General features: G+C 57.5%; 52 protein-coding genes, 1 tRNA gene and 1 riboswitch (2 of these 54 running past the window's edge). Of the genes, 32 read left to right on the plus strand and 21 right to left on the minus strand.

All coding sequences use genetic code 11. From position 1 onward, the window contains the following. Positions 1–811: the beginning of a DUF2264 domain-containing protein gene (locus ACOYA6_RS17815; protein WP_422655135.1), read on the minus strand. Its footprint begins 998 nt before the window's first position; only the first 811 of its 1,809 coding nucleotides appear in the window; it begins with the start codon at positions 809–811; its stop codon lies off the left edge, out of view. A 166-nt stretch (positions 812–977) separates the two neighbouring features. On the opposite strand from ACOYA6_RS17815, the gene ACOYA6_RS17820 reads away from it, so the two are divergent. Further along, entirely contained in the window at positions 978–1,814 is an 837-nt protein-coding gene (locus ACOYA6_RS17820) for a helix-turn-helix transcriptional regulator (RefSeq protein WP_139563633.1), read from the plus strand. 6 nt (positions 1,815–1,820) lie between these two features. On the opposite strand, the gene ACOYA6_RS17825 is transcribed toward ACOYA6_RS17820, so the two are convergent. Together ACOYA6_RS17825 and cusR are read right to left on the minus strand one after the other, a co-directional pair. Continuing rightward, positions 1,821–3,293 carry a Cu(+)/Ag(+) sensor histidine kinase gene (locus tag ACOYA6_RS17825; RefSeq protein ID WP_422655136.1) on the minus strand — a complete coding sequence of 491 codons (1,473 nt, stop codon included), beginning with the start codon at positions 3,291–3,293 and terminating at the stop codon, positions 1,821–1,823. Further along, complete coding sequence (gene cusR, locus ACOYA6_RS17830; RefSeq protein ID WP_039031778.1) at positions 3,283–3,966, minus strand: copper response regulator transcription factor CusR; 684 nt, start codon at positions 3,964–3,966, stop codon at positions 3,283–3,285. Before cusR ends, ACOYA6_RS17825 begins: the two co-directional genes overlap by 11 nt. 189 nt (positions 3,967–4,155) lie before the next feature. Here cusR and ACOYA6_RS17835 point away from each other — a divergent pair, with 189 nt between their 5' ends. The 4 genes from ACOYA6_RS17835 to ACOYA6_RS17850 are packed head-to-tail and all read left to right on the plus strand — an operon-like array spanning position 4,156 to position 10,357. Continuing rightward, complete coding sequence (locus ACOYA6_RS17835; protein WP_422655137.1) at positions 4,156–5,535, plus strand: efflux transporter outer membrane subunit; 1,380 nt, start codon at positions 4,156–4,158, stop codon at positions 5,533–5,535. Positions 5,536–5,565: 30 nt separating this feature from the next. Further along, the gene (cusF, locus tag ACOYA6_RS17840) at positions 5,566–5,907 is read left to right on the plus strand and encodes a cation efflux system protein CusF (RefSeq protein ID WP_039031776.1); all 342 of its coding nucleotides are present in this window, start codon (positions 5,566–5,568) and stop codon (positions 5,905–5,907) included. 41 nt (positions 5,908–5,948) lie between these two features. Next, on the plus strand, positions 5,949–7,214 hold the full coding sequence (locus ACOYA6_RS17845) for an efflux RND transporter periplasmic adaptor subunit (protein ID WP_422655138.1): 1,266 nt from the start codon (positions 5,949–5,951) through the stop codon (positions 7,212–7,214). Then, positions 7,211–10,357, plus strand: a complete 3,147-nt coding sequence (locus ACOYA6_RS17850; RefSeq protein WP_422655139.1) for a CusA/CzcA family heavy metal efflux RND transporter — start codon at positions 7,211–7,213, stop codon at positions 10,355–10,357. The genes ACOYA6_RS17845 and ACOYA6_RS17850 overlap by 4 nt, the downstream gene beginning before the upstream one ends. On the opposite strand, the gene rclR is transcribed toward ACOYA6_RS17850, so the two are convergent. After that, positions 10,354–11,217, minus strand: a complete 864-nt coding sequence (rclR, locus tag ACOYA6_RS17855) for a reactive chlorine-specific transcriptional regulator RclR (protein WP_422655140.1) — start codon at positions 11,215–11,217, stop codon at positions 10,354–10,356. The two genes, ACOYA6_RS17850 and rclR, sit on opposite strands and share 4 nt — an antisense overlap. Positions 11,218–11,376: 159 nt before the next feature. Here rclR and rclA point away from each other — a divergent pair, with 159 nt between their 5' ends. After that, on the plus strand, positions 11,377–12,708 hold the full coding sequence (gene rclA / locus ACOYA6_RS17860; protein WP_422655141.1) for a reactive chlorine resistance oxidoreductase RclA: 1,332 nt from the start codon (positions 11,377–11,379) through the stop codon (positions 12,706–12,708). 34 nt (positions 12,709–12,742) lie between these two features. Here the strand turns inward: rclA and parE are convergent, their stop codons facing one another. From parE to nudF, 5 genes are read right to left on the minus strand one after another with little or no spacing between them, the layout of a single operon-like run. Further along, complete coding sequence (gene parE / locus ACOYA6_RS17865) at positions 12,743–14,635, minus strand: DNA topoisomerase IV subunit B (RefSeq protein ID WP_039031772.1); 1,893 nt, start codon at positions 14,633–14,635, stop codon at positions 12,743–12,745. Between the two features lie 28 nt (positions 14,636–14,663). Next, positions 14,664–15,245, minus strand: coding sequence for an esterase YqiA (yqiA, locus tag ACOYA6_RS17870; protein WP_039031771.1), 582 nt, complete (start codon positions 15,243–15,245; stop codon positions 14,664–14,666). Further along, positions 15,245–16,072 (minus strand): 3',5'-cyclic-AMP phosphodiesterase, encoded by an 828-nt coding sequence (cpdA, locus tag ACOYA6_RS17875; protein WP_039031770.1) that lies wholly within the window; start codon positions 16,070–16,072, stop codon positions 15,245–15,247. The genes yqiA and cpdA overlap by 1 nt, the downstream gene beginning before the upstream one ends. 28 nt (positions 16,073–16,100) lie before the next feature. Next, positions 16,101–16,523, minus strand: coding sequence for a DUF1249 family protein (locus tag ACOYA6_RS17880; RefSeq protein WP_003862516.1), 423 nt, complete (start codon positions 16,521–16,523; stop codon positions 16,101–16,103). Further along, complete coding sequence (gene nudF, locus ACOYA6_RS17885) at positions 16,520–17,152, minus strand: ADP-ribose diphosphatase (RefSeq protein WP_039031769.1); 633 nt, start codon at positions 17,150–17,152, stop codon at positions 16,520–16,522. The genes ACOYA6_RS17880 and nudF overlap by 4 nt, the downstream gene beginning before the upstream one ends. Before the next feature lie 205 nt (positions 17,153–17,357). Here nudF and tolC point away from each other — a divergent pair, with 205 nt between their 5' ends. From tolC to ACOYA6_RS17900, 3 genes are all read left to right on the plus strand, one after another. Further along, positions 17,358–18,779, plus strand: coding sequence for an outer membrane channel protein TolC (tolC, locus tag ACOYA6_RS17890; RefSeq protein WP_039031768.1), 1,422 nt, complete (start codon positions 17,358–17,360; stop codon positions 18,777–18,779). Positions 18,780–18,953: 174 nt separating this feature from the next. Continuing rightward, complete coding sequence (locus ACOYA6_RS17895) at positions 18,954–19,625, plus strand: DUF1190 family protein (protein ID WP_422655142.1); 672 nt, start codon at positions 18,954–18,956, stop codon at positions 19,623–19,625. Positions 19,626–19,627: 2 nt separating this feature from the next. Further along, complete coding sequence (locus ACOYA6_RS17900) at positions 19,628–20,788, plus strand: glutathionylspermidine synthase family protein (protein ID WP_039031766.1); 1,161 nt, start codon at positions 19,628–19,630, stop codon at positions 20,786–20,788. Between the two features lie 94 nt (positions 20,789–20,882). Here the strand turns inward: ACOYA6_RS17900 and ygiD are convergent, their stop codons facing one another. Further along, positions 20,883–21,671 carry a 4,5-DOPA-extradiol-dioxygenase gene (gene ygiD / locus ACOYA6_RS17905; RefSeq protein WP_422655143.1) on the minus strand — a complete coding sequence of 263 codons (789 nt, stop codon included), beginning with the start codon at positions 21,669–21,671 and terminating at the stop codon, positions 20,883–20,885. A gap of 196 nt (positions 21,672–21,867) precedes the next feature. Between ygiD and zupT the strand changes: the two genes are divergently transcribed. Further along, positions 21,868–22,641, plus strand: coding sequence for a zinc transporter ZupT (gene zupT / locus ACOYA6_RS17910; protein ID WP_039031764.1), 774 nt, complete (start codon positions 21,868–21,870; stop codon positions 22,639–22,641). Positions 22,642–22,682: 41 nt separating this feature from the next. Here zupT and ribB read toward each other — a convergent pair whose 3' ends face one another. Beyond that, positions 22,683–23,336 (minus strand): 3,4-dihydroxy-2-butanone-4-phosphate synthase, encoded by a 654-nt coding sequence (ribB, locus tag ACOYA6_RS17915; RefSeq protein ID WP_422655144.1) that lies wholly within the window; start codon positions 23,334–23,336, stop codon positions 22,683–22,685. 104 nt (positions 23,337–23,440) lie between these two features. Then, a riboswitch (FMN riboswitch) is annotated at positions 23,441–23,591 on the minus strand. Positions 23,592–23,711: 120 nt separating this feature from the next. Between ribB and ubiK the strand changes: the two genes are divergently transcribed. Further along, entirely contained in the window at positions 23,712–24,008 is a 297-nt protein-coding gene (gene ubiK, locus ACOYA6_RS17920; RefSeq protein WP_138370240.1) for a ubiquinone biosynthesis accessory factor UbiK, read from the plus strand. Between the two features lie 76 nt (positions 24,009–24,084). On the opposite strand, the gene hldE is transcribed toward ubiK, so the two are convergent. The 3 genes from hldE to ACOYA6_RS17935 are packed head-to-tail and all read right to left on the minus strand — an operon-like array spanning position 24,085 to position 29,734. Further along, entirely contained in the window at positions 24,085–25,515 is a 1,431-nt protein-coding gene (hldE, locus tag ACOYA6_RS17925) for a bifunctional D-glycero-beta-D-manno-heptose-7-phosphate kinase/D-glycero-beta-D-manno-heptose 1-phosphate adenylyltransferase HldE (RefSeq protein WP_138370241.1), read from the minus strand. A gap of 40 nt (positions 25,516–25,555) precedes the next feature. Continuing rightward, a complete protein-coding gene (gene glnE, locus ACOYA6_RS17930) occupies positions 25,556–28,414 on the minus strand; it encodes a bifunctional [glutamate--ammonia ligase]-adenylyl-L-tyrosine phosphorylase/[glutamate--ammonia-ligase] adenylyltransferase (RefSeq protein WP_422655145.1) in 2,859 nt (952 codons plus the stop codon). 18 nt (positions 28,415–28,432) lie between these two features. Continuing rightward, on the minus strand, positions 28,433–29,734 hold the full coding sequence (locus ACOYA6_RS17935) for a CYTH domain-containing protein (RefSeq protein ID WP_422655146.1): 1,302 nt from the start codon (positions 29,732–29,734) through the stop codon (positions 28,433–28,435). Positions 29,735–29,972: 238 nt separating this feature from the next. On the opposite strand from ACOYA6_RS17935, the gene ACOYA6_RS17940 reads away from it, so the two are divergent. Both ACOYA6_RS17940 and ACOYA6_RS17945 read left to right on the plus strand, forming a co-directional pair. Further along, entirely contained in the window at positions 29,973–30,593 is a 621-nt protein-coding gene (locus ACOYA6_RS17940) for a TIGR04211 family SH3 domain-containing protein (RefSeq protein WP_039031844.1), read from the plus strand. A gap of 61 nt (positions 30,594–30,654) precedes the next feature. Beyond that, positions 30,655–31,896, plus strand: coding sequence for a multifunctional CCA addition/repair protein (locus ACOYA6_RS17945; RefSeq protein ID WP_422655147.1), 1,242 nt, complete (start codon positions 30,655–30,657; stop codon positions 31,894–31,896). A gap of 10 nt (positions 31,897–31,906) precedes the next feature. On the opposite strand, the gene bacA is transcribed toward ACOYA6_RS17945, so the two are convergent. Then, positions 31,907–32,725, minus strand: coding sequence for an undecaprenyl-diphosphate phosphatase (bacA, locus tag ACOYA6_RS17950; RefSeq protein WP_039031758.1), 819 nt, complete (start codon positions 32,723–32,725; stop codon positions 31,907–31,909). A 105-nt stretch (positions 32,726–32,830) separates the two neighbouring features. After that, positions 32,831–33,199 carry a bifunctional dihydroneopterin aldolase/7,8-dihydroneopterin epimerase gene (gene folB / locus ACOYA6_RS17955; protein ID WP_422655148.1) on the minus strand — a complete coding sequence of 123 codons (369 nt, stop codon included), beginning with the start codon at positions 33,197–33,199 and terminating at the stop codon, positions 32,831–32,833. 107 nt (positions 33,200–33,306) lie between these two features. Between folB and plsY the strand changes: the two genes are divergently transcribed. The 9 genes from plsY to ureG all read left to right on the plus strand — a co-directional run bounded on the left by plsY (position 33,307) and on the right by ureG (position 39,619). Next, positions 33,307–33,921: a glycerol-3-phosphate 1-O-acyltransferase PlsY gene (plsY, locus tag ACOYA6_RS17960; RefSeq protein WP_039031756.1), complete on the plus strand. Its 615-nt coding sequence runs from the start codon at positions 33,307–33,309 to the stop codon at positions 33,919–33,921. Positions 33,922–34,134: 213 nt separating this feature from the next. Then, positions 34,135–34,962, plus strand: coding sequence for an urease accessory protein UreD (locus tag ACOYA6_RS17965; protein WP_422655149.1), 828 nt, complete (start codon positions 34,135–34,137; stop codon positions 34,960–34,962). 10 nt (positions 34,963–34,972) lie between these two features. Beyond that, positions 34,973–35,275: an urease subunit gamma gene (locus ACOYA6_RS17970; protein ID WP_039031754.1), complete on the plus strand. Its 303-nt coding sequence runs from the start codon at positions 34,973–34,975 to the stop codon at positions 35,273–35,275. Positions 35,276–35,284: 9 nt separating this feature from the next. Further along, positions 35,285–35,599: an urease subunit beta gene (locus ACOYA6_RS17975; RefSeq protein ID WP_039031753.1), complete on the plus strand. Its 315-nt coding sequence runs from the start codon at positions 35,285–35,287 to the stop codon at positions 35,597–35,599. Further along, positions 35,592–37,295, plus strand: coding sequence for an urease subunit alpha (ureC, locus tag ACOYA6_RS17980; RefSeq protein WP_422655150.1), 1,704 nt, complete (start codon positions 35,592–35,594; stop codon positions 37,293–37,295). The genes ACOYA6_RS17975 and ureC overlap by 8 nt, the downstream gene beginning before the upstream one ends. A gap of 9 nt (positions 37,296–37,304) precedes the next feature. Beyond that, positions 37,305–37,769, plus strand: a complete 465-nt coding sequence (gene ureE / locus ACOYA6_RS17985) for an urease accessory protein UreE (RefSeq protein ID WP_138370247.1) — start codon at positions 37,305–37,307, stop codon at positions 37,767–37,769. Between the two features lie 9 nt (positions 37,770–37,778). Then, a complete protein-coding gene (locus ACOYA6_RS17990) occupies positions 37,779–38,318 on the plus strand; it encodes a HupE/UreJ family protein (protein ID WP_138370248.1) in 540 nt (179 codons plus the stop codon). Then, entirely contained in the window at positions 38,318–38,992 is a 675-nt protein-coding gene (locus ACOYA6_RS17995; protein ID WP_139563648.1) for an urease accessory protein UreF, read from the plus strand. Before ACOYA6_RS17990 ends, ACOYA6_RS17995 begins: the two co-directional genes overlap by 1 nt. A 9-nt stretch (positions 38,993–39,001) precedes the next feature. Then, complete coding sequence (gene ureG / locus ACOYA6_RS18000; RefSeq protein WP_039031748.1) at positions 39,002–39,619, plus strand: urease accessory protein UreG; 618 nt, start codon at positions 39,002–39,004, stop codon at positions 39,617–39,619. A 47-nt stretch (positions 39,620–39,666) separates the two neighbouring features. On the opposite strand, the gene ACOYA6_RS18005 is transcribed toward ureG, so the two are convergent. Then, entirely contained in the window at positions 39,667–41,649 is a 1,983-nt protein-coding gene (locus ACOYA6_RS18005; protein ID WP_422655151.1) for a S8 family serine peptidase, read from the minus strand. 332 nt (positions 41,650–41,981) lie between these two features. On the opposite strand from ACOYA6_RS18005, the gene ACOYA6_RS18010 reads away from it, so the two are divergent. Further along, positions 41,982–42,647, plus strand: a complete 666-nt coding sequence (locus ACOYA6_RS18010; RefSeq protein WP_422655152.1) for a LuxR C-terminal-related transcriptional regulator — start codon at positions 41,982–41,984, stop codon at positions 42,645–42,647. Between the two features lie 19 nt (positions 42,648–42,666). Here ACOYA6_RS18010 and tsaD read toward each other — a convergent pair whose 3' ends face one another. Continuing rightward, the gene (tsaD, locus tag ACOYA6_RS18015) at positions 42,667–43,680 is read right to left on the minus strand and encodes a tRNA (adenosine(37)-N6)-threonylcarbamoyltransferase complex transferase subunit TsaD (protein ID WP_039031745.1); all 1,014 of its coding nucleotides are present in this window, start codon (positions 43,678–43,680) and stop codon (positions 42,667–42,669) included. A 236-nt stretch (positions 43,681–43,916) separates the two neighbouring features. On the opposite strand from tsaD, the gene rpsU reads away from it, so the two are divergent. From rpsU to rpoD, 3 genes are all read left to right on the plus strand, one after another. Continuing rightward, positions 43,917–44,132 carry a 30S ribosomal protein S21 gene (gene rpsU / locus ACOYA6_RS18020; RefSeq protein WP_001144069.1) on the plus strand — a complete coding sequence of 72 codons (216 nt, stop codon included), beginning with the start codon at positions 43,917–43,919 and terminating at the stop codon, positions 44,130–44,132. A 116-nt stretch (positions 44,133–44,248) separates the two neighbouring features. Continuing rightward, on the plus strand, positions 44,249–45,994 hold the full coding sequence (gene dnaG / locus ACOYA6_RS18025) for a DNA primase (protein ID WP_138370252.1): 1,746 nt from the start codon (positions 44,249–44,251) through the stop codon (positions 45,992–45,994). Positions 45,995–46,008: 14 nt separating this feature from the next. After that, a complete protein-coding gene (gene rpoD, locus ACOYA6_RS18030) occupies positions 46,009–47,991 on the plus strand; it encodes an RNA polymerase sigma factor RpoD (protein ID WP_072036725.1) in 1,983 nt (660 codons plus the stop codon). Between the two features lie 93 nt (positions 47,992–48,084). Here the strand turns inward: rpoD and mug are convergent, their stop codons facing one another. After that, positions 48,085–48,591: a G/U mismatch-specific DNA glycosylase gene (gene mug, locus ACOYA6_RS18035; protein WP_039031742.1), complete on the minus strand. Its 507-nt coding sequence runs from the start codon at positions 48,589–48,591 to the stop codon at positions 48,085–48,087. Positions 48,592–48,716: 125 nt separating this feature from the next. Between mug and ACOYA6_RS18040 the strand changes: the two genes are divergently transcribed. After that, positions 48,717–48,792, plus strand: a tRNA-Ile gene (locus ACOYA6_RS18040). Positions 48,793–48,852: 60 nt separating this feature from the next. Here ACOYA6_RS18040 and ACOYA6_RS18045 read toward each other — a convergent pair. Beyond that, positions 48,853–50,235 carry an APC family permease gene (locus ACOYA6_RS18045; RefSeq protein ID WP_422655153.1) on the minus strand — a complete coding sequence of 461 codons (1,383 nt, stop codon included), beginning with the start codon at positions 50,233–50,235 and terminating at the stop codon, positions 48,853–48,855. 239 nt (positions 50,236–50,474) lie between these two features. Continuing rightward, positions 50,475–51,893 (minus strand): glutamine synthetase family protein, encoded by a 1,419-nt coding sequence (locus tag ACOYA6_RS18050; RefSeq protein ID WP_039031740.1) that lies wholly within the window; start codon positions 51,891–51,893, stop codon positions 50,475–50,477. A 224-nt stretch (positions 51,894–52,117) separates the two neighbouring features. Here ACOYA6_RS18050 and puuD point away from each other — a divergent pair, with 224 nt between their 5' ends. From puuD to puuE, 5 genes are all read left to right on the plus strand, one after another. Beyond that, the gene (puuD, locus tag ACOYA6_RS18055; RefSeq protein WP_197057144.1) at positions 52,118–52,870 is read left to right on the plus strand and encodes a gamma-glutamyl-gamma-aminobutyrate hydrolase; all 753 of its coding nucleotides are present in this window, start codon (positions 52,118–52,120) and stop codon (positions 52,868–52,870) included. Positions 52,871–52,895: 25 nt separating this feature from the next. Further along, positions 52,896–53,453, plus strand: a complete 558-nt coding sequence (gene puuR / locus ACOYA6_RS18060; protein ID WP_039031738.1) for an HTH-type transcriptional regulator PuuR — start codon at positions 52,896–52,898, stop codon at positions 53,451–53,453. Positions 53,454–53,710: 257 nt separating this feature from the next. Next, positions 53,711–55,198, plus strand: a complete 1,488-nt coding sequence (gene puuC / locus ACOYA6_RS18065; protein ID WP_422655154.1) for an aldehyde dehydrogenase PuuC — start codon at positions 53,711–53,713, stop codon at positions 55,196–55,198. A gap of 2 nt (positions 55,199–55,200) precedes the next feature. Then, a complete protein-coding gene (locus tag ACOYA6_RS18070; protein ID WP_422655155.1) occupies positions 55,201–56,481 on the plus strand; it encodes an NAD(P)/FAD-dependent oxidoreductase in 1,281 nt (426 codons plus the stop codon). Positions 56,482–56,523: 42 nt separating this feature from the next. Then, positions 56,524–56,736 carry the 5' end (the start) of a 4-aminobutyrate transaminase gene (puuE, locus tag ACOYA6_RS18075; protein ID WP_422655156.1) on the plus strand. It continues 1,053 nt past the right edge of the window, so the window shows 213 of its 1,266 coding nt (coding positions 1–213); the start codon lies at positions 56,524–56,526; its stop codon lies beyond the right edge, outside the window.

Consider the following 56,736-nt stretch of genomic DNA (forward strand, 5'->3'; position numbering starts at 1 on the left):
CCGCGCTCCAGAAGGCGACCATCGCGAAGCGGTAGGTCAGGCTGCGGCCAAAGGGCACCGATGCGCCGTCGGCGGCCGACATATAGATAAAATCTTCCGCAAACAGCGCTGAGCGCTGGCGCAGCACCGCTGCCCGGGCGTCATCCCCGCTCAGAGTGGCGTAGATCAGGCCGTAAAAGTGAAATGCCATGGAGATGTAGTAGTCTTTTGGCCGACCCGGGCCGTCGGAGTACCAGCCATCCCCCAGATAGTAAGTGTCCATCATGGCGAAGCGGCGATCGATGGCCTGCTGGTCGTACGGCAGCCCGGCGCGCTTAAAGCCAAGCTGAACCATAATGGCGAAGTAGTTCCAGTTGCTGTCCGGCATGGTCGCGTCGGTGATCTGATTCAGCCAGGCGTGCAGGTTCATCACCTCGCGCTCGCTGAAGCGATCCGTGAGCCTCTCCTGCAGCAGCGCCAGCCCCAGGCCATAGGCCGCCATCTCCACCAGCCGCTGATCGTAAGGCGCGGTTTCGCCCCAGTAGCCTGCGCTTTGTGGGTCGGTGCCCTCTTTAATAGCGGTGATGTACTTGTCGCTGAACGGCGTGCTGTCCCCTGCGGCCATCAGCGGAAACAGCCCCCACAGCACCCGGGACAGCCCCTCCATCTCGGCAACATCCGTGGCGTAGTGGGCACAGGTATCGCCCAGTGAAAAACGGGAGCTGCCCGCCGGGAACTGCTTGTCCACAGCCGTCAGCAGCCTGTTCAGCGACGCCACCAGATCCTGGCGGGATGACAACGGATTTGATTTTTCTTTGTTTACCGCGCACATAGGCTCGTCCTCGTAATCAACTGCGGCAAAGCATAGTTAATCAGCAAGGTGCAGAAATGTTAGCCGGGTCACAGGAGTGAGAGATGAATAAACCCGCAGTTGAGGAAATTTAAAAAGGTGGTTTATAAAGGGGCAGGAAAAGGAAAAAGTTGAGTTTTATTGCACTATGCGCGAGACCCCGACGGCGGAACACCTTGAGCTGATTGCCCTGAACGATACCATCGTGTCGTTCAGTCGCCTGTTCGCCAACACCGTGCGCTATCACCACTGGCACCAGTGTCTGGAAATTCTCTATGTCGAAGAGGGCTTTGGCGTGGCGATTGTCGATAATCGCCACTACACCATGCGCCCCGGCAGGCTGTTTTTCTTCCCGCCGTTCACCCTGCATAAGGTGATGGTCGATCCCCAGGCTGAGGCGAACTATCGCCGGACCATTATTCATCTCGACCAGCATGCGGTGATGAAAGCCCTTCGCGATTTTCCCCAGACCCAGCAGCGGCTAAAGAAGCTGTCCCGGCGCGGGGGAGAGGCCTGGGTGGCGGACGTGGCGCACTGCCACAGCCATATCGATCATCTGTTCAGCTGCTACCCCCCGCCGCTGAACAGCGAGCGTGTCGCCAGCCTGCTGATCGGCCTGTTCGCCATGCTGCCGCACGATGACGAAGGCCAGCCCGGGAACAGTCAGGGTATCGCCAGCCAGGTGATGTTCTGGCTGGATGAGCACTATCGACAGAAATTCAGCCTTGATGCCCTGGCAGATGAGCTGGGGAAATCCCGCAGCTACGTATCACGGAAATTTCATGCCGAAACGGGCGAGAAAATTCACGATTATCTGAATACGTTAAGGTTACGCAAAGCCTGCGAGTGCCTGCTGCACTCGGATGCCAGCGTGCGGGAGATTGCCGCGCGGGTGGGGTTTTCGGACGTGACCTATTTTATCAGCGCGTTTAAAAAGGGCATCGGCGAGACGCCCTTACAGTACAGGAAGAATCACACCGGCTGAGAATGTTTATTGCACCGGGATCTGCTGGCGGTGCTTCGCGGGCAGGGTCAGAATAAAGCGCGTGGATTTTATATCTGACTCAACGGATACCCGGCCGTAATGGGCGGTAATAATGGACTTAACGATAGCCAGACCGATTCCGCTGCTGCTTTCATCCTTGCGCTGCCGGGAGGGATCGACCCGATAAAAACGATCGAACAGCCGGGGTAAATGCTCTGGCGCAATGGGGGGGCCGGGGTTCTCCACAATAATATGGACTTCCCCCTCCCCGGCGCGCAGGTGGACGGTAATGGTGCCCCCGCGCGGCGTGTAGCGGATGGCATTGGAGAGTAAATTGCTCAAAGCCCTGCGCAGCATCAGCGGGTCACCCTCCACCAGACTGGTGTGCCCTTCCAGCCTGAGCGCCACCCCGCGCTCCTCGGCCAGGGCCTCAAAGAAGTCGAATACCGTGGTGACCTCCGCCGCCAGGTCCAGCGTCTCTTTCTCGGGGATCAGCTGGTTGTTGTCTGCCTGAGCAAGGAACAGCATATCGCTGACCATTTTCGACATCCGCGAGAACTCCTCCAGACTGGAGTACATCACCTCCTCCAGCTCTCTGGCACTCCGCGGCTGGCTGAGGGCGATTTCGGTTTGCGTCACCAGGTTAGTGATCGGGGTGCGCATTTCGTGGGCAATATCGGCAGAAAAATTGGCCTGCCGGTTAAAGACATCCTCAATGCGCTCAATCATATGGTTAAAGGAGATCACCAGCCGTTCCAGCTCAATAGGGACATCTTCGTTATTTAACCGGACACCCAGATCTGCGGAGCTAATATTCTTGATCTGCTGACTTAAGCTGCGGATAGGTTTATGCCCCTGATAGACGGCAAACAGCACAATAAAGATCACGATAACGCTGATTATCGAGGCCATTATCATCAGCTTATTTTTGAGGTCGTTAATATAATGAAGATGAAAATTGATCGATAACGCCATCAGTAAATTATAGGCCTGGGTGCCATCGGCTTTTTTGCCGATGGGCAGCATCATTAAGCGCCAGGTGCTGTTGTCCATCGGCTCGTTATTATGCATTCCCTGATGAGGAGAAGGATCGTGCCATGAGAGGACATTCCCGGCGCGTAACTCACGGGCAAGCGCGGGATCGCGGAGAATAGCGCTCAGATCGGGTCCGATCGCAGACTGGAAAACGGGTCGGTCATCGGTATCCAGCAGCATGACCGAGACGCTGGCGTAGCCTGCGACCACATTTTGCAGGATTTCCAGCCGCTGTTTTTCCGGCTCTTCCTGATGGCTCAGTACCGTCTCCAGCGTGGCGCCAATCTGCTTCATATCGTGAATATCACGCTCTTCAAAATGGGCCTTTACGGAGTGGATCATTATCCAGGTAAAGACAAAAAAAGAGGCGATAGTGGCAAGGCTAATAAAAAATGTCAGGCGCGTGGCCAGAGAAAATGGCCGGGAGGAGCGCTTAAAGATCATCCGGAACCTCAAGCATATAGCCTACGCCGCGCACCGTCTGAATTAACCGCGGCTCAAAGTCGTTATCAATTTTTGCCCGCAGCCTTTTCACTGCCACATCAATGGCGTTGGTGTCACTGTCAAAATTCATGTCCCACACCTGCGAGGCAATCAGCGAACGGGGCAGGACTTCGCCCTGGTGACGAATAAAGAACTCCAGCAGGGTAAACTCTTTGCTGGTCAGCGTAATGCGGGTGCCGCTGCGGGTGACTTTTCGGCTGACCAGGTCGAGGGTTAAATCGGCTACCTGAAACTGGCTTTCGACAATGACGGCAGCGCCACGGCGTAACAGCGTTTTTACCCGCGCCAGCAGTTCAGCAAAGGCGAAGGGTTTCACCAGATAGTCATCCGCGCCCAGCTCAAGCCCCTTAACCCGGTGCTCAATGGTGCCCAGCGCAGTCAGCAGCAGGATGGGCATGCCTTTGTTGGCTGCACGCAACATTCTGACAATGTCCCAGCCGTTCACATCCGGCAGCATGATATCGAGGATCAGCAGATCATAGTCGGCGGTCATCGCCAGGTGGTAACCATTAAGCCCGTTATCCGTCAGATCGACGACGAACCCGGCCTCGGTCAATCCTTTGGTTAAATACTCACCCGTTTTTTTCTCATCTTCGACGATCAGCAGCTTCATGACGCCCTTCTCCCTGCACCTTATTTGCGAGTTTTTGATTGTAGGGCAGAGGGATCGGATAGCAATGGCTTAATCGCAAAATGACAGCTTTGTCATTTTCCTGTCACCCGTCAAACAGAGTCCCTTTTGTAGAGTAAGCCCCACTGAGACATACCCATTATTAAGCGTCCTGTCCGGGCCATAAAAACTATGCACAATTTAAAATTACTGACGCTCAGCGGGATATTTGTTCTGACGGGCTGTATTTCCCTGGCACCGAATTATTCACGCCCTGATTCCCCGGTTCCACAGCAATTTTCCCTTAGCCAGAATCAGCTGGTGTCGACGCCTGCGAATTATCAGGATACGGGCTGGCGGAGGTTCTTTGGCGATCCGCAGGTGAAAAAGTTGATCGGTGAAGCCCTGCTGAATAACCGCGACCTGCGAATGGCGGCGCTGAAGGTGCAGGAAGCCAGAGCGCAATATGGCGTGACGGATGCCGACCGCTATCCGCAGCTCAACGCGACCGCGAGTAAAACCTGGAGCGGTAAACTTGCGGACGATAGCGGCACCCGGCAGCAATATCAGGCCGGGCTGGATCTCAATTACGATCTCGATTTCTTTGGCCGTTTAAAAAATCTGAGTGAAGCCGAACGGCAGAACTATTTTGCCAGCGAAGAAGCACGCCGTGCGGTCCATATTCTCCTCATCGCAAATGTGTCACAAGGTTATTTCAGGCAGCGACTGGCGTATGCGCAATTACAGGTTGCTCAGGAGACGTTAGCCAATTACAGGCAGTCATACGCTTTTATAGAGAAACAGCTGGTGACCGGCAGCAGCAACGTGCTGGCACTGGAGCAAGCGCGCGGGGTTATTGAAAGTACCCGCAGCGATATTGCGAAACGCAAAGGGGAACTGGCGCAGGCGAATAATGCGTTACAGCTGCTGCTGGGCACCTATAACACCCTGCCGGATGATACCGCGGTGAGCGAGGTGGATATCAATGGCGTGACGTTACCGCCATCGCTCTCTTCGCAGATCCTGCTGCAGCGTCCCGATATTATGCAGGCCGAACATGGTCTGCTGGCTGCCAATGCGAATATTGGCGCTGCCCGCGCGGCCTTTTTCCCCTCCATCACCCTGACCGGCTCGTTATCCGGCAGTAGTACCGATCTTTCAAGCCTGTTTTCAAACGGGATGTGGAATTTTATACCCAAAATCGAGCTGCCTATTTTTAACGCCGGGCGTAATCAATCCAGCCTGGATTTAGCGGAAATTCGCCAGCAACAGTCGGTGGTGAATTACGAGCAAAAAATAGAGTCCGCCTTTAAAGAGGTTGCCGACACCCTGGCGCTGCGCCAGAGCCTGGCGGATCAGCTCGCAGCCCAGAAGCGTTATCTGGCCTCGCTGCAGATTACCCTGCAGCGCGCTCAGACCCTCTATCAGCATGGCGCGGTCAGCTATATCGAAGTGCTGGATGCCGAACGCTCCCTGTTTGCCACCCGACAGACCTTACTCGACCTTAATTATGCCCGTCAGGTCAACGAAATTACCTTATTCACCGCCCTCGGTGGCGGCTGGATTGAATAACGACATCACCCAACTTAAGGAATAGTAACCATGAATATCGTCTCTAAAGCCGTTCTGTTCAGCCTTTTTTCTGCTGTCGCCTTTAGCGCGACAGCCAGTGAGATGAGCACAATGCATGCGGCGGCTCCGGCTGCACAGCAAGAGCAGATCGTGCAGGCCACGGGTGAAGTCAAACTCATCGATCCGGACGCGAAAAAAATCACCATTGCCCACGGCCCCGTCGCCGCGCTGAACTGGCCAGCGATGACGATGCGTTTTACCTTCACCCAGGCATCGCAAATCCAGGGCATTACAGTGGGTGACCAGGTCGAATTTACGTTTATCCAGCAGGGCAATATCTCACTGTTGCAGGATATTCGCCGCCAGGATTAATCGTGGCGTACATCATCAATGGAACGTGCATGGGCAATAATATGACGTTTTTTACCCCTAAAAACACCGCGCTTCTGGTCAGCGGCGTAATACTCGGCGGGATACTTTCAGCGGGTGTGTCCTCTTATTTTTCAGCAGCACATTCAACGGCTGATGTTCCTCATGATGCAGAACACGCCTCGCGGAAAGTGCTGTTCTGGTATGACCCGATGTATCCAAATACCCGTTTCGACAAGCCCGGCAAATCGCCGTTTATGGATATGGATCTGGTACCAAAATACGCCGATGGCGATGCGGACGCCGCCGCTGCGCCGGGGATCCGCATCGATCCCACTCAGACCCAGAATCTCGGCGTAAAGACAGAGCCCGTTCGCCGCGGGTCGCTGGAATATCGCCAGACTTACCCGGCAAACGTCAGCTACAACGATTACCAGATTGCGATTATCCAGGCGCGGTCGGCCGGTTTTATCGAGAAAGTGTACCCCCTCACCGTCGGGGATAAAGTGCAAAAAGGCGCGCCGCTGGTGGAGCTGACCATACCGGAGTGGGTTGAAGCGCAAAGTGAATATTTACTGCTGCGTGACACCGGCGGAACCGGCACCCAGACCGAAGGCATTCTTGAGCGCCTGCGGCTGGCCGGTATGCCTGATGAGGATATTCGTCGCCTGAAAGCGAGCCGTAAAATCCAGACCCGGTTTACCCTGAAAGCGCCGATTGATGGCGTCATTACTGCCTTTGACCTGCGCGCCGGGATGAACATCGCCAAAGACAATATTGTCGCCAAAATCCAGGGAATGGATCCCGTGTGGATCAGCGCTGCGGTACCGGAATCCATCGCATGGATGATCACCGATGCGTCACAGCTGGCGATTTCGGTTCCGGCCTGGCCGGATAAATCCTTCGCCATCAGGAAATGGTCGCTGCTGCCAAGCGTTGATGCCACCACCCGGACGCTGCAACTGCGGCTGCTGGTGGATAACCCCGATGAGTCGTTGAAACCGGGCATGAATGCCTGGCTGAAGCTGAACAGCAAAAGTCAGCCCATGCTGTTGATCCCGTCTAAGGCGCTTATTGACAACGGTGACGAGCAGCGGGTGATCACCGTTAATGCCGACGGGCGCTTTGTACCGAAGCGGGTCCAGGTGTCCCATGAGTCGCAGGGGGTGACGGCGATCCGCAGCGGGATTGCTGAAGGGGAAAAAGTCGTGTCCAGCGGCCTGTTCCTGATCGACTCCGAGGCCAATATCGCCGGTGCCCTCGACAGGATGCGCGCGGCCGACACGTCAGCACAAGGACATGAACAATGATTGAATGGATTATTCGCCGTTCGGTAGCCAACCGTTTCCTGGTCGTGATGGGGGCGTTATTTCTCAGTATCTGGGGTGCCTGGACCATTATTCACACCCCGGTTGATGCCCTGCCGGACCTGTCCGATGTTCAGGTGATTGTCAAAACACAGTATCCCGGACAGGCGCCACAGCTGGTGGAAAACCAGGTCACCTACCCGCTGAGCACCACCATGCTCTCGGTGCCGGGGGCGAAAACGGTGCGCGGCTTTTCACAGTTTGGTGATTCCTACGTGTACGTCATTTTTGAGGACGGCACCGATCAGTACTGGGCGCGTTCCCGTGTACTGGAGTACCTCAATCAGGTGCAGGGTAAACTGCCCGCAGGGGTCAGTGCCGAAATAGGCCCGGACGCCACCGGCGTGGGCTGGATCTTTGAGTATGCGCTGGTCGATCGCAGCGGCAAACACGATCTCGCCGAGCTGCGTTCATTACAGGACTGGTTCCTGAAGTATGAGCTGAAAACGATCCCTGACGTGGCGGAAGTGGCGTCGGTGGGCGGCGTGGTCAAAGAGTATCAGATCCTGGTCGATCCGCAGAAATTGACCCAGTTCGGCATCAGCCTGGCAGAGGTTAAATCGGCACTGAATGCCTCGAATCAGGAAGCAGGCGGCTCCTCGGTTGAGCTTTCCGAAGCGGAATATATGGTGCGGGCCAGCGGCTATCTGCAGAGCATTGATGACTTCAACAGCATCGTCTTAAAAGCCGGTGCCGATGGTGTGCCGGTCTATCTGCGTGACGTCGCGCGGGTCCAGATTGGCCCCGAGATGCGCCGCGGCATTGCCGACCTCAACGGCGAAGGCGAAGTCGCCGGGGGCGTGGTGATCCTGCGTTCCGGTAAAAACGCCCGGGCGGTCATTTCAGCGGTAAAAGCGAAACTGGACACCCTCAGAAAGAGCCTGCCAGACGGGGTGGAGATCGTGACCACCTACGATCGCAGCCAGCTGATTGACCGGGCGATTGACAACCTGAGCCATAAGTTACTGGAAGAGTTCGTGGTGGTTGCGCTGGTCTGCGCCCTGTTTCTCTGGCATTTACGTTCGGCGCTGGTGGCGATTATTTCACTGCCGCTGGGCCTGTGCTTTGCCTTTATCATCATGCATTTTCAGGGGCTTAACGCCAATATCATGTCGCTGGGCGGGATTGCTATCGCCGTCGGGGCAATGGTCGATGCCGCCATCGTGATGATTGAAAATGCCCATAAACGCCTTGAGGAGTGGGACCACCAGCATCCAGGGCAGAAGATGTCCAACGCCACCCGCTGGCAGGTGATCACCAACGCCTCGGTAGAGGTGGGTCCGGCGCTGTTTATCAGCCTGCTGATCATCACCCTGTCATTTATTCCCATCTTTACCCTCGAAGGCCAGGAAGGTCGTCTGTTCGGCCCCCTGGCCTTTACCAAAACCTGGTCGATGGCCGGGGCCGCGCTGCTGGCTATTATGGTGATCCCGGTCCTGATGGGCTTCTGGATCCGGGGTAAAATCCCGGCAGAAAGCCGTAATCCCTTGAGCCGCGTGCTGATCCGCCTGTACCACCCGCTGCTGCTGAAGGTGCTGCACTGGCCGAAAGCGACCCTGCTGGTGGCGATGCTGTCGATCCTGACGATTATCTGGCCGCTCAGTAAAGTGGGGGGTGAGTTTCTGCCGCAAATCAATGAGGGCGATCTGCTGTATATGCCCTCCACCCTGCCGGGCATATCGGCCGCGCAGGCGGCTCAAATGCTGCAAATTACCGACAAACTGATCATGACCGTGCCGGAAGTGGCCCGCGTCTTCGGCAAGACCGGGAAAGCCGAAACGGCGACCGACTCCGCGCCGCTGGAGATGGTGGAAACCACCATCCAGCTGAAACCTGAAGATCAGTGGCGACCGGGGATGACGATGGACAAAATCATCGCTGAACTGGATAAGACCGTACGTCTGCCAGGACTGGCGAACCTCTGGGTACCGCCCATCCGTAACCGCATTGATATGCTCTCGACCGGGATAAAAAGCCCGATTGGCATCAAAGTGTCAGGCACGGTGCTGGCGGATATCGACGCCCTGTCGGAACAGATCGAAGTGGTCGCCAGAACGGTACCCGGCGTGACGTCTGCCCTGGCCGAACGGCTGGTCGGCGGGCGTTACCTGAACGTCGATATTCAGCGTGAGAAAGCCGCTCGTTACGGCATGACCCCCGCTGACGTGCAGCTGTTTATCACCTCTGCGGTTGGCGGGGCGATGGTCGGCGAAACGGTGGAAGGCATCGAGCGCTATCCGATTAACATCCGCTATCCGCAACGTTATCGCGACAGCCTGGAGCAGCTGCGCCAGCTGCCGATCCTGACCCCGATGAAACAGCAAATTACGCTGGCGGATGTCGCCGAGGTGAAGGTGACGTCCGGGCCGTCGATGCTGAAAAGTGAAAATGCCCGGCCCACAGGCTGGATCTATATCGATTCCCGCGATCGCGACATGCTGTCGGTCGTGAACGATCTCAAAAAAGCGATCGCCGAAAACGTGCAGCTCACGCCAGGCACCAGCGTGACCTTCTCCGGTCAGTTTGAGTATATGGAGCGCGCCAGCCAGAAGCTGAAACTGATGGTACCCATGACGCTGATGATCATCTTTATACTGCTGTATCTGGCCTTCCGCCGCGTTGGCGAAGCCTTGCTGATTATCACCAGCGTGCCTTTTGCGCTGGTGGGGGGGATCTGGTTCCTCTACTGGATGGGGTTTCATCTGTCGGTTGCCACCGGTACCGGGTTTATCGCTCTGGCAGGGGTCGCCGCAGAGTTTGGCGTGGTGATGCTGATGTATCTGCGCCATGCCATTGAGGCGGATCCTTCCCTGGACAATCCGCACACTTTCAGCGCCGAAAAACTGGATGCGGCGCTGTATCAGGGTGCGGTTCTGCGCGTGCGGCCTAAGGCGATGACGGTAGCGGTGATCATTGCCGGGTTACTGCCCATTTTATGGGGCACCGGGGCCGGCTCAGAGGTCATGAGCCGGATTGCCGCCCCGATGATTGGCGGGATGATTACCGCTCCGCTGCTGTCGCTGTTTATCATCCCCGCGGCCTATAAACTCATGTGGCTGCGCAGATCCCGCCGCACCGAGGGTTAACCGGGTTGTCCCAGGGCCTGAACCCGTTTTCGGTATTCCCCAGGGGTGCAACCGAACGCCCGGGTGAAGGCCTTATGAAAAGACGATTCACTGGCATAGCCCACCGACTCGGCAATCAGCAGGATTGACCGCGAATCGCGTGACAGGGCCTGGGCAGCAATCTGCATCCGCAGGGTTGTCAGCACCGCCAGGGGGGTTGAATCAGACACCTCGCGAAAAAGCTGGGCAAAGCTGGCGCGTGACATATGTACCCGACCTGCCAGCGCTTCAACGGTCCAGGGGTGGGAGGGCTGTTCCAGCATCTGGAAGATCACCGTGCCAAGCCGGGGATGCAGCAGCAGATTCAGCACGTTTTTCTCGGACGAGGCGTTGTGGGTCAGCCAGTCACGCACCGCGAGCGCAAACAGCGCCGCCCCCTGCTGGCTGCACAGCAGGTTCGAGCCGGGCCGATCCGCGCTGGACTCCTGCTGCATCAGGGCGATTGCCGCCTGCAACCAGCGAAACGTGGTGCTGTCAGCATCCGGCGCCAGCCACAAGGCTTCTGGCAGTGCCGTCAGGAAATAACGCGCCGAAGGCTGGAGCTGCAAACTGCCGCAGACGATAAAGGTCCGCGCCTCCCCTTTCTGGCTCAAACGATGGGCGGAATTCTGCGGCAGGATCACCACCCTTCCCGGGCGCAGGGTGTAAATCTCACCAGAAGGAAGCTCCACCTCGGCACCGCCCTCGGTAACCGTATGCCAGCGAATGACCGCAAGATCGCCTGCGGCATGGGGCAGTTGCCAGTCGTGACTCAGATGGCAGTTTTTATCGATACTCCCTTCGGCTGCATTAAGGATCAGCAAACGGCTTAGCGCATCCATGTCGGACTCCTGAACAGGAAATTAAGGTTCAAATTATACAGTAATAGCCAATTAAAAGACGATTGAACAGTATTACCAGCGTTACGGAGAAGCGGCTTTTTAACCCTCGTCGGTATACTTCTCACATCAAATATTCATCCAGACACGTGGAGAGACGCTGTGGAACAGTATCAGGCAATCATTATCGGATTTGGCAAGGCGGGAAAAACTCTGGCAGCAACCCTGGCAAAAGAGGGGTGGAAAGTGGCGATCGTTGAACAGTCCAGTTCAATGTACGGCGGAACCTGCATCAATATCGGCTGTATCCCAACCAAGACCCTGGTTCATGGTGCGCACCAGAAACACGGCTTTGCCGCAGCAATGGAACGTAAATCCTCTGTGGTGGAATTTTTACGTGAGAAAAATTACGTCAATCTGGCGCAGTCAGAGAACGTTGACATCATTAATGGGCGGGCTGAGTTTATCGATAACACCAGCGTTCGCGTGTATCAGGATGACGGGGTGATTGAACTTAAGGGTGACAAGATATTCATTAATACTGGCGCGCAATCTGTCGTCCCGGATATCGACGGGATCACCACCACGCCCGGCGTGTATGACAGCACCGGACTGCTTAATTTGACCACCCAGCCAGAGCACCTCGGCATTCTCGGTGGGGGGTACATCGGAGTGGAATTCGCGTCGATTTTTGCCAACTTTGGCAGCAAAGTGACCATCTACGAAGCGGCTCCCCTGTTCCTGCCGCGCGAAGATCGTGATGTCGCCGATGCCATAGCAGCCCTGCTGCGTGATGATGGCGTCAACATTATCCTCAATGCCCGGGTGCAGGCGCTTTCTTCCCGGGAGGGTCGCGTACTCATCCATACGCCAGAGGGGGTTGATGACGTTGACGCATTGCTGGTCGCTTCCGGGCGCAAACCGGCCACGGAACAGCTGCAGTTGCAGAATGCGGGTGTGGATGTCGATAGCCGCGGAGGCATCATCGTCAATAAATACCTGCGTACCTCTGCCGATAATATCTGGGCGATGGGGGATGTGACGGGTGGGCTGCAATTTACCTATATCTCACTCGACGATTTCAGGATCGTCCGGGACAGCCTGCTGGGTGAAGGGAAGCGCACAACGGACGATCGCCAGAACGTGCCTTACTCGGTGTTTATGACGCCCCCGCTTTCACGGGTGGGTATGACGGAGGAGCAGGCGCGCGCCAGCGGGTTAAACATCAAGGTTGCCACCCTGCCCGTTGCGGCTATCCCGCGTGCAAGAGTCATCGATGATACCCGTGGTGTGCTCAAAGCGGTGATAGATGCCGACAGCGATCTGATTTTAGGCGTGTCACTGCTGGGCCCGGATTCACATGAAATGGTCAATATCGTCAAAACGGCGATGGATGCCGGGCTGCCGTATACCGCTCTGCGGGATCAAATTTTCACCCATCCTACGATGAGTGAATCGCTGAACGATCTGTTTGCCGGCTTTATCTGCCCCTGAAAGCAAAAACCCTGCATCGCAGGGTTTTCAGGTATCAGCCCTCGATATCCGCCAGGTCGCCCTTCTCCTGCAGCCAGTTGCGGCGGTCTTCCGAGCGCTTCTTGGCCAGCAGCATATCCATCATCGCGTTGGTCTGCTGCTCGTCTTCATCGCTGATGGTCAACTGCACCAGACGGCGGGTATTTGGATCGAGCGTGGTTTCGCGCAGCTGCAGCGGGTTCATCTCGCCCAGCCCTTTAAAGCGCTGCACGTTAGGTTTGCCCTTCTTGCGCTTGAGCTGCTCCAGTACGCCCGCTTTCTCTTCTTCCGTCAGGGCGTAATAGACCTCTTTACCGAGATCGATACGGTACAACGGCGGCAGCGCCACATACACATGGCCGTTTTTCACCAGCGTACGGAAGTGCTTCACGAACAGCGCGCACAGCAGGGTGGCGATGTGCAGACCATCGGAGTCCGCATCCGCAAGGATACAGATCTTGCCGTAACGCAGCTGGCTCAGATCCTCGCTGTCCGGATCGATACCGATCGCCACAGAGATGTCATGCACCTCCTGGGACGCCAGCACCTCATCGGAAGAGACTTCCCAGGTGTTAAGGATCTTACCCTTCAGCGGCATGATCGCCTGATATTCACGATCGCGCGCCTGCTTGGCCGACCCGCCCGCTGAGTCCCCTTCGACGAGGAACAGCTCGGTGCGGTTCAGATCCTGCGCGGTACAGTCCGCCAGCTTGCCCGGCAGCGCAGGGCCGCTGGTGAGCTTTTTACGCACCACTTTCTTCGCGGCACGCAGACGGCGCTGGGCGCTGGAAATCGCCATTTCGGCCAGCATCTCTGCGGCCTGCACGTTCTGGTTCAGCCACAGGCTGAAGGCATCTTTTACCACGCCGGAGACAAACGCCGCGCACTGGCGCGAGGAGAGGCGCTCTTTGGTCTGCCCGGCAAACTGCGGATCCTGCATCTTCACGGAGAGGACGTAGGCGCAGCGCTCCCAGATATCTTCCGCCGACAGCTTCACGCCGCGCGGCAGAATATTGCGGTATTCGCAGAACTCACGCATCGCGTCCAGCAGGCCCTGGCGCAGGCCGTTAACGTGCGTTCCGCCCTGCATGGTCGGGATCAGGTTAACGTAGCTTTCGGTCAGCAGCTCGCCGCCTTCCGGCAGCCACAGCAGCGCCCAGTCCACCGCTTCCGTATCACCGGCAAAATTACCGATAAAGGGTTTTTCCGGCAGGGTCGGCAGGCCGTTAACCGCTTCGCCCAGGTAATCGTTCAGGCCGTCCTGGTAGCACCAGCGCTGTTCGCTGTTGTTGACCTCATCCTTGAAGGTGATCTCCACCCCAGGGCAAAGCACCGCTTTCGCTTTCAGAATGTGCGTTAAGCGTGAGACGGAGAAGCGCGGGCTGTCGAAGAAGCTCTCGTCCGGCCAGAAGTGGACGCTGGTGCCGGTATTGCGTTTGCCGCAGGTGCCGATCACCTTCAAATCCTGCACTTTATCGCCGTTCTCGAAAGCGATGTTGTAGACCTGGCCGTCGCGCTTAACGGTCACTTCAACCCGTTTTGACAGGGCGTTGACCACGGAGATACCTACCCCGTGCAGACCACCCGAGAACTGGTAATTTTTGTTGGAGAACTTACCGCCCGCGTGCAGGCGGCAGAGGATCAGCTCAACGGCCGGCACACCCTCTTCCGGGTGGATATCGACAGGCATGCCGCGGCCGTCGTCGATCACTTCCAGCGACTGGTCGGCATGCAGGATAACGTCAACGCGTTTGGCATGACCCGCCAGCGCTTCGTCAACACTGTTATCAATAACTTCCTGGCCCAGATGGTTTGGGCGCGTAGTATCGGTGTACATCCCCGGACGGCGGCGAACCGGCTCAAGCCCGGTGAGTACCTCAATGGCATCAGCGTTATAGGTTTGCGTCATGATTTAAACTAGCAATTCGCAGCGATTGTCAGAGGCTGTGCAGACCAAGGAAATCGACAATCTGGGTGAAATGATCCTCAAAGCCCGTGAAGGCATGATTACCGCCCTCTTCTACAGTCTGGCGGCAGGAGGCGTAATACGCCACTGCCTGGCGATAATCCAGCACTTCATCACCCGTCTGTTGCAGCAGCCAGATGAGATCTGGCGCTTCCAGCGGATCAATCTGCATAACTTTGAGGTCGTAAATATGGCGAGACTCTAGCACATATTGCTGTCCGGTGTAGGGGTTCTCGTTGTGGCCGAGATAGCCCACCAGCAGCTCAAAAGGCCGCACCGCCGGGTTTACCACCACAGCAGGGACCATAAAGCACTGGGACAGCCAGGTGGCATAGTAGCCGCCGAGGGAGGAGCCCACCACACCAAAGGACTCGCCGCCGTGCGCCATGACGATGGCCTCCAGCATTTCGGCGGCGTCTGCCGGGTACGGCGGCAGCTGCGGGACGATCATCTCAACGTGGGGATGATGCACTTCCAGCCATTGGCGAAACAGCGTCGCTTTTGCCGAGCGCGGGGAGCTGTTGAACCCGTGCAGATAGAGGAGCGCAGACATCAGTATCCTTCTGAAGCGGTATCCGGGCGGAACTCGGTGCCTTGCAGGCGGCAGACTTCGGTCGTCAACGAGCCGTCGGCATGCAGTTCCAGCCAGCGCCAGCCTGGTGCAATGGTATCAAGCGTGAAGTTTGCGCAGTGCGGTTTAAACTGCACGCAGGTAGAAGGCGTAGCCAGCAGGCGACGACCGTTCCAGTCGAGATCCTGCTCCTGGTGAATATGGCCGCAGAGTAAGTGCTTCACCCGGGGGAATTTTTCCAGCACCTGATCCAGCGAGGCAGAGTTGCGCAGGCTGTGCTGATCGAGCCAGCTGCATCCTGCCGGTAGCGGATGATGATGCAGTAAAAGCAGGGTGTGACGCGCCGGCTCGGCCTCAAGTTTCGCTTCGAGCCACTCCAGCTGAAAATCGCTCAGCTCGCCGTGCGGTACGCCGAAGACCTGGCTGTCGAGCAGCAGAATTTGCCAGTTGTCACCGGTGTAAACCCTTTTGGCTGGAGAAATGCCTGAATCCTGAAGCGCGCTGTACATCGCAGGTTGAAAATCGTGGTTTCCGGGTAGCCAGACGCAGGGCGCGTTAAAGCTCGCGATACCTTCAGCAAAATGCTGATAAGCCGCGGCGGTTTGGTCCTGCGCCAAATCGCCCGTTGCGACTATCAGATCGCATTCGCGCTTCTGGGCATGAATGGCTTCCAGAACAGCCTGATAACTCTCCCAGGTGTTCACACCTAACAGGGTCTCATGCTTATTGGCAAACAGGTGAGTATCGGTAATTTGTAATACCCTGACTGGCGCCCCACCAGCAACAGTCAGGTTCAACAGGCTTTCCAAATGGTGTCCTTAGGTAGGTTTCACGACGCTAACAAACCGGAATCGCCATCGCTCCATGTGCTAAACAGTATCGTAGCCAGTCGGCCAAAAACTGATTAATTTGATGCTTTTCGTCACGTTGATGCAACTTTTTATTTGGGTAATCATATCGCGCTTTGAAGCGGAAGATCTGCTGACTTGAACACACTTCAGCGACCATCGCGTCGTGGTACAGCCGCACCGTCATCGACGGCAGGCTCCAGTAGCTGATGGAAGGCGCCGTTTGTTCAATTTCCACCAGCGTAGTGTAACGGGTTGATTCTGTAATCGTTAACCGATACTGCGCGTTGCTCACCTGATAGCTCACTGTTTCGCCGGGCGCGTCGTTACGCGGCAGCAATCGGCGCAGCTGGGCGAAATTGGTTTCGCACAGGCGCATCATTTCAGGGAAGTCAGGTGTATAACGCTTCATTTTTTCCACTCGTTTCGTAAGTCCTGATAATGCAGCTGGAGCCATTGCAAAGCGATGACAGAAGCCGCGTTGTCGATTTTCCCCTCTTCTACCCATTGATAAGCCTGCTCCCGACTTACCACATGAACACGAATATCTTCGTTTTCATCAACCAGACCGTGAATACCTTGTGCGGTCGTGGCGTCCACTTCGCCTACCAGAACCGATAAACGCTCGCTGGTGCCACCGGGGCTTGCCAGATAATTCGAAATCGGTTTTGTGCGCCCGACAATCAGCCCGGCCTCTTCCATCGCCTCACGACGCGCGACGTCATCCGGCGTCTCGCCCGCTTCAACCATCCCGGCCACCATCTCCAGCAGCCACGGGCTTTCGCTGGTATCCAGCGCGGCAATGCGAATCTGCTCTATCAGTACCACTTCGTCCCGCACTGGGTCAAAGGGTAGCAAGACTGCGGCATGCCCGCGCTCAAAAATTTCGCGCTTCACTTCGCCACTCATTTCGCCGTTAAACAGACGGTGGCGAAAACGGTACAATTCCAGTGAAAAAAATCCGCTGTAGAGCGTTTCTCGTGCAATAATTTCTACATCGTTTTTTGTGAAAGTCACTGGCATCTTTTCTGGTTTATGCATGTTTGCATCCTGTTATAAATGGTGACGTTAACGTGAAATTCAATTTTGCTTAACTGCGGTTTCTAACTCAGTATGGTAAATTGGTGCAAGTTACCGCCGCATGGCACGGAACGCCAACCTTTTGCAGTGGCGAAGTCTGCTAGAATCGGTAGATATTTTTTAATTAGATCAGCGCTAACAAAGAGCTTCACAACAAGGAAAGCAAATGAAGAAATTGCTCCCCATCCTCATCGGCCTGAGCCTGACGGGCTTCAGCGCGTTGAGTCAGGCAGAGGACCTGATGCAGGTTTATAAGCAGGCACGTCTGAGCAACCCGGAACTGCGTAAGTCCGCCGCCGATCGTGATGCTGCATTTGAAAAGATTAATGAAGCACGCAGCCCATTATTACCACAGTTGGGTTTAGGTGCAGATTATAGCTATAACAACGGTTACCGTGATGCTAATGGCGTCGATTCTAACGTAACCAGCGGTTCACTCCAGTTAACCCAGACGCTGTTTGATATGTCCAGATGGCGTAACCTGAGCCTGCAGGAAAAATCGGCCGGTATTCAGGATGTCACTTATCAGACCGACCAGCAAACGCTGATCCTCAATACCGCAACCGCCTACTTCAAAGTACTGAGCTCAATCGACACGCTCTCCTATATTGAAGCGCAGAAACAAGCCATCTACCGCCAGTTAGATCAGACCACCCAGCGTTTCAACGTGGGACTGGTAGCGATCACCGACGTGCAGAACGCCCGTTCACAGTACGATAGCGTACTGGCGAACGAAGTGACGGCGCGTAACGATCTGGATAACGCCGTAGAACAGCTGCGTCAGGTCACCGGTAACTACTATCCACAGCTGGCCTCGCTGAACGTTGATCGCTTCAAAGCCGAAAAGCCGCAGGCGGTGAATGCCCTGCTGAAAGAAGCTGAAAACCGTAACCTCAGCCTGCTGCAGGCGCGATTGAGCCAGGATCTGGCCCGCGAGCAGATCCGCCTGGCACAGGATGGTCATCTGCCAACCCTGAGCCTGAGCGCGTCTACCAGCGTGTCTAATACCAGCTACAGCGGTTCCAGAACCAGCGGTGCCCAGTACAACGACAGCGATGTCGGCCAGAATAAAATCGGCCTGAACTTCTCCCTGCCAATCTATCAGGGCGGCCAGGTTAATTCTCAGGTCAAACAGGCGCAGTACAACTTTGTGGGTGCCAGCGAGCAGCTTGAAAGCGCGCACCGCAGCGTGGTGCAGACCGTGCGTTCCTCCTTCAACAACGTGAACGCCTCTGTCAGCAGCATCAACGCCTACAAACAGGCCGTGGTTTCTGCCCAGAGCTCACTGGATGCTTCTGAAGCTGGCTACGCGGTAGGTACCCGTACCATCGTTGACGTGCTGGATGCGACCACCACGCTGTACAACGCCAAACAACAGCTCTCCAACGCCCGTTACAACTACCTGATTAACCAGCTCAACATCAAGCAGGCGCTGGGTACGTTGAACGAGCAGGATCTTCTGGCGCTGAACGGCTCTCTGGGTAAACCCATCTCCACTACCCCAGAAGTCGTGGCTCCGGAAAATCCACAGCAGGTTGCCTCTGCTGATGGCTTAACCGCAGCCGCTGCAAGCACCAACGCTAACTGATGATTATACCCGGCCGGGGCTCTCCTGGCCGGGTAGTATCGCGCTGTCCGACAAAAAAACGTAAGCCAACGTAAAGATCCCCCAGATTCGCCCCCATCGCTTCAATTTCCACCACTCATCCTCTATTCTGAGCCTTATTTTCTGTGTTTTACCACTGGGTCCTGGAAGACAATCATGAAACGGACAAAATCCATTAATCACGCGACGTTCCGCAAAAGCTGGAGCGCTCGTCACCTCACTCCTGTCGCCCTGGCGCTGGGCGCTGTGTTTATGCTGGCAGGCTGTGAGAAAACCGACGAAACGGTATCCCTCTATCAGAATGCCGATGACTGTGCTGCAGCCACCGGTAAAAGCGCGGAGTGTACCGCTTCATACAACAACGCCCTGAAGGAAGCGGAACGTACCGCGCCGAAATACGCCAGCCGTGAAGACTGCGTGGCGGAATTTGGCGAAGGTCAGTGCCAGCAGGCACCGGCTCCGGCTCAGGCGGGCACGGCACCTGAAAACCAGGCCCAGGCACAATCCAGCGGTAGCTTATGGATGCCATTAATGGCCGGTTACATGATGGGCCGTCTGATGAGCGGCGGCGCAGGCTACCAGCAGCAGCCGTTGTTCAGTTCGAAAAACCCGGCCAGCCCGGCATACGGCCAGTACACCGATGCCAGCGGTAAAGGTTACGGCGCAGCCCAGCCAGGCCGCACCATGACCGTTCCGAAAACCGCCATGGCGCCAAAACCGGCTACCACCAGCACCGTCACCCGCGGCGGCTTTGGTGAGTCTGTTGCTAAACAGAGCACCATGCAGCGCAGCGCGGCCGGCACTTCAACACGCTCCATGGGCGGCTGATAATGGAACGAGTCAGTATTGTTGAGCGCCCGGACTGGCGCGAAAAAGCCACCGAATACGGTTTCAACTTCCACACCATGTACGGCGAGCCGTACTGGTGTGAAGATGCCTACTACAAGCTGACCCTCGCCCAGGTTGAAAAACTGGAGGAGGTCACGGCAGAGTTGCACCAGATGTGCCTGAAGGTGGTGGAGAAGGTGATTGCCAGCGATGAGCTGCTGACCAAATTCCGCATTCCGAAACACACCTGGGGCTTTGTGCGTCAGTCGTGGAAAACCAACCAGCCGTCGCTCTATTCCCGCCTCGATCTGGCGTGGGATGGTACCGGCGAGCCGAAGCTGCTTGAGAACAACGCCGATACGCCGACCTCCCTGTATGAGGCGGCCTTCTTCCAGTGGATCTGGCTGGAAGATCAGCAGAACGCAGGCAACCTGCCCGAGGGGAGCGACCAGTTCAACAGCCTGCAGGAGAAGCTGATTGAGCGCTTCGCTGAACTGCGCGAGCAGCACGGCTTCAACCTGCTGCACTTTGCCTGCTGTCGTGACACGGTTGAAGATCGCGGTACGGTACAGTACCTGCAGGACTGCGCCGCCGAGGCAGACGTTGCCAGCGAATTTCTCTACATGGAAGATATCGGGCTCGGTGAAAAAGGCCAGTTTACCGACCTGCAGGATCAGGTGATCAGCAACCTCTTCAAGCTCTATCCGTGGGAATACATGCTGCGCGAAATGTTCTCGACCAAGCTGGAAGACGCCGGCGTGCGCTGGCTGGAGCCGGCCTGGAAGAGCATCATCTCCAACAAAGCCCTGCTGCCAATGCTGTGGGAGATGTTCCCGGATCATCCGAATCTGCTGCCTGCCTACTTCGCGGAAGATGACTATCCGCAGATGGATAAGTATGTCAAAAAGCCGATTTTCTCCCGCGAAGGGGCTAACGTATCGATTATCGAAAACGGTAACACCGTGGAAGCGGTAGAAGGTCCGTATGGCGAAGAAGGGATGATCGTCCAGCAGTTCTGTCAGCTACCTAAGTATGGCGACAGTTACATGCTGATCGGCAGCTGGCTGATCAACGACCAGCCCGCCGGGATTGGCATTCGCGAAGATCGCGCGCTGATCACCCAGGATCTGTCGCGCTTCTATCCGCATATTTTTGTGGAGTAGTTGATTTGCCGGGTGGCGCTGCGCTTACCCGGCCTACAAAACCATGCGAACCCGTAGGCCGGGTAAGGCGAAGCCGCCACCCGGCATTTATTGATTACCCCACCTGCACCGACAACATACTCAAACTGCCCATCTCGATGCCGTCCACCGGAGTCGTAATCGGTTCCTGACCATCCCACGCGCCTAAGATATAGAGCAGCGGCAGGAAATGTTCCGCCGTCGGGTTGGAGAGTGAACCGCCGTCGTGCGCGAGATAGTTCACCAGCGGATGTTCCTCTGCTGGCCCCTGCCAGGTCAGGTTTTCTTTTACGTAATCGTTGAACGATGTCGCCCACGGATATGGCGTGTTTTCACCATGCCAGCGGGCGGTGCGCAGGTTATGCACCACGTTGCCGCTGGCCACCAGCATGATGCCCTCGTCACGCAGCGCCGCAAGCTTCTTGCCTGTCTCCAGGTGCCAGGCCGCGGGTTTGGTGCTGTCGATACTCAGCTGCACCATCGGGATATCGGCATCGGGATACATTTTTATCAGCACGCCCCAGGAGCCATGGTCAAAACCCCACGCCTCTTTATCCAGAGCGACCGGGACAGGTGCCAGCAGCTCCACCAGCCGCTGCGCCAGGGCCGGCGAACCCGGTGCCGGGTAGTGCGTGTCGTACAGCGCCTGCGGAAAACCACCAAAATCATGAATCGTTTTCGGCGCTTCCATCGCGGTGACGCCGGTGCCACGGGTAAACCAGTGTGCAGAAATCACCACGATCGCTTTCGGACGTGGCAACGTCTCTCCCAGATGACGCCAGGCGCGAGTATAGACGTTATCCTCCAGCACGTTCATGGGGCTACCGTGGCCCAAAAACAGCGCTGGCATACGAGAAGATGTCATGATGATATCCTTACACAAGATGTCGATTTGATAGCTTTACCTTACCTGTTATCAGGATAAGATGAACTCAGATAACCATGATGAAGATCATCAGGAAATTTGAATGTAAGGGATCTGTAAAGGCCACTATACCCGCTCGCTTTACGCGCGTTTAGCCTTTAATATGAATGAGAATCATTATCATAAGGAGAGGTGAATGTCAGTTCCCCTGATTCTGACTATTCTTGCAGGCGCCGCCACCTTTATCGGCGCCATGCTCGGCGTGCTGGGCCAGAAGCCCTCAAACCGCGTGCTGGCATTTTCCCTCGGCTTTGCCGCCGGGATTATGCTGCTCATCTCCCTGATGGAGATGCTACCCGCCGCCCTTGGCACCGAAGGTATGTCGCCGGTGCTTGGCTACGGGATGTTTGTCTTTGGCCTGCTGGGCTATTTTGCGCTGGACAGAATGTTACCCCATGCGCACCCGCAGGATCTGATGCAAAAAGGAACTCAGCCGCTGCCGCGCAATCTGCGTCGTACCGCGCTGCTGCTGACCCTGGGTATCAGCCTGCATAACTTCCCCGAAGGCGTTGCTACTTACGTGACCGCCAGCAACAATCTGGAGTTAGGCTTTGGCATTGCCCTGGCGGTGGCGTTGCACAATATCCCTGAAGGGCTGGCGGTTGCCGGGCCGGTCTATGCGGCTACCGGGTCAAAGCGTAAAGCGGTGTTCTGGGCAGGTATTTCCGGGATGGCGGAGATCGCGGGCGGCGTGCTGGCCTGGCTTATTCTCGGCAGCCTGATCTCGCCGATCGTGATGGCAGCCATTATGGCGGCAGTGGCGGGCATTATGGTGGCGCTGTCGGTAGATGAGCTGATGCCGCTCGCCAAAGAGATCGACCCGAATAATAACCCCAGCTACGGCGTGCTGTGCGGGATGTCGGTGATGGGACTCAGTCTGGTGCTGCTCCAGACGGCAGGAATAGGATAAAAAAAACGCCGGGTTAACCCGGCGTTTTTTATGCTGCGTTATCAGCTGGCTTTGCGCTCGTTCGCCTGGCGATACGCCACCAGATCTTCGATAGTCACAACAGCCATGTTGTGTTTAACCGCAAAGTCGATGCACTCCGGCGCACGAGCCATAGAGCCATCATCATTGGTCAGTTCACACAGGACACCGGCGGGTTTGAAGCCTGCCAGCGTCACCAGATCGATAGTCGCTTCGGTGTGACCGCCGCGAGTCAGGACGCCGCCCGGCTGCGCGCGCAGCGGGAAGACATGGCCTGGGCGATTCAGGTCAGAAGGTTTTGCCCCATCGGCAATGGCTGCACGCACGGTGGTAACGCGGTCAGCGGCAGAGACGCCAGTGGTCACGCCGCTGGCGGCTTCGATGGTGACGGTAAAACCGGTTCCGTAAGCGCTGGTGTTGTTCTCTACCATCATAGGCAGTTCCAGCTGTTTACGGCGATCTTCGGTGATACACAGGCAAACAATACCGCTGCCGTGACGGATGGTCAGCGCCATCTGTTCAACGGTCATGGTTTCGGCGGCGAAAATCATATCGCCTTCGTTTTCACGATCTTCATCGTCAAGCACCATCACGCCGCGGCCTTCGCGAAGCGCAGCAAGCGCATGCTCAACACGGTCAGTAGAGGTACCGAAAGAGGAAAGGAGCGTCTGATTCATGGTAAAAAAACCTCATTAAAATTATGGTTACCAGAATCAGGGCAGTCTTAGGAGCGCCGTAGTACGGCAAAAAAATAACGTGAGCGGGCCTCGCCCGGCTGGTTCGTTACTCTCTCCCATCCGGACTTTAACCGTCGGCCCCGGAATTACACCGGATCTGCTGACCTTTGAGTTTGCACCCAAAGCGCTCGCGGGCTTTCAACATGGTGTTGATTTACCGCCGGTGGGGAATTTCGCCCCGCCCTGAGAATAAGCGGGATAACTATAACGCTAATGATTATGTTCGGCAACGCATAAGCTTCACACAATTCTGGTTTAAGGATCCCCGTAACGCGCTACAATGGTTCTAAACACCTTTTCTTCAAGGGAACTATGATGATCGACCCAAAAAAAATTGAACAACTTGCCCGCCAGGTCCATGAATCCATGCCAAAAGGCGTGCGTGAGTTTGGTGATGACGTTGAGAAAAAGATCCGCCAGGTGCTGCAGGCGCAGCTGATGCGTCTGGATCTGGTCAGCCGTGAAGAATTTGACGTGCAGACGCAGGTGCTGTTGCGCACCCGCGAGAAGATTGCCCTGCTGGAGCAGCGCCTGACCGAGCTGGAAAACCGTAATGTTGTTGATGAAGTAAAACCGGCCCCGGCGATCCCACCGGTGGACGATCAGGCTTAAGCCTGTAACGCCCGGTGGCGCTTCGCTTACCGGGCCTACAAGCTTATGTTGGGGTGAGGGCATCAGCCCGCACCGGCTACTTGCTGTCTTTCTGGATCTTCTTAATGATGTTGGTGGTTGAACACCCGTCCTCAAAGTTGAGCACCATCACTTCCCCGCCGTTAGCCCACACCTCTTCGCTACCCGCGATCTGTTCAGGCTTGTAGTCACCGCCCTTAACCAGCAGATCCGGCAGGATCCCGGCAATCAGACGCTGTGGGGTGTCTTCTTCGAACGAGACGACCCAGTCCACCGCTTCCAGCGCGCCCAGCACGATCATCCGCTGCTCAAGCGGGTTAACCGGACGGGTTTCGCCCTTCAAACGTTTGGTAGACGCATCGCTGTTCACCGCCACAATCAGGCGATCGCCCAGCTTGCGCGCGTTCGCCAGATAAGAGACGTGACCCGCGTGCAGAATGTCGAACACGCCGTTGGTCATCACCACTTTTTCACCACGCTTACGCGCGGCGGCAACGGCCACTTTCAGCTCGTCTTCGCTCATCACGCCAAAACCGGTATCGGCACGACCGCGCACCGCGTTTTCCAGCTCGATTGGCGAAACGGTAGAGGTACCCAATTTGCCTACCACAACGCCTGCAGCGGCGTTAGCAAAATAGCAGGCCTCTTCCAGGGTGTTGCCCGCCGCCAGGGTGGCCGCCAGCACGCCAATCACCGTATCGCCCGCACCGGTGACGTCATACACTTCCTGCGCCTGGGTTGGCATATGCAGCGGCGCTTTGCCCGGCTGCAGCAGGGTCATCCCCTGTTCGGAACGGGTCACCAGCAGGGCGGAGAAGTCAAAATCAGCGATGATCTTCATGCCGCGCTCGACAATCTCATCCTCGGTTTTGCATTTACCCGCCACCGCTTCAAATTCAGAGAGGTTAGGCGTCAGGAGCGTCGCCCCGCGATAGCGCTCGAAGTCGGTGCCTTTCGGGTCGATCAGCACCGGCACACCGGCAGCACGCGCCAGTTTGATCATCTGCTGAACGCTGGCCAGCGCCCCTTTCGCGTAGTCGGAGAGCACCAGCGCGCCGATGTTGCCCAGCGCCTGGTTGATGCGCTCGTGCAGCGGCTCAGGATCCACGCCTTCAAAGCCCTCTTCAAAATCGAGGCGGATCAGCTGCTGGTTGCGCGACAGCACGCGCAGCTTGGTGATGGTCGGGTGCGTCGGAACAGAAACGAAATCACATTTGACGTTCACATCCGCCAGCGTCTTGCTCAGCGCCCGTGCGGCGTCGTCGATGCCGGTTAAGCCCACCAGACGGGAATGCGCGCCGAGAGACGCAATGTTCATCGCCACGTTTGCCGCGCCGCCAGGACGCTCTTCAATGGTATCCACCTTCACCACCGGGACCGGGGCTTCCGGGGAAATGCGGCTGGTTGGCCCATACCAGTAGCGATCCAGCATGACATCGCCAACAACCATAACTCCAGCACGTTCAAACTCTGGCAGTGTTACTTTCATTCCTGACTCCAGAAAGATTCACAATTTGCGCGCGATAATATCACACTTGTTTTGTTACGCACGGTTCCACCAGCCACTTCTGCCAGCAGGCGCGCACCAGCTCTCGCTCGGCGTTAAAGCAGTCGAGCGGCAGATGACCGGGCTGCTCCTGCAGCGCCAGATGGTGCAGCTCATCGCGCAGCGTGGTGTAAGCCCGGGTCAGCGCCAGCGCCTCGTGCTCGTCCATAATGTCGTTCTGAGCCAGCAGTTCCAGAATGCGCACGTTATCCGACCAGCGGGTCAGCTTCGGTTTGGCGTGGGCGTCGCGCAGCACCAGATACTGGGTAATAAACTCAATATCGGTGATACCGCCCTCATCGGCTTTAATATCAAAGCGATCCTTGTGTTTGTTCCCAAGATGGGCGCGCATTTTCTCGCGCATCTCGCGCACCTCGGTCTGCAGCGTCTGGCCCTCTCGCGTGGCGGTGAGCACGTCACGACGAATGGCATCGAACTGCGCTTTCAGCTGCGGATCGCCGTATACCACCCGGGCGCGCACCAGGGCCTGATGTTCCCACGTCCAGGCCTCGTTCTTCTGATACTCGGCGAACGACTCGGTGGATGTCACCAGCATGCCCGCCGCCCCGGACGGACGCAGGCGGGCATCCACTTCATACAGAATGCCCGACGAGGTGCGGGTGCTGAACAGGTGCATGATGCGCTGGGCCAGTCGCAGGTAGAACTGACGCCCGTCGATCTCACGCTCGCCGTCGGTCATCACATCCACCGGGCAGTCGTGCAGGAAAATCAGATCCAGATCGGAGCTGTAGCCCAGCTCCCAGCCGCCCAGCTTGCCGTATCCCACCACCGCAAAGCCGCGCCCTTCCCGATCGGCCAGGTGCTTCGGCTGGCCGTAACGCGCCACCATCTGCACCCATGCCTGATGGACCACGGCATCGATAATGGCTTCCGCCAGCCAGGTTAAGTGATCGCTCACTTTCATTACCGGCAGCGTTCCGGCGATATCGGCAGCGGCCACGCGCAGCAGCTGCGCCTGCTTAAACTGGCGCAGCGCCTCCAGCTGTTGCTCTTCGTCCTCTTCCGGCACGCGCAGCAGATACTGACGCAGCTCGTCCCGGTAGGCGTCGGTCGCAGTCGGCTGATAGAGGGTGTTGGGATCGAGCAGCTCATCCAGCAGCAGCGGATAGCGCGCCAGCTTGGTCGCCACCATCGGCGAGGCGGCACAGAGCGAAATCAGGTGCTTAAGCGCGCCAGGGAACTCGCTCAGCAGCTCCAGATAGGTGGTACGGGTGATGATCCCGCTGAGCAGCGGAGTCAGGCGCGACAGCGGCACCGGGGCATCGGCGCGGGAGCAGACGTCGCTGAGCAGGTGCGGCATCAGGTGGTCGAGCACCTGCCGCCCGCGCGGGCCAATGGCGCGCTTATTCAGCTCAAGGCGGAAGTCGGCAATCAGCGCCACCACCCGATGACGGTCGTCGTCACTTAAATGCGCCAGCACCGGGGTGGTGTCATCTTCCTGCAGCGCATCCTGCCACAGCTCGCGCCAGTGCTCGGACAGCTCATCATCCTGCGATTCGCTTTCATCGTCGCCAATCAGGTCGTTAAAAATACGTCGTACCGCTGCCATATGCGCATCCAGCGCGTCGGTCAGCGCCTGCCAGTCGTCCACGCGCATGCCCCAGGCGAGGCGGGCGCGATTGAGTTCATCCCCCGGCAGGGTCTGGGTTTGTTCGTCGTTAATGCTCTGCAGCAGGTTCTCCAGCCGACGCAAAAAGAGGTAGGCGTCACGCAGGATTTGCGCGTCGCCTTCCGCCAGCAGGTTAAGCTGCGCGATAGCCTCAAGCGTCGGCAGCAGCGAGCGGGACTGCAGCGACGGCTCGCGTCCGCCGCGGATCAGCTGGAATACCTGGACAATAAACTCGATCTCGCGGATGCCGCCCGCCCCCAGCTTGATGTTGTCTTTCAGGCCGCGACGCCGCACTTCCCGGGCAATCATCCCTTTCATGTTGCGCAGCGACTGAATAACGCTGAAGTCAATGTAGCGACGGAACACGAACGGGCGCAGCATGGCGCGCAGCTCAGAGGCATAGGCGCCGTCGTTATCGCCCATGATCCGCGCCTTAACCATCGCGTAGCGCTCCCAGTCGCGCCCCTGCTCCTGGTAATAGTCTTCCAGCGCGGCAAAGCTCAGCACCAATGGGCCGCTGTCGCCGAACGGACGCAGGCGCATATCCACGCGATAGACAAAGCCATCCTGCGTGGGTTGATCCAGGGCCTTAATCAGCCGCTGACCCAGACGGGTAAAGAACTGGGCGTTATCCAGCTCACGGCGTCCACCGCGGGTGGTGCCCTTCTCCGGCCAGGCGAAGATCAGGTCGATGTCCGACGAGAAATTGAGTTCACCGCCGCCGAGCTTGCCCATCCCTAAAATCAGCAGCGGCTGCGGGGTGCCTTCATCGCTGCACGGCGTGCCCCATTCCCGGCAGCAGGCGTCGTACAGCCAGTCGCGCGCGGCGACGATCAGGGTTTCCGCCAGGTGACTTAACTGCTGCAACGTGCTCTCTTCACTCACCAGCATCAGCGCCTGCGCCCAGGCGATGCGCACCATCACCCGACGGCGGAAGTGGCGCAGCACCCGCATCAGCGCGGCTTCATCGCTGACCTCCGCCAGCGCGTCGCCTAACCACCGGGCGTAGTGCTGCCACTCATCCGCCTGGGGCGGCGCGGCCTCAAGTTCAGTCAGCCAGTCAGGATGGGCGGTGACGCTCTCCTGGACAAAGTCGCTGAACGCCAGCATCTGCCGGGCCTGCTCGCTTAATGACGAGGCGGGTAGTGCTTCCGGCAGACGCTCACATACCGTCTGCCACTGCTGCTGTAAGGGTGAAGAAAGCGGCATCATGGGGGTTCCTTGCCTGCGTTAACGTTTTCCGCTGTGCAGCCAGAATGGCTCCTGCGAAATGGCTTCGTTACGGAAATGCTCAATTTCAATGTGCTGGCGGGTCTTAATGGCATACAGCAGCCCCTGCCAGTTTTCCAGCCAGGCGCGGGCCACCGGGCCGTCGTACGCCCCTGACAGAAGCAGCATGCTGTCGACGTTACGCGCCAGACGAATCAGCTGATCGCCATACTGGTCGCCCAGCGGATGGGCGAAAATGGTTTTCAGTTCCGCCGCGTGGCGGGAGAGCTGGATATCGGCGAAACGCTTGAAGTTATCGGCAATTTTGGCCTGCGCTTTTGCATCCAGGAAGGTGCGCCAGCCGCGGGTCACCAGAAACTCGGTCAGCGCCAGTTTCGCGGTAGCTGTTTGCGGGCTGTAGACCGCCGTCTCGGCAGAGACATCCGACGCCATCAGGGTTTCGGTCTGGGTCAGCAGATCCCGTAAGTGAGCACTCGCTTTACGTGGAACAATACCGCCGAACAGCGTCAGGCTGTGGCGCACCAGCGCCATCGCCGCCAGCACCTCGGCTTTCGCCCCTTTCACGCCGCGGACCCACAGCTCTTCGTGGTATTGCCACTGGCTCAGCGCCAGCTCCAGCGAGGCTTCAAACCCCTGCTCGATGGACGATTTTGGTGCGACACGCATAATCTCAAGCGGTTTCAGGGTGCGCGGCGCATTGCCCTGGGCCAGATGATAGCCACGGGCCGCCTTGCTCAGGCTCCCCTGACGCAGACCGCTCTGGGTCACCAGCTTGCGCGCCAGCTTCAGCACGTCATCGGCGTGGCCTTCCAGCAGCTCAAGCTCCAGCTCGCAGATGGGTTCCTGGAACTCACCCGCTTTCACCTCGCCCCGGTCGAGGGCGATTTCGATGCGGCTTTTCCCTTCGTTCACCAGCCACTTTTCGCGCCAGAAATCGGTGCTGAATAGCGGGCTGGCGCTCTCCTGCAGCCCTTCAGGCAACTGGCCTTCCGGCCATACTTCCGCCGGGAAGCGCGCCAGATCCAGCGCAGGCTGGTCAATTTCAATATTGTATTCCGGGCGCTGATGCAGGCCGCCGACCACGTGACCGGCGATTTTCATGGTCATCTCGTAGCGACCATCAACACCGCGAATGCGCAGCCCCATATCATGGCGACGCAGCCACAGGTCCTGGGTTTCGTAATAGATGTTGAGCAGTTGCACCGGCTCGTGATGTTCACCTGTCAGCTGGTGCAGATGGTTTTTCAGCGCGTCAACGCTGTCATTTTCAACGATAAACTTTAATTCGATTTCCTGAGCCATGGCCTTGTTCTTTTGATTGCAGCACTGCGGGGTAAATTTAGGCGAACTTACTCGCCAGTTTTTTGTCAGTAAATAGTATTTTGCGCCAGATTGCCACGCAATGAGCAATTTGACGGCCGTAGAGTTTGCGAAAGTGGCAAACAGTACACGGAGGATTCCGAATGCTGACGAATCCTTTGCGTGGAGAAGCCGTTACCACTACTATCGTTCCACTTTTTATGAAAATAACGACTGCCTGATGCTTAAATTACGCCTAATCGGACTGACATTACTTGCCTTTAGCGCCGCGACAGCGGTTCACGCTGAAGAGAAACGCTACGTTTCTGACGAACTGAATACCTGGGTACGCAGTGGACCGGGTGACAATTATCGCCTCGTGGGTACGATTAATGCCGGCGAGGAAGTGGTGCTGTTACAGAGCAACGCCGACTCCAGCTATGGCCAGGTGCGCGACAGCAGCGGCCGTACCGCGTGGATCCCGTTGAAAGAGCTTAGCACCAGCCCAAGCCTGCGCACCCGCGTGCCGGATCTGGAAAACCAGGTCAAAACCCTGACCGACAAACTCACCAACATCGACGCCACCTGGAATCAGCGCACGGCTGAAATGCAGCAGAAAGTGGCCCAGAGCGACGGGGTGATCAACGGTCTCAAAGACGAAAACCAGAAGCTGAAAAACGAGCTGATCGTTGCCCAGAAAAAGGTGAGCGCAGCCAACCTGCAGCTGGATGACAAACAGCGCACCATCATCATGCAGTGGTTTATGTATGGCGGCGGCGTGCTGGGTATGGGTCTGCTGCTGGGTCTGGTGCTGCCGCATCTGGTGCCGAGCCGTAAGCGTAAAGACCGCTGGATGAACTAAATCGCTATCTCTGCCACACTTACGTATTATTTTGCCAAATTTTGATACGGGAGAGTGTGGCGTGAAGATTTATCTGGTCGGTGGTGCGGTTCGTGATGCGTTGTTAGGTCTGCCGGTCAAAGATAAAGACTGGGTGGTGGTGGGAGCCACCCCTCAGGAGATGCTCGATGCGGGCTACCAGCAGGTAGGCCGCGATTTTCCTGTCTTTCTGCACCCCCAAAGCCGCCAGGAGTATGCTCTGGCGCGTACCGAGCGCAAATCCGGCGTCGGCTACACCGGTTTCACCTGCCATGCCGACCCGGACGTCACCCTCGAAGACGATTTACAGCGCCGCGACCTGACCATCAACGCCCTCGCGCAGGATGAAGACGGCCATATTATTGATGCCTACGGCGGTCAGACGGATCTGCAAAACCGCATTCTGCGCCATGTTTCCCCCGCTTTTTCCGAAGATCCGCTCCGCGTACTGCGCGTGGCGCGTTTTGCTGCCCGCTATGCCCATCTGAGCTTCCGCATCGCCGATGAAACCATGGCGCTGATGACCGCGATGACCGAAGCAGGCGAGCTGGAACACCTTACCCCCGAACGCGTGTGGAAAGAGACCGAGAATGCGCTGACCACGCGCAATCCGCAGGTTTTCTTCCAGGTGCTGCGCGACTGCGGCGCGCTGAAGGTGCTGTTCCCGGAACTGGACGCGCTGTTTGGCGTACCGGCCCCGGCGAAGTGGCACCCCGAGATCGATACCGGTATCCATACCCTGATGACCCTGAGCATGGCGGCGATGCTCAGCCCGGAGGTGGATGTCCGCTTTGCCACCCTCTGCCACGACCTCGGCAAGGGATTAACCCCGCCTGAATTATGGCCGCGCCACCACGGACACGGCCCGGCAGGCGTGCGTCTGGTGGAAAAGGTCTGCCAGCGGATGCGGGTGCCTAATGAGATCCGCGATCTGGCGAAGCTGGTCGCCGAGTTCCATGACCTGATCCACACCTTCCCGATCCTCAAACCGGCCACCATCGTTAAGCTGTTCGACAGCATTGACGCCTGGCGCAAGCCGCAGCGCGTGGAGCAGATCGCCTTAACCAGCGAAGCCGACGTGCGCGGGCGCACCGGGTTTGAAGCCTGCGATTATCCGCAGGGGCGGTTGCTGCGCGAAGCCTGGATCGTTGCGAAAGCCGTGCCGACGAAAGCGGTGGTCGAGGCCGGATTTAAAGGCCCGGAGATTCGGGAAGAGTTAACCAAACGGCGGATTAAGGCGGTAGCGGACTGGAAGGAAAAGCGTTGCCCCCAGCCTGAAGGCTGAGGGCGGGCAATCAGAAGAAGACCACGTAAACCGCGGCCGCCACGATAAAGCGATAGATGGCGAACGGGATAAATGAGATGCGCTTGATCAGCTGCAGGAAGGTTTTGATGGCGATCAGCGCCACGATAAAGGCGGTGATAAAGCCCACCGCAAACATCGGGATGTCGCCGGCGGTCAGGAAGTGGTAGCTCTTGTAGAGATCGAGCGCGGTGGCGCCCATCATCATCGGCACCGCCAGCAGGAAGGAGAACTCAGAGGCCGCATAGCGGCTCACGCCCATCAGCATCCCGCCTGAAATCGTCGCCCCGGAGCGGGAGAAGCCCGGCCACAGCGCCAGACACTGGAAGCAGCCAATCATAAACGCCTGACGGTAGGTCATATCATCCAGACCCGGTGCGCGCGGCTCTTTCGGCTTCAGCAGCTCGGCGGCAATCAGCAGAACACCGCCGACCACCAGGGCATACATCACGTTAATCGGGTTAAACAGCGACTTGATGGTGTCGTGGAGCACCAGCCCCAGCACCACCGCCGGGATCATGCCGAGCAGAATGTGCAGCAGCGTCAGACGCCCTTTGCCGGAACCTTCATGCGGCGGATGACCAAAATGAATGCCAATCAGGCCGAACAGGCGACGCCAGAACATCACCACCACCGCCAGAATGGATCCTAACTGGATCACCACTTCAAAGGTTTTCGCCGTTTCGCCCTCGAACCCCAGCAGGTGACCGACAATGATCATGTGACCTGTACTGGAAACCGGCAAAAACTCTGTCAATCCTTCAACCACACCCAGTATTGCTGCCACCAGCAGGGAGTGCATATCGCTCATCAATAAACCCCTAAAAAGACAGAAAAAACGGGTTACCGCGAGGGTAACCGTAAAAGGAACAGCTGTAAGACTGATTTAACAGGAATTGGTTTAACTATTATACCGTTAAATATTTCCTTTCAGATTTTGGCTACGCTCAATAATGACGCCGACGTTGGCGGCCCGCACCACTGCGCCAGGCTTGCTGAGTTTTATGCGCACCCATGGGGAATTGAAGCGGCTCAGCAGCAGCTCCGCCACCTCTTCAGCCACGCGCTCCACCAGCGCAAAACGCTGGCCTTCTACGTGGCTGATGACCGCTTCACTCACGTCGGCATAGCTCAGACAGTCGTTCACATCATCGCTTTTTGCCGCGGCGACGTTATCCCAGCCCATTTCGATATCGAACACCAGTTTCTGTTCGATGGTCTGTTCCCAGTCATACACCCCGATAGTGGTGATTACCGAAAGTTGCTCTATAAATACTATATCCATCACGACCTGCCTGGTTTTTGGCTAAACCGGATACCACTCCCGGCGAATTATGCGTATTATCCACAGATGCTAAGTACAAAACGACATTTTCAAAACGGAACAGCGTTATGAGTGCAATCGCGCCTGGAATGATCCTCCTCGCCTACCTTTGCGGCTCAATTTCCAGCGCCATTCTGGTCTGCCGTATTGCCGGGTTACCCGACCCACGCGTAAGCGGTTCCGGGAATCCGGGGGCGACCAATGTACTACGAATTGGCGGCAAAGGAGCAGCCGTAGCGGTTTTGATTTTTGACGTTCTGAAAGGAATGCTTCCCGTCTGGGGCGCGTATGCGCTGGGCGTCACGCCGTTCTGGCTGGGGCTGATTGCGATTGCCGCCTGTCTGGGCCACATCTGGCCAGTATTCTTTGGTTTTAAAGGCGGAAAAGGCGTCGCCACTGCCTTCGGTGCCATTGCGCCTATCGGCTGGGATCTGACCGGCGTGATGGCCGGTACCTGGCTGCTCAGCGTGTTGCTTAGCGGTTACTCTTCTCTTGGCGCCATCGTCAGCGCGCTGATTGCCCCGTTTTATGTCTGGTGGTTTAAGCCGCAGTTTACCTTTCCGGTGTCGATGCTCTCTTGTCTGATCCTGTTGCGTCATCATGACAATATTCAGCGGTTGTGGCGTCGCCAGGAGACGAAGATCTGGAGCAAGTTGAAGCGGAAGAAGAAAGAGCCGCAGTAAGGTTTTAGCGGCACCGGTGTTGAGCGACGGAGAAGCCGGGTGGCGGCTGCGCCTTACCCGGCCTACAAAATCCACAACATGCACCATCCGTAGGCCCGGCAAGCGCAGCGCCGCCGGGCATTGCGGCCCCCCATCCATAAGCGACTCATATGACAGCCTTCATTTCCGCCAGGGCATACTAAAAAGACCCGACGGCGAGCAGATGGATGAAGCATGTCAGCAACTCAGGCGCATGAAAAAACAGCGAAAGGCTGGCAGGCATCCCTTGCGCTGCACTTTTCCCACACGCCTGAAAAAACCCTCCTTCACTCTGCCCGCCACGTCGGGCCGCTCACCGTGCAACGCCCGTTCTATCCCGAAGGCGAAACCTGCCATCTCTACCTGCTGCATCCCCCTGGCGGGATTGTCGGCGGGGATGAACTGGCGATCGGGATCCATCTTGAGCCCGGAAGTCATGCCCTGATCACCATGCCCGGCGCCAGCAAGTTCTATCGCAGCACGGGCGCGCTGGCGCGGCTGGATCAGCACTTCACCCTGGACGAGCAGGCAACCCTCGAGTGGCTGCCGCAGGACACGATTTTCTTCCCCGGCTGCAACGCCGCCCTGCGCTCGGTGTTTCATCTCCAGCGCAGCAGCACGCTGCTGGCCTGGGAGCTGTTTTGCCTGGGCCGCCCGGTGATCAACGAAGCCTTTAGCCACGGTCGTATTGAGAGCCGCCTCGAAGTCTGGCTTGAGGGCGAGCCGCTGTTAATCGAACGCCAGCATCTGGCAGACGGCGATCTGACCCCGGTGGCGGAACATCCGTGGATCGGCACGCTGCTGTTTTATCCCGCCAGCGACGCGCAGCTGGAAGATGTCCGCGCCCTGCTGGCCCCGCTGCAACAGGTTGCTGGAGCCACCCTCACCGACGGCCTGCTGTCGGTGCGCTTTCTTGCCCATGACAACCTGATTTGCCAGCAGGCGATGCGTGAGATCTGGCAGCACCTGCGTCCGCAACTTACCGCCAGAGCCCCCTGCTCGCCCCGCATCTGGCACACCTGAGAGAAGCACGATGGAACTGACCCCCAGAGAAAAAGACAAGCTGTTGCTGTTTACCGCCGCGCTGGTGGCGGAGCGTCGCCTCGCCCGCGGCGTGAAGCTCAATTACCCGGAATCGGTGGCCCTGATCAGCGCCTTCATTATGGAAGGGGCGCGCGACGGGCAGACGGTTGCGGAACTGATGGAAGCGGGCCGCCATGTCCTGACCCGCGCGCAGGTGATGGAGGGCGTGCCGGAGATGATCCCGGACATTCAGGTGGAGGCCACCTTCCCGGACGGCTCCAAGCTCGTCACCGTCCACAACCCGATCCTCTGAGGGGGCAGCATGATCCCAGGTGAATATCAGATACAACCCGGCCAGATCGTTATTAATGCGGATCGCAAAACCCAGACGGTGATCGTCGAGAACCACGGCGACCGCCCGATCCAGGTGGGATCCCACTACCACTTTTATGAGGTGAACCCGGCGCTGAAGTTCGATCGTGAGGCGACCCGAGGCTACCGGCTGAACATTGCCGCAGGCACCGCCGTGCGCTTTGAGCCAGGCCAGAAGCGTGCCGTCACGCTGGTCGAGGTCTCTGGCGCGCAGCGTATTGTCGGCTTTCGCGGCGAGGTGATGGGCGAGGTTAACCATGGCTGAAATTTCGCGTCAGGCCTATGCCGACATGTTTGGCCCCACCACCGGGGATAAGGTTCGTCTTGCCGACACCGAACTGTGGATCGAGGTGGAAAACGATCTGACGATCTACGGCGAAGAGGTGAAGTTCGGCGGCGGAAAAGTGATCCGCGACGGCATGGGCCAGGGGCAAATGCTGGCCCGGGAGTGCGTGGATCTGGTGCTGACCAACGCCCTGATCGTCGATCACTGGGGGATCGTCAAAGCCGATATCGGCGTGAAAGACGGCAGGATCTTCGCCATCGGCAAGGCGGGCAACCCGGACATTCAGCCCGGCGTGACGATCCCGATTGGCGCGGCCACAGAAGTGATCGCCGCCGAAGGGAAGATCGTCACCGCAGGCGGGGTCGATACCCACATCCACTGGATCTGCCCGCAGCAGGCGGAGGAGGCACTGGTCTCCGGCGTCACCACCATGATCGGCGGCGGCACCGGCCCTGCCGCAGGCACCAATGCCACCACCTGCACGCCGGGCCCCTGGTATATCGCACGCATGCTGCAGGCCATTGATACCCTGCCGGTGAACGTCGGCCTGCTGGGTAAAGGCAACGCCTCAAACCCGGATGCCCTGCGCGAACAGGTTGCAGCCGGGGCGATTGGCCTGAAAATCCACGAGGACTGGGGCTCAACGCCTGCCGCCATTGACTGTTCCCTGACCGTCGCAGACGAGATGGACATTCAGGTGGCGCTGCACAGCGACACCCTCAACGAGGGCGGATTCGTGGAAGACACCCTGGCGGCCATCGCCGGGCGCACCATCCACACCTTCCACACCGAAGGGGCGGGCGGCGGCCACGCGCCGGATATTATTACCGCCTGCGCGCACCCGAATATTCTGCCCTCCTCCACCAACCCGACGCTCCCCTACACCGTCAACACCATCGACGAACATCTGGACATGCTGATGGTCTGCCACCATCTCGACCCGGATATCGCCGAGGACGTGGCCTTTGCCGAATCGCGCATTCGCCGGGAGACCATCGCCGCCGAAGACGTACTGCACGATATCGGCGCATTCTCGCTCACCTCGTCGGATTCCCAGGCGATGGGCCGGGTGGGAGAAGTGATTATCCGCACCTGGCAGGTGGCGCACCGCATGAAGGTCCAGCGCGGCCCGCTGGCGGAGGAAACCGGCGATAACGATAACCTGCGCGTGAAGCGCTATATCGCCAAGTACACCATCAACCCGGCGCTGACCCACGGTATTGCCCATGAAGTCGGATCGGTTGAGGCCGGAAAACTGGCGGACCTGGTGGTCTGGTCCCCGGCCTTCTTCGGCGTGAAGCCCGCCACCATCGTCAAAGGCGGGATGATCGCCTGCGCGCCGATGGGCGATATTAACGCCTCGATCCCGACGCCGCAGCCGGTGCACTACCGGCCGATGTTTGGCGCGCTGGGTGCCGCCCGTCACGCCACCCGCCTGACGTTTCTCTCCCGGGCCGCCGCCGATAACGGCATTGCGCAGCAGCTGAACCTGCAGAGCGCCATCGCCGTGGTTAAAGGCTGCCGGACGGTGAAAAAGGCCGACATGATCCACAACGGCCTGCAGCCGAATATTACCGTGGATGCACAAACCTACGAGGTGCGCATTGACGGGGAACTGATTACAAGCGAACCGGCAGACGTTCTGCCGATGGCGCAACGCTATTTCCTGTTCTGAGGAGCCTTTATGATCACCTTAACCCAACGCCTTGATCATCCCCATCCCGTTACCGCACAGGTGACGCTGCCCATTGATGTGCGGGTAAAGAGCCGCGCCCGCGTGGTGCTTAACGATGGCCGCGACGCCGGTCTTATACTGCCGCGCGGTCTGCTGCTGCGGGGCGGCGACCTGCTTGCCAGTGACGATGGTCATGAAGTGGTGGAAGTCATCGCCGCGCCGGAGCCGCTATCGGTGGTGCACTGCGCCGATCCGTTCCTGCTGGCCCGCGCCTGCTATCACCTTGGCAACCGCCACGTCCCGCTGCAGATCATGCCCGGCGAGCTGCGCTATCACCACGATCACGTGCTCGACGAAATGCTGCACCTGCTGGGTCTGGACGTGGCCTTCGCCACCCTGCCCTTTGAGCCGGAAGCGGGCGCTTATGCCAGCGAAGGGCACTCACATTCGCACTCACACGCTCATTCACATTAAGGACTCACCATGCGCAAGTTGTTACCCCTGCTTCTGCTGGCCTTCTCTCTGCCCGCGCTGGCCCATCCGGGACACGGCACCGACAGCTTTCAGGCAGGCTTTTTCCATCCCCTGACCGGGCTTGACCATCTCCTGATGTTGACCGGCGCGGGCGTGCTCGCCGCCCTGAGCGGCCGCAGGCTGCTGATGCCCTTTGCCACCCTCGGCATGATGCTGACCGGTGCCGTTGCGGGCAGCCTGTTGGGCGGCTTTAGCGGCATGGAGATGCTGATCATCGCCTCGCTGGCGGTGTGTGGCGCCATGATGTTCAGAACCGAAAACCGCCTGCTGCTGGCTGTGCCTCTGCTTGCCATGTTCCACGGCTGGGCGCACGGCGTGGAGATGGCGGGCCACAGCTTCTGGTTGTTCACCAGCGGCTTTATGCTCGCCAGCGCCGCGGTGCTGTGCGCAAGTTTTGCCGCAGGCATGCTGCTGCGCCGCCACGACGGGCTGCGTAAAATCTTCGGCGGCGGGCTTATCGCCTCTGCCCTGCTGGCGCTGATGAGCTGATGGAGTCGTCCCGCCAGTGGCTGCGCCTGATGCAGCTCTCCAGCAGCAGCCTGCCGGTGGGCTCTTTTACCTGGTCCCAGGGGCTGGAGTGGGCGGTGGAAGCGGGCTGGGTCACGACGGCCGACGCCTTTAAGCGCTGGCAGTGCCAGCAGATGGATCAGGGCTTTTTCTGCGTCGATCTGCCGCTGTTTTACCGTCTGTACCACGCCTGCGAGCTGCACGATATCGCTGCCGCCTCGCGCTGGACGGCGTACCTGCTCGCCTGCCGGGAGACCCGGGAGCTGCGCGAAGAAGAGCGCAACCGCGGGGCGGCGTTCACCCGGCTGATTAAGCACTGGGAGCCGGACTGCCCGCCCGAATGGCTGTCGCTCTTTGCCCGCAGCCAGCTGTGCGGGATGGCGTGGCTCGGCGTGCGCTGGGACATCGGGATGCGCGAGATGGCGCTGAGCCTCGGCTACAGTTGGATCGAGAGCGCGGTGATGGCGGGGGTGAAGCTGGTGCCGTTTGGGCAGCAGGCCGCCCAGCAGCTGATTATCGAGCTCTGCGATCGCTATGCCGACGGGCTGGAGCAGGCGCTGCTGCGCAGCGATGACGAGCTGGGCGCGGCCACCCCGCTCGCCGCCATCGCTTCGGCGCGACACGAAACACAATATTCACGGTTATTCCGTTCCTGAGGAGTCTCTATGTCTGAGTACAAACACCCCCTGCGCGTGGGCGTCGGCGGCCCGGTGGGTTCGGGTAAAACTGCCCTGCTGGAAGCACTGTGTAAAGCGATGCGCGACACCTGGCACCTGGCGGTGGTCACCAACGATATCTACACCAAAGAGGATCAGCGCATCCTCACCGAGGCGGGGGCGCTGGAGCCGGAACGCATCGTGGGGGTGGAGACCGGCGGCTGTCCGCATACCGCGATCCGCGAAGATGCCTCGATGAACCTGGCGGCAGTGGAAGCGTTAAGCGAGAAGTTCGGCAATCTGGATCTGATCTTTGTGGAGAGCGGCGGCGACAACCTCAGCGCCACCTTCAGCCCGGAGCTGGCAGATCTGACGATCTACGTGATCGACGTGGCGGAAGGGGAGAAGATCCCGCGCAAAGGCGGGCCGGGGATCACCAAATCCGATTTTCTGGTGATCAACAAAACGGATCTTGCCCCCTACGTCGGTGCCTCGCTGGAGGTGATGGAGCGCGACACCAACCGCATGCGCGGCGACCGCCCGTGGACCTTTACCAACCTGAAGGCGGGTGACGGGCTGGCGACCATCATTAGCTTCCTGGAAGAGAAAGGAATGCTGAAGGTGTAATAAAAAAGCCTGGCATTACGCCAGGCTGCTTCTGTTATTAACAGCTGTTATTTACAGCTGTTTCCTGATGCGCCCTGCTCGCGCCATGCGCCCCAGGTACCGCCCTTGCCCGGCTCTTCCTGACCCGGGTTCACGTACCACTGGTTAAACCAGATTTTGCCGTTATGCGACACTTTGGTGCATTTTTTCGGGTAGGCGATTTTCGGGTTATAGGCCGCCACATCGCTGGCAGGCGCCGCCGGTTTGCTCACCTTGATGGTCATGCTGTCCTGGGCGGTACGCCCGTCTTCACCGGTGGTGGTGAGGGTGTAGGTGACCTCGCCTTCCGTATTAGCCGGGATGACCGCATAAGCGTGAGCATTGTTCACGCTGCTGACCAGGCTGCCGTTCAGCTTCTCCTGCAGCCAGAACGTACCGGAACCTTTGGTCACGCTCCAGGTAAAGGACTTCGCGTTCAGGCTCTGGCTGCCGTCCAGCGGATAAGTGCTTACGCCGGTGGTGGGGGAAACCATGGTGTGATCGGCACCTGCCGCTGCGGTTGGTGCTGGCAGGACTTTATCGCCGTCCTTCAGCGCCAGAATGCGGGCTACGGCACGTTCCATATCAGGCTGGGTACCAATTTTTGACGAATTATCCCCTGCCAGCGGCGTGCCAGTTTCCTGCAGGATCTGGCGCATCTGCACCGGCGTCACGGTAATGCCGTGCGCCTGGGCAATACCAGAAAGACTTGCCACTACGCCTGCAATAATAGGGTTAGCGGAAGAGGTGCCGGAGAAGGTAGCGGTGTATTCCGCATTGGTGCTTTTGTACAGATCGCCGCCGCCCGTGGTCGCGACGTCCCAGCATCCCCAGGATGAACTGGTGACGCGGGAGCCGTAGGTGGTGAAGTAGGCTTTCTTACCGTCTTTGGCGCAGAATGCCCCGGCAATGATGGCCCCGGAATCGCGCGTATTCACATCAAATTTGCCGTTGAATGCCGGATGGTCAAGGTTAACGCTGCCATTGCCTGCCGCTTCGATCACGTACACGCCTTTGTCGGTCAGCGCCTTGATGATGTCGTAATAGCTCTGAACGTTTTCCTGCGGCACATAGCAGGCGTTAGTGTTACAGCCCGTGATTTCGCCACCGCCGGTCTGCATCCCCATCTGCACCACGTCGCCCGCTTTCAGCAGGGGGATCATGTTGTAGAGGTTGTTATATTGCCATGCGGAGAAACCTACCCGGCTTTTCCAGCTCAGACCGCGCACGCCTGCGCCGATGTCTTTCGCCGCCATGATGCCGACGGACGCAGTATCGTGGTCGTCACCGACACGATAGCGGCTGTCGCCCTTGGTCAGGGCCGGGGTTGGCAGGTTAATATGGCTGGTATTCCAGATATAGTTCTCCATGGAAATAATCGTCACACCGTCGCCAGCATTACCCGCATATTGGTTCACGCTGTCGCGGTTAACGCCCCCCATATAATAACCCTGGCGTTTGTCAGTTGGCGATTTTGCATAATCCTGCAGCTGACGAAAATCGGGTACAGCGGCATCACCGACGGTATTTTGCAATGAGGATGTCAGTAACGGCTGCGTTTGCCCTTCATCTTTATTGTATTTATCAAGCGAGACCGGCAGCGTTTCGGGATAAACAAGTTCGATATTCTGGTTTTGCTCCAGTTCAGCGATCACGCTATTAATATAGGCTTTATCGATGCTTTTGTTTTCCGGCAACTCGATACGCAGATAACGATCGAAGCCATATCGTGCATTAAGCTCTGATAATTCATCAGACTGGCTGCTGCGTAAATTATTGGACCGGAACATGGTGGTAGGCACCAGCGTAGGGTCGCTAAGGGTTAATTTGCTCGCTGTCGTGGTGGCAGGCGTGCTGGTCGATTTCAGCAGTGGCTTGCTGGGCTTAAGCTTCACCACAATCGCTACATAGGATTCACCTGTCTGAGCCAGTTCAGCCTGCGGTGCCGTTTCGGCCCAGGCTGAAGAGGTGACTGCTGCGCAAATTAACAGTGAGAGAATACTTTTTTTCATTTTAGCCAACGTTCCTTTATGACATATAATTAATAACTTTCCTGATTTTCAGCATGAATGAAAAATACCCCATGGCCAATGAGAGCCTTCTTTTAAAAAATAAGAATACTCTCGCCATGAAATTTTCAGCCGCTAATAACAGCCTGCCAGAATATGTCAACGTGAGGCGAGAATAAAAATAACCAAATTCGTTGTGCGGAGTTTAAAAAAAGATAAAGCAAGTCCAGTTTACGCTATTAATGTTTTTACATCACCAGCAAGTTACTATTCTCTTCCTGTAAAATATCTGCCTGCTATATCCATTAATGTCGCGTGAATACATCAGGAATCCAATGACTATTAAAATTGCAATTGCGGATGAACATACCCTTATTCGCCGGGGACTTCACGCTATGATCATGAACCGCACCGCGCACGGTGACGATACCGTCCCTGGGATCTTTTCCATCTCGGGTGAAGCGGCGGCGACGAGCGAGTTACTCACCCTGCTTGCCCGGTATCCAACAGATATTTTACTGCTGGGGTATACGCTCACCCGTTCACTAAATGATATGGAGGGGCTGACGCTGGTGAAATGGTTAGGGCACCACTATCCGACGCTTAAAATCATTATGCTTTCGCCCGACACCAACCCGCTGATCATCCGCCTGGCGCTGGAGGCGGGAGCCAGCGCCTATCTGAGCCAGCATATCAATGAGACCATCCTCCGCCAGGCGATTCAGTCGGTAATAAGCGGCGAAGTCTTTGTTGAGCACTCGCTGATGAACACGCTATTCCACAAAAGAGCGGCCAACGAAGCCCTTTCGCCGCGGGAGACGGAAGTGCTGCGTTTGATCTGCAAGGGGCTTAGCCTGACGGATATCTCACGGCGTCTGCATCTGAGCATCAAAACCGTGAGCGCACATAAAATGCGGGCAATGGAGAAGTTGGGGGTCAGTAACAGCTGCCAGCTTTACTGCCTGCTCGCCAAAACCCGGATGTTTGATATCGCTCTCTGACATCCGGGCAAGGCTGACATCAGGCGGCGGGTAACTCCGCCAGCGGCCAGCGCGGACGCACTGAAACACTAAGATCTGCCGTGGCGTTCGATTTCAGGCGCACCATTCCGGCATAAGCGATCATCGCCCCGTTATCGGTGCAAAATTCCGGGCGGGCATAGAACACTTCACCGCGGCGTTTTTGCATCATCTCTGCCAGTTTCGCGCGCAGCGTACGATTGGCGCTCACGCCGCCCGCCATTACCAGGCGCTTAAAGCCGGTCTGATCCAGCGCGCGCTTGCACTTGATCATCAGCGTATCCACCACCGCATCTTCAAAGGCACGGGCGATGTCGGCGCGGGTCTGATCGTCGCCTTCATTATTACGGATGGTATTTGCCGCGAAGGTTTTCAGCCCCGAGAAGCTGAAATCCAGCCCTGGCCGGTCGGTCATCGGGCGCGGGAAGACAAAGCGCCCTTCCGTGCCCTGGGCCGCCATCTTCGACAGCATCGGGCCGCCCGGGTAATCGAGCCCCAGCAGCTTGGCGGTTTTGTCGAAGGCTTCACCCGCCGCATCGTCAATGGATTCGCCCAGCAGTTCATACTGACCAATACCGGTCACGCTAATCAGCTGGGTATGGCCGCCGGAAACCAGCAGCGCCACGAACGGAAATTCAGGCGGATTATCTTCCAGCATCGGCGCCAGCAGATGCCCTTCCATATGGTGAACCGCAATGGCCGGAACATCCCACGCGAACGCCAGCGAACGCCCGATGGTGGCCCCCACCAGCAGCGCACCCACCAGACCCGGGCCGGCGGTGTAGGCCACGGCGTCGATATCTTTCGCCGTAAAGCCTGCCTCTTTCAGCGCCGCCTGGATCAGGGGCACCGTTTTACGCACATGGTCGCGGGACGCCAGTTCCGGCACCACGCCGCCGTAGTCGGCATGTAATTTTACCTGACTATACAGTTGGTTGGCGACCAGCCCTTTTTCATCGTCGTAGATCGCGATGCCGGTTTCATCGCAGGATGTTTCAATACCCAGTACACGCATGACTTGTTTTACCTCACTCAGATACCGCGCAGTGTAGAGCCTGGGCGGGTTGATGTAAAACTTTCCTCACCCCTGGAGTTCTCTTCGTGTATACTCCTCACCCTTATAAAAGTCCCTTTCAAAAACGGCCGCGGTGCTTTACAAAGCAGCAGCAATTGCAGTAAAATTCCGCACCATTTTGAAATAAGCTGGCGTTGATGCCAGCGGCAAACCGAATTTATAAAGGTGAGAGTTACATGCCGGTAATTAAAGTACGTGAAAACGAGCCGTTCGACGTAGCACTGCGTCGCTTCAAGCGTTCATGCGAGAAAGCAGGTGTTCTGGCTGAAGTTCGTCGTCGTGAGTTCTATGAAAAACCAACGACTGAACGTAAGCGCGCTAAAGCTTCTGCTGTGAAACGTCACGCGAAGAAACTGGCTCGCGAAAACGCACGCCGTACTCGTCTGTACTAATCTATTGAGGACGCACGTCCTCAATTGTCAGACAGAGTAGTAGTCGTAAGGCCGTGCTTCCGGAAGGAATGCGCGGCTTGTTTTCGTTTATGAGTCACTAAAAATTCATGGGGCCTATGGCTGGACGAATCCCACGCGTTTTCATTAATGATCTGCTGGCAAGAACCGACATCGTCGATCTCATCGACGCGCGGGTAAAGCTAAAAAAGCAGGGCAAGAACTACCACGCGTGCTGTCCATTCCATAACGAAAAAACCCCCTCTTTCACCGTGAACGGTGAAAAACAGTTCTACCACTGCTTCGGCTGTGGCGCGCACGGCAACGCCGTCGACTTTTTGATGAACTACGACAAGCTCGAGTTTGTTGAAACCGTCGAAGAGCTCGCTGCCATGCACAACCTTGAAGTGCCGTATGAAGCAGGCAGTGGGCCAAGTCAGATAGAGCGTCATCAGCGACAAACGCTGTATCAGCTGATGGACGGCCTGAATTCGTTTTACCAACAGTCTCTTAAGCAACCTGCTGCTGAGCCTGCGCGTCAGTATCTGAACAAGCGCGGACTGAGCGACGATGTTATTGCGCGTTTCGCTATTGGTTTCGCCCCTCCCGGCTGGGATAACGTGTTAAAGCGTTTTGGCGGCAATAGCGAAGATCGTAAATCCCTCATCGACGCGGGCATGCTGGTCACCAACGACCAGGGACGTAGCTATGACCGCTTCCGCGAGCGGGTGATGTTCCCCATTCGCGACAAGCGTGGCCGGGTAATTGGTTTTGGTGGCCGCGTGCTGGGTGATGCCCTGCCGAAATACCTCAACTCCCCGGAAACCGATATTTTCCATAAAGGCCGCCAGCTGTATGGCCTGTATGAAGCCCAGCAGAATAACGCTGAACCGCAGCGGCTGTTGGTGGTCGAAGGCTATATGGATGTGGTGGCGCTGGCGCAGTTCGACATTAACTATGCCGTCGCGTCGCTGGGTACTTCCACCACCGCTGACCATATTCAGCTGCTGTTCCGGGTGACCAATACGGTCGTCTGCTGTTACGACGGCGACCGGGCCGGACGCGAAGCCGCCTGGCGAGCACTGGAAACGGCACTACCGTACATGACCGACGGGCGCCAGTTGCGCTTTATGTTCCTGCCCGACGGCGAAGACCCGGATACGCTGGTGCGTAAAGAGGGCAAAGCGGCATTTGAAGCGCGGATGGAGCAGGCTCAGCCGCTCTCCACGTTTCTGTTTAACAGCCTGATGCCGCAGGTGGATTTGAGCACCCCGGATGGCCGTGCGCAGCTCAGTACGCTGGCGCTGCCGTTAATCACTCAGGTGCCCGGCGAAACGTTACGCATCTATCTGCGCCAGGAGCTGGGTAAGAAACTCGGCATCCTGGATGACAGCCAGCTTGAACGTTTAATGCCAAAACAGGCTGAAAGCGGAGCGGTTCGCCCTGCCCCTCAGCTAAAACGCACAACCATGCGTATACTGATAGGACTGCTGGTACAAAACCCCGAACTGGCCCCACGCGTGCCGTCTCTTGAGGGTTTAAACCATGAAAAGCTGCCCGGACTTGGCTTATTTGCAGAACTGGTCAACACTTGTTTGTCACAGCCAGGTCTGACCACCGGACAACTTTTAGAGCACTATCGCGGAACAAAAGCGTCCGCAACCCTTGAAAAACTGTCGATGTGGGACGATATAGCAGATAAAGAGATTGCTGAAGAGACCTTCACCGACTCGCTCAACCATATGTTTGATTCGATGCTTGAACTGCGTCAGGAAGAGTTGATAGCTCGCGAGCGCACACAGGGTTTAAGCAGCGAAGAACGCCGGGAGCTCTGGATGATTAACCAGGAACTGGCGAAGAAATAAATTTAACGGCTTAAGTGCCGAATATCGTTCGGGTAGATCCCGACAGCCGCACTGAGAGGCAGCGGCAAAAATACAAGTACGCCCTCGCTTTAAAGGTTGGCTGCAGCACCGCCGACACCAATCAAACGAATAAGTGTGGATACCGTCTTATGGAGCAAAACCCGCAGTCACAGCTGAAACTTCTTGTCCAACGTGGTAAGGAGCAAGGCTATCTGACCTATGCCGAGGTCAATGACCATCTGCCGGAAGATATCGTCGACTCCGATCAGATCGAAGACATCATCCAAATGATCAACGACATGGGTATTCAGGTGATGGAAGAAGCCCCTGATGCCGATGATCTGTTACTTGCTGAAAACTCAAACAACACCGACGAAGATGCAGAAGAAGCTGCTGCACAGGTTCTGTCGAGCGTTGAATCTGAAATCGGCCGCACCACCGACCCGGTTCGCATGTACATGCGCGAAATGGGTACCGTTGAACTGTTGACCCGCGAAGGCGAAATTGACATCGCAAAACGCATCGAAGACGGGATCAACCAGGTTCAGTGTTCCGTTGCCGAATACCCGGAAGCGATCACCTATCTGCTCGAGCAGTACGATCGTGTGGAAGCTGAAGAAGCTCGCCTGTCCGATCTGATCACCGGTTTTGTCGATCCGAACGCGGAAGAAGACATGGCCCCTACGGCGACGCACGTCGGTTCTGAACTGTCTCAGGAAGAGATGGATGATGATGAAGACGAAGAAGACGAAGATGGCGATGACGACAGCAGCGATGACGACAACAGCATCGACCCTGAACTGGCTCGCGAGAAGTTCGGTGAACTGCGCACGCAGTATGAAGTCACCCGCGACACCATCAAAGCCAAAGGCCGCAGCCACGCAGCCGCTCAGGAAGAGATCCTGAAGCTGTCTGAAGTGTTCAAGCAGTTCCGTCTGGTGCCAAAACAGTTCGATTACCTGGTTAACAGCATGCGCGTGATGATGGATCGCGTACGTACCCAGGAACGCATCATCATGAAGGTGTGCGTTGAACAGTGCAAAATGCCGAAGAAGAACTTCATCACCCTGTTCACCGGCAACGAAACCAGCGAAACCTGGTTCAACGCGGCTATCGCGATGAACAAGCCGTGGTCTGAAAAACTGCGCGACGTGGCTGACGACGTCCATCGTGGCCTGCAGAAGCTGCAGCAGATTGAAGAAGAGACCGGCCTGACCATCGAGCAGGTTAAAGACATCAACCGTCGTATGTCCATCGGTGAAGCGAAAGCCCGCCGTGCGAAGAAAGAGATGGTTGAAGCGAACTTGCGTCTGGTTATCTCTATCGCCAAGAAGTACACCAACCGCGGTCTGCAGTTCCTGGATCTGATTCAGGAAGGCAACATCGGTCTGATGAAAGCGGTTGATAAATTTGAATACCGTCGTGGTTACAAGTTCTCCACCTACGCAACCTGGTGGATCCGTCAGGCTATCACCCGCTCTATCGCGGATCAGGCGCGCACCATCCGTATTCCGGTGCATATGATTGAGACCATCAACAAGCTCAACCGTATTTCTCGCCAGATGCTGCAGGAGATGGGCCGCGAGCCGACGCCGGAAGAGCTGGCCGAGCGCATGCTGATGCCGGAAGACAAGATCCGTAAGGTGCTGAAAATCGCTAAAGAGCCAATCTCCATGGAAACGCCAATCGGCGACGATGAAGATTCGCATCTGGGTGATTTCATCGAGGATACCACCCTCGAGCTGCCGCTGGACTCTGCCACCACCGAGAGCCTGCGTGCCGCCACCCACGACGTTCTGGCTGGCCTGACCGCCCGTGAAGCGAAAGTCCTGCGTATGCGTTTCGGTATCGATATGAACACCGACCACACGCTGGAAGAAGTGGGTAAACAGTTCGACGTTACCCGCGAACGTATCCGTCAGATCGAAGCGAAGGCGCTGCGTAAACTGCGCCACCCAAGCCGCTCTGAAGTGCTGCGTAGCTTCCTGGACGACTAATCCAGGTAAACAGCAAAAAGCTCCCAGCCGGGAGCTTTTTTTTGGGCTTTTTTCCCCTCTCCCCTACGGTGAGAGGGCCAGGGTGAGGGGGACCTAAAGCCCCCGCGTCACCAGCGCCTGGTCCAGCTCCCGGTACGCTTCCACCAGCTTCTCCAGCGTCGCCCGGTTAAGCCCGCTCGGATTCGGCAGCACCCACACCTGCGTCACGCCGATAGTGATCTTCTGCTTCCCCCACTGCACCCCACGCTGGCTGAACGCCTGCTCGTACGCCTGCTTGCCGAGGATCGCCAGCGCTGCGGGCTGATAGTCCTCAATCTTCTTAATTAACTCCCGTCCGCCGCTGCGCAGCTCATGCAGGTCCACCTCGCTCGCCTGCACCGTCGGCCGCTCCACCAGCATGGTGATACCGCAGCGGGTATCCAACAGCTGCTGCTCCTCTTCCGGCTTGAGTAACTTATCGGTAAAGCCAGCCTGGTAGATCACCTTCCAGAAGCGATTACCGGGGTGCGCAAAGTGAAAACCGGTGTGGGCAGAGGACTTGCCCGGATTGATGCCGCAGAACACAACCCGCAGGCCTGGCGCAAGGATATCGCTGATCATTTTTACTCCCGATGAATAGATCACTTTGAAAGTATAAAAGATTGAAAATGCGTTGTTTATAAAAACAGCAGGCAGGTGCGTATGGCTGGATTGCCGCGAGGAGTTACTTTATAATCCTCCGCCACGGCCCCTTAGCTCAGTGGTTAGAGCAGGCGACTCATAATCGCTTGGTCGCTGGTTCAAGTCCAGCAGGGGCCACCAAATATCAAGGGCTTAGATAAGCAATTATCTAAGCCCTTTTTTATGGGTTCAGGTAAGCCATCACCCCTGTTCGGCGTTCCTCGCCTCATACTGCGGCGGCGGTTTACGGAAACGCTGAGTCAGATACGCCAGATACAGCATGCCCAGCGCAGCCCATATCAGCCCCAGCGTCAGGGACGTTGCTTCAAGGTTGACCCACAGCACCCCTACCGTCACCGCACCAATCAACGGCAGCAGCAGATAATGGAAGCGATCTTTCCAGGTTTTGTTATAGCCCTTACGCCGCCAGAAGTGGTTATAAACCGACAGGTTTACGAAGGTAAAGGCCACCAGCGCGCCAAAGTTGATCAGCGCCGTGGCGGTCACCAGATCAAAGAACAGAGCCGACAGCGCCACAATGCCCACCATGATCACGTTCAGCGCCGGGGTACGCCATTTGGGATGGATATAACCAAACACACGCTCCGGGAAAACGTTGTCACGTCCCATCACGTACAGCAGGCGCGATACGCTGGCGTGTGATGCCAGCCCGGAGGCCAGGGTATTAACGAAAGTCGTGCACAGGAAGATTGACTGGAACAGCTTGCCGCCCACATAAAGGGCAATCTCCGGCAGCGCAGCATCAGGATCTTTAAAGCGGCTGATGTCCGGGAAGAAGAGCTGCATTGCGAAAGAGGCGACGATAAAAATTAGCCCGCCGTACAGTGCCGTCAGAAATATCGCTTTCGGGATCACCCGTGCGGCATCCGGCGTCTCTTCGGAAAGCGTAGTTACGGCGTCGAAACCCAGGAACGAGAAGCAGACGATGGTCGCCCCGGTGATGATCGGGATCAGGTGCGCATTCTCGCTAATAAAAGGCCTGAGCGACCAGACGGTCCCGACCCCTTCCCCTTTGTGCAGCCCCTGCACCACCAGCACCACAAACACCACCATGATGGAGACCTGCACCAGCACGAACAGGGTATTAAAGTTCGCCACCAGGCTGACGCTCTTCAGATTCGCGGCGGTCAGAATGGCGACAAAAGAGACCACCCAGATCCACGGCGGAACTTCGGGAAACATCGCTGAGAGGTAAATTTTGGCCAACAGCACGTTAATCATCGGCAGGAAGAGATAATCCAGCAGCGATGACCATCCCACCATAAAGCCGACGTGGGGGCTGATCGATTTTTGCGCGTAGGTATAGGCGGAGCCCGCCTCCGGGAACTGGCGAACCAGCTTGCCGTAGCTGATGGCCGTAAACAGCACCCCCGCCAGCGCCAGCAGATAAGAGGCCGGAACATGACCGTTGCTGATGCCGGACACAATGCCGAAGGTATCAAACACGGTCATCGGCGTCAGATAGGCCAATCCCATCATGACCACCTGCCACAGCTTGAGCGATTTACGCAGCCGGGGCTTACTCGCTTCTGAGGCGATATTTAATAAGGTGTTAATAGCCATAGAGGTTCACCCCCATGCTGGCGGGGATCTGTCGGCGCGTCGTCCTGACAACAAACCTGCTTAGCAAGGGGGTAAAGCATAAATAGAAGGAGACTGCGTACCGGCGGGCGGCGCGTTCGCACTCATGGCCCCCCTCTCCCTGCGGATAGACAGATATCTGCATCATCTCAATTCCTCATCACACAATGTGTCGTTAACAGAACCCCGCAGCGCCCATATGCAGACCGCGGGGCGCTTTTTCAGGCGTTTTTAAGCATCCACTCGATTTCGGTTTCGGTGATCAGCCGTTCGAATTGCAGCAGTTCGTCGTTCTTACAGGCGTGGTACACATGGCAGAAACGTTCTCCCAGGCGCTCGCGCAGGGTGTCGTTTTGCATAAACTCCCACAGGGCATCGCTCTGGCGGATCGGGAATGGCAGGCCTTCCTGCTCCAGCCCGTTGCCTTCCACCTCTTCATGCAGCGGCAGCGTATTGTCGAGCCCGTGTAAAATACCGGCGAAAATCGCCGCCATAACCAGATAAGGGTTGGCGTCCGCGCCTGCCACCCGGTATTCGACGCGGTGGTTATGGCGATCGCCGCAGGGAATACGCAGCGCCACGGTGCGGTTGTTATGGCCCCATGAAGCCTGAGTCGGCACATACATGCCCGGCTGGAAGCGACGGTAAGAGTTGACGTTCGGGGCCAGCAGCGCCATGGACGCCGGCATCAGGTCGATCATTCCCGCCAGCACCCGCTTCAGCAGGGCAGAATCTTCCCCATCTTCATCCGCCAGGATATTTTCCCCTTTGCTGTTCTGCATGCTGATGTGGATATGCATCCCGCTGCCCGCATGCTCTTCATAGGGTTTGGCCATAAAGGTGGCGTGCATCTTATGCTTCTCGGCCATCAGACGCACCAGACGTTTTAACGCCAGCGCATCGTCGCAGGCGTCCAGCACGTTATCGGTATGGTGGAGGTTGATTTCGAACTGGCCAGGCGAGGCCTCCGCCACCGCCCCGTCCGCCGGGATGAGCTGGAGCTGCGCCAGTTCGTCAATGTCGTTCAGCACGTCGGCAAAGTGGTTAAGATTATCAACGGAGTAAACCTGGCTCTGGGTGTTGCGATCTTCGGTGCCCGGTGCGCACGGCGGTTGCAGATAGCCTTCGGCATCGCGCTGACGATCGAGTAAATAGAACTCCAGCTCTACCGCTACCACCGGGAACACGCCGCGCTCGCGAAGCTGCAGCCAGAGGCGGTTCAGCACGTTCCGGGGCTCAACGTCAAAGGGAGCGCCATCTTCATCAACCATGGTCAGTAACACCTGACCGATATACTCCGGGTCAGCCGCGGAGGGCGTTAAGGTCCCCAGTACAGGAACGCAGGTGCAGTCCGGTTCACCCATATCCTGCCCAAGCCCGGCCTCTTCAACCACATTCCCCAGAATATCCATGGCAAACACCGACGCCGGGAAGTAGCACCCTTTTTCCAGCTTGTTCAGTCCGGCGACGGGAATACGTTTACCCCGGAAGCAGCCATTCAGATCGGTCAGCAGCACATCGACATACTGCGTGTTTGGATAACGCTCCAGATAGCGCCTCACCTCATGGCTAAAGGCGCTAACCCATCGCTCTTCCGACTTCTGCACAAAATTCTCTACTTCCAGGATACTGGTTTCCATCATTCACCGCCGTTGTGTTGAGTTTGGACTCTGACTTTCACTGTTAAATATAATGTCCATGACCCAACTTAGTATGCAAATAAATTGTTTGTCAAATGTTAAATTAAGTTTGCAAAGGGCAGATCTCACTGCTAGATTGAGAAAATATTGAACGAAATGGCCGCTTTTACGGCGAACGCGGTCATAATTTAGTCCACTTTGTGAAGGCGATCATGGAAAATATAATGTACAAACCCGTCATCGGCGTGGTGATGTGTCGAAACAGGCTGAAGGGTCACGAGACCCAGACCCTGCAAGAAAAGTATCTGAATGCCATTATTCATGCAGGCGGACTGCCCATCGCCCTGCCGCATGCCCTGGCGGAACCCGAGCTGCTTGAAGCTCTGCTCCCTACTCTGGACGGCATCTATCTGCCGGGCAGTCCAAGCAACGTACAGCCGCACCTTTATGGTGAAAACGGCGATGAGCCTTACGCCGATCCCGGGCGAGATCTTCTGAGCATGGCGCTGATTGGCGCGGCGCTGGAAAGGCGCATCCCCATTTTCGCCATCTGCCGTGGGTTGCAGGAATTGGTTGTCGCCACGGGTGGGACTCTGTATCGTCGTCTCTTCGAGCAGGCCGACCTGCTTGAACACCGCGAGGATCCTGAGCTGCCGGTGGAATTGCAGTACGCCCCGTCTCATGAAGTTCAGGTCAATGAGGGGGGATTGATTTCTCAGCTGATACCGGGCTGCAACACGTTTTGGGTAAACTCTCTTCATGGACAAGGAGCCAAAACCCTGAGCGATCGCCTGCGCGTAGAGGCCAGTTCTCCGGACGGGCTGGTAGAGGCGATTAGCGTACATCAGCATCCGTTCGCCCTGGGTGTGCAATGGCATCCCGAATGGAACAGCAGCGAATATGCCCTGTCTCGACTGCTGTTCGAAGGATTTATCACCGCCTGTCAGCGCTACGCCGCCGAAAAGCAGCGGCTCTGACCACTACCGTTAAGGAAATGCAAATATGAGCGATGACGGCCTGGCGCCAGGAAAACGTCTGTCAGAGATCCGCCAGCAACTGGGTCTTTCACAGCGTCGTGCCGCCGAACTGTCTGGTTTAACACATAGTGCCATCAGCACCATAGAGCAGGACAAAGTCAGTCCTGCCATCAGTACGCTGCAAAAGCTGCTGAAGGTTTATGGGCTGTCGCTCTCGGAATTCTTTTCTGAGCCAGAAAAACCTGATGCACCGCAGGTGGTGATCGATCAGGACGATCTTATCGAAATGGGCAGTCAGGGTGTTTCGATGAAGCTGGTTCATAACGGGGATCCGAACCGTACGCTGGCGATGATTTTTGAAACGTACCAGCCAGGAACCACAACCGGAGAGAGGATCAAGCATCAGGGTGAAGAGATAGGCACCGTACTGGAGGGTGAAATTATGCTGACGTTTAACGGTCAGACTTATCACCTGGTTGCCGGACAAAGCTATGCCATTAACACCGGCATACCGCACAGCTTCAGCAACACCTCGGCAGGGATTTGCCGAATTATCAGTGCCCACACCCCTACCACATTCTGATTTCTGGCCTGAGATATTCTCAGGCTTTCTTCAGGCCAACGCCGCCGGGTTTATTATTTCCGGCGGCGTGAAGAAAACGCAAATAAACACGTTCTCGCGGCGGGAAATGTATTTCCCGGCGGCCCCGAATAATACGCGCAAATAACTTAGCGCTTAATCCGGCACAGACAGGTTATTCATCCTGGGACGCCCCACGGCTGTGTATTGCCTGAACAGGCCGAATTTACTTTATCTGGTTACGCTACGAAGGAGTTTATATGGATTTTCAGCACCTGAGTTACTGGCAGAATAAAGCCAAAAGTCTGGAAATAGAGACCCGACTTTTTATTAACGGCGACTACTGCGACGCCGCCGATAATAGCACCTTTGAGACCCTCAACCCGGCGGCGGCGCAACCCCTGGCGCAGGTCGCCCGGGGTAAAAAGGCCGATGTCGATCGGGCGGTGCAGGCTGCCCGCCAGGCCTTTGATGACGGCGCATGGTCCCAGGCCTCGCCGGCAAAACGCAAAGCGGTGCTCTACGCCTTCGCCGGGCTGATGGAGCAACACCGGGAAGAGTTAGCCCTGCTGGAGACCCTCGATACCGGCAAGCCTATCCGCCACAGCCTGCGCGACGACGTTCCCGGCGCGGCGCGGGCCATCCGCTGGTACGCCGAAGCGCTGGATAAAGTCTATGGCGAAGTCGCCCCTACCGGCGCGGGTGAACTGGCGATGATCGTCCGGGAGCCCATCGGCGTGGTGGCCGCCGTGGTGCCGTGGAACTTCCCCCTGCTGCTGGCCTGCTGGAAGCTCGGCCCGGCGCTGGCGGCGGGCAACAGCATCATCCTGAAGCCTTCCGAAAAATCCCCCCTCACCGCCCTGCGCCTCGCCGCACTGGCAAAAGAGGCTGGATTGCCCAACGGGGTATTCAACGTTATCAGCGGCTTTGGTCACGAGGCGGGCCAGGCGCTGTCGCAGCACCCGGACGTGGACGTGATGACCTTTACCGGCTCCACGCGCACCGGCAAGCAGCTGTTAAAAGATGCGGGCGAGAGCAACATGAAGCGCGTCTGGCTGGAGGCGGGTGGCAAAAGCGCCAACATCGTCTTTGCCGACTGCGCGGATCTGGACCAGGCGGTGAGCGCCACGGCGGCGGGCATTTTCTACAACCAGGGGCAGGTCTGCATTGCCGGAACGCGCCTGCTGCTGGAAGAGAGCATCGCCGACGCATTCCTGGAAAAGCTCAAACAGCAGGCCCGCAACTGGCAGCCAGGCGACCCGCTCGATCCCAACACCACGCTCGGAACGCTGATCGACGCCAGCCATGCAGATACGGTCCACGGCTACATCCGGGCAGGCAGCGAGCACGGCACCCTGCTGCTGGACGGGCGCAACACCCCCTGGTCTGCCGCCATCGGCCCGACCGTCTTTGTCGATCTCCCTGCGAATTCCCCTCTGCATAAAGAGGAGATCTTTGGCCCGGTGCTGGTGGTCACGCGCTTTAAAGATGAAGACCAAGCCCTGGCGCTGGCCAACGACAGCCAGTACGGCCTGGGTGCTGCGGTCTGGACCCGGGATCTCTCCCGCGCCCACCGCCTCAGCCGCCGCCTGAAAGCCGGATCCGTCTTCGTGAACAACTACAACGACGGCGACATGACCGTGCCTTTTGGCGGCTACAAGCAGAGCGGCAACGGGCGGGATAAGTCGCTGCACGCGCTGGAAAAATTCACCGAACTGAAAACCATCTGGATTGCTCTGGAGCTTTGATCATGACCGAACATACCACCAGTTATTACGCAAACAGCGCCAACCCGCATGAGCCCTATCCGACGCTGAACGAATCCATTACCTGCGACGTCTGCGTCGTCGGCGGCGGCTACACCGGCCTCTCCTCCGCCCTGCATCTGGCGGAAATGGGCTTTGACGTTGTCGTGCTGGAGGCGGCGCGGATCGGCTATGGCGCCAGCGGGCGCAACGGCGGCCAGCTGGTTAACTCCTACAGCCGCGACATCGACGTGATAGAGCGAACCTACGGCCCGGACACCGCCAGAATGCTCGGCGACATGATGTTCGAAGGCGGGAACATCATTCGCGAACGCATCAAACGCTACCAGATCCAGTGCGACTACCGTCCCGGCGGCCTGTTCGTGGCGCTCAACAACAAGCAGCTGGATACGCTGGAAGAGCAAAAGGAGAACTGGGAGCGCTACGGCAACTACCAATTGGAGCTGCTGGATGCCCGCGCAATCCGTCGCGAAGTGGACAGCGATCGCTACGCGGGTGCCCTGCTGGATCACAGCGGCGGCCATATTCATCCCCTGAACCTGGCCCTCGGTGAAGCCGACGCTATCCGTCTGAACGGCGGAAGAGTGTTTGAACAATCCCCGGTGACCCGCATTCAGCACACCAGCCCGGCGGTGGTGAGTACCGCCCAGGGCCAGGTGACGGCACGCTATGTGATCGTCGCCGGCAACGCCTATCTGGGCGATAAGCTGGAGCCTGAGCTGGCGAAGCGCAGCATGCCCTGCGGGACCCAGGTGGTCACCACCGCGCCGCTCTCTGAGGATCTTGCCCGCTCGCTGATCCCGAAAAACTACTGCGTCGAAGACTGTAATTATCTGCTGGATTACTACCGTCTGACCGCCGACAACCGCCTGCTCTACGGTGGCGGGGTGGTCTATGGCGCCCGCGATCCTGCCGACGTGGAGCGGCTGGTGATGCCCAAGCTGCTGAAAACCTTCCCGCAGCTGCAGGGGGTGAAAATTGACTATCGCTGGACCGGCAACTTCCTGCTGACGCTGTCGCGGATGCCGCAGTTTGGCCGCCTCGATAACAACATCTATTACATGCAGGGCTACAGCGGTCACGGCGTGACCTGTACCCATCTGGCGGGGCGGCTGATTGCCGAGCTGCTGAGCGGGGATGCGCAGCGCTTTGACGCCTTCGCGAATCTGCCGCACTACCCCTTCCCGGGTGGCCGGAGCCTGCGTATTCCTTTCACCGCGATGGGGGCGGCTTACTACAGCCTGCGCGATCGTCTCGGTATGTAATCACACCATTCCAGTAAACCATTTTCAGCAAGGGGACAGAGCATGAGTAACAATGAATTCCATCAGCGTCGTCTTTCCGCCACCCCACGTGGCGTGGGCGTGATGTGTAACTTCTTCGCCCGTTCAGCGGAAAACGCCACGCTGACCGACGTGGAGGGGAATGACTATATCGACTTCGCCGCCGGGATCGCGGTGCTGAACACCGGCCATCGCCACCCGGAAATGGTGGCGGCGGTTGAAGAACAACTGCACCAC

This window comes from Leclercia barmai, assembly GCF_049312895.1.
GTDB classification, from domain to species: Bacteria; Pseudomonadota; Gammaproteobacteria; order Enterobacterales; family Enterobacteriaceae; genus Enterobacter; species Enterobacter barmai.

Excerpts from the sequence above, each read along its gene's own strand:
- plsY (WP_039031756.1), top strand. The coding sequence starts at position 33,307 with ATGAGTGCAATCGCGCCTGGAATGATCCTCCTCGCCTACCTTTGCGGC.
- ACOYA6_RS17975 (WP_039031753.1), top strand. The coding sequence starts at position 35,285 with ATGATCCCAGGTGAATATCAGATACAACCCGGCCAGATCGTTATTAAT.
- ACOYA6_RS17970 (WP_039031754.1), top strand. The coding sequence starts at position 34,973 with ATGGAACTGACCCCCAGAGAAAAAGACAAGCTGTTGCTGTTTACCGCC.
- ACOYA6_RS18050 (WP_039031740.1), bottom strand. The coding sequence starts at position 51,893 with ATGGAAACCAGTATCCTGGAAGTAGAGAATTTTGTGCAGAAGTCGGAA.
- ribB (WP_422655144.1), bottom strand. The coding sequence starts at position 23,336 with ATGAATCAGACGCTCCTTTCCTCTTTCGGTACCTCTACTGACCGTGTT.
- ACOYA6_RS17845 (WP_422655138.1), top strand. The coding sequence starts at position 5,949 with ATGACGTTTTTTACCCCTAAAAACACCGCGCTTCTGGTCAGCGGCGTA.
- folB (WP_422655148.1), bottom strand. The coding sequence starts at position 33,199 with ATGGATATAGTATTTATAGAGCAACTTTCGGTAATCACCACTATCGGG.
- ACOYA6_RS18010 (WP_422655152.1), top strand. The coding sequence starts at position 41,982 with ATGACTATTAAAATTGCAATTGCGGATGAACATACCCTTATTCGCCGG.
- ACOYA6_RS17825 (WP_422655136.1), bottom strand. The coding sequence starts at position 3,293 with ATGATCTTTAAGCGCTCCTCCCGGCCATTTTCTCTGGCCACGCGCCTG.
- ACOYA6_RS17965 (WP_422655149.1), top strand. The coding sequence starts at position 34,135 with ATGTCAGCAACTCAGGCGCATGAAAAAACAGCGAAAGGCTGGCAGGCA.
- rpsU (WP_001144069.1), top strand. The coding sequence starts at position 43,917 with ATGCCGGTAATTAAAGTACGTGAAAACGAGCCGTTCGACGTAGCACTG.
- tolC (WP_039031768.1), top strand. The coding sequence starts at position 17,358 with ATGAAGAAATTGCTCCCCATCCTCATCGGCCTGAGCCTGACGGGCTTC.
- dnaG (WP_138370252.1), top strand. The coding sequence starts at position 44,249 with ATGGCTGGACGAATCCCACGCGTTTTCATTAATGATCTGCTGGCAAGA.
- glnE (WP_422655145.1), bottom strand. The coding sequence starts at position 28,414 with ATGATGCCGCTTTCTTCACCCTTACAGCAGCAGTGGCAGACGGTATGT.
- ACOYA6_RS17850 (WP_422655139.1), top strand. The coding sequence starts at position 7,211 with ATGATTGAATGGATTATTCGCCGTTCGGTAGCCAACCGTTTCCTGGTC.
- mug (WP_039031742.1), bottom strand. The coding sequence starts at position 48,591 with ATGATCAGCGATATCCTTGCGCCAGGCCTGCGGGTTGTGTTCTGCGGC.
- ACOYA6_RS18045 (WP_422655153.1), bottom strand. The coding sequence starts at position 50,235 with ATGGCTATTAACACCTTATTAAATATCGCCTCAGAAGCGAGTAAGCCC.
- ureE (WP_138370247.1), top strand. The coding sequence starts at position 37,305 with ATGATCACCTTAACCCAACGCCTTGATCATCCCCATCCCGTTACCGCA.
- puuR (WP_039031738.1), top strand. The coding sequence starts at position 52,896 with ATGAGCGATGACGGCCTGGCGCCAGGAAAACGTCTGTCAGAGATCCGC.
- bacA (WP_039031758.1), bottom strand. The coding sequence starts at position 32,725 with ATGAGCGATATGCACTCCCTGCTGGTGGCAGCAATACTGGGTGTGGTT.
- ureG (WP_039031748.1), top strand. The coding sequence starts at position 39,002 with ATGTCTGAGTACAAACACCCCCTGCGCGTGGGCGTCGGCGGCCCGGTG.
- ACOYA6_RS17900 (WP_039031766.1), top strand. The coding sequence starts at position 19,628 with ATGGAACGAGTCAGTATTGTTGAGCGCCCGGACTGGCGCGAAAAAGCC.
- ACOYA6_RS17820 (WP_139563633.1), top strand. The coding sequence starts at position 978 with ATGCGCGAGACCCCGACGGCGGAACACCTTGAGCTGATTGCCCTGAAC.
- ACOYA6_RS17990 (WP_138370248.1), top strand. The coding sequence starts at position 37,779 with ATGCGCAAGTTGTTACCCCTGCTTCTGCTGGCCTTCTCTCTGCCCGCG.
- ACOYA6_RS17940 (WP_039031844.1), top strand. The coding sequence starts at position 29,973 with ATGCTTAAATTACGCCTAATCGGACTGACATTACTTGCCTTTAGCGCC.
- ACOYA6_RS17995 (WP_139563648.1), top strand. The coding sequence starts at position 38,318 with ATGGAGTCGTCCCGCCAGTGGCTGCGCCTGATGCAGCTCTCCAGCAGC.
- tsaD (WP_039031745.1), bottom strand. The coding sequence starts at position 43,680 with ATGCGTGTACTGGGTATTGAAACATCCTGCGATGAAACCGGCATCGCG.
- zupT (WP_039031764.1), top strand. The coding sequence starts at position 21,868 with ATGTCAGTTCCCCTGATTCTGACTATTCTTGCAGGCGCCGCCACCTTT.
- puuD (WP_197057144.1), top strand. The coding sequence starts at position 52,118 with ATGTACAAACCCGTCATCGGCGTGGTGATGTGTCGAAACAGGCTGAAG.
- ygiD (WP_422655143.1), bottom strand. The coding sequence starts at position 21,671 with ATGACATCTTCTCGTATGCCAGCGCTGTTTTTGGGCCACGGTAGCCCC.
- ubiK (WP_138370240.1), top strand. The coding sequence starts at position 23,712 with ATGATCGACCCAAAAAAAATTGAACAACTTGCCCGCCAGGTCCATGAA.
- rclR (WP_422655140.1), bottom strand. The coding sequence starts at position 11,217 with ATGGATGCGCTAAGCCGTTTGCTGATCCTTAATGCAGCCGAAGGGAGT.
- ACOYA6_RS17835 (WP_422655137.1), top strand. The coding sequence starts at position 4,156 with ATGCACAATTTAAAATTACTGACGCTCAGCGGGATATTTGTTCTGACG.
- parE (WP_039031772.1), bottom strand. The coding sequence starts at position 14,635 with ATGACGCAAACCTATAACGCTGATGCCATTGAGGTACTCACCGGGCTT.
- ACOYA6_RS17895 (WP_422655142.1), top strand. The coding sequence starts at position 18,954 with ATGAAACGGACAAAATCCATTAATCACGCGACGTTCCGCAAAAGCTGG.
- yqiA (WP_039031771.1), bottom strand. The coding sequence starts at position 15,245 with ATGTCTGCGCTCCTCTATCTGCACGGGTTCAACAGCTCCCCGCGCTCG.
- ureC (WP_422655150.1), top strand. The coding sequence starts at position 35,592 with ATGGCTGAAATTTCGCGTCAGGCCTATGCCGACATGTTTGGCCCCACC.
- ACOYA6_RS18005 (WP_422655151.1), bottom strand. The coding sequence starts at position 41,649 with ATGAAAAAAAGTATTCTCTCACTGTTAATTTGCGCAGCAGTCACCTCT.
- nudF (WP_039031769.1), bottom strand. The coding sequence starts at position 17,152 with ATGCATAAACCAGAAAAGATGCCAGTGACTTTCACAAAAAACGATGTA.
- cusF (WP_039031776.1), top strand. The coding sequence starts at position 5,566 with ATGAATATCGTCTCTAAAGCCGTTCTGTTCAGCCTTTTTTCTGCTGTC.
- ACOYA6_RS17880 (WP_003862516.1), bottom strand. The coding sequence starts at position 16,523 with ATGAAGCGTTATACACCTGACTTCCCTGAAATGATGCGCCTGTGCGAA.
- puuC (WP_422655154.1), top strand. The coding sequence starts at position 53,711 with ATGGATTTTCAGCACCTGAGTTACTGGCAGAATAAAGCCAAAAGTCTG.
- hldE (WP_138370241.1), bottom strand. The coding sequence starts at position 25,515 with ATGAAAGTAACACTGCCAGAGTTTGAACGTGCTGGAGTTATGGTTGTT.
- cusR (WP_039031778.1), bottom strand. The coding sequence starts at position 3,966 with ATGAAGCTGCTGATCGTCGAAGATGAGAAAAAAACGGGTGAGTATTTA.
- ACOYA6_RS17935 (WP_422655146.1), bottom strand. The coding sequence starts at position 29,734 with ATGGCTCAGGAAATCGAATTAAAGTTTATCGTTGAAAATGACAGCGTT.
- ACOYA6_RS18070 (WP_422655155.1), top strand. The coding sequence starts at position 55,201 with ATGACCGAACATACCACCAGTTATTACGCAAACAGCGCCAACCCGCAT.